This window comes from Microbacterium esteraromaticum, from assembly GCF_900163815.1.
In the GTDB taxonomy this organism is placed as follows: Bacteria; Actinomycetota; Actinomycetes; order Actinomycetales; family Microbacteriaceae; genus Microbacterium; species Microbacterium esteraromaticum_B.
This window is the reverse complement of the sequence record NZ_FUKO01000029.1, coordinates 56,495-103,722: the sequence shown is the minus strand read 5'-3', so window position 1 is coordinate 103,722 and position 47,228 is coordinate 56,495. Positions and strand designations below refer to the sequence as shown.

Sequence of the window (47,228 nt, the reverse complement as noted above, 5' to 3'; positions counted from 1 at the left end):
GATCTCCACCACCCCTCCGGGCTACCGGCACGACCCCGCCGCCCGGCTGCGACCGATCAACTGGAACCGCATCGGCGACGACAAGGACCTCGAAGTCTGGAACCGTCTCACCGCGAACTTCTGGCTGCCCGAGAAGGTGCCGCTCTCGAACGATCTGCCGGCCTGGCAGAAGCTCACCGCCGAAGAGCGCACCCTGACGATGCGCGTCTTCACCGGGCTCACCATGCTCGACACGGTGCAGGCGACAGTCGGCGAGATCTGCCAGATTCAAGATGCGCGCACCGAGCACGAGGAGGCGGTCTACACGAACATCGCGTTCATGCAGTCCGTGCATGCGCGCTCGTATTCGAGCGTGTTCTCGACGTTGACGAGCACGCCGGAGATCGATGCCGCCTATCACTGGGCGGTCGGCAACGATCTGCTCCAGGAGCGGTGCAAGAAGGTGCTGGCGCACTACTACGGCGATGATCCACTCAAGCGCAAGGTGTCGTCTACTCTGCTGTCGTCGCTGCTGCTGTACGCCGGCTTCTACCTGCCGCTGCATTTCTCCGTGCACGCGACTCTCACCAACACCGCTGACATGATCCGCCTCATTCTGCGCGATAAGGCGGTGCACGGGTACTACTCCGGCTACAAGTATCAGCGGGGCCTGGAGACGCGCACGCGCGCCGAGCAGGATCACATGCGCGAGTTCACGTACGCGCTTCTCGAGGAGCTCTACGAACTCGAGTTGGACTACTCCGGAGAGCTGTATGCGCCGCTTGGGCTCATGGACGATGTGGCGGTCTTCGTGCGATACAACGCGAATAAGGCGCTCATGAATCTCGGCTACCCGGCACGGTTCGCACCCGAGGAGACCGAGGTGAACCCCGAGATTCTCGCCGCGCTTGCGCCGGGCTCAGATGAGAATCACGACTTCTTCAGCGGTTCCGGGTCGTCGTATGTGATCGGCAAGGCGGAGGACACCAGCGACGCGGATTGGGATTTCTGAAAGGACGGCGACGGCGTCGGGGGCCGTTCAGACCGGTGAGATCTTCTCCCAGTCCGCGATCGGCCCCTCGACGACGGCGAAGATCGGATGCGGTTCGGGAACGGTGATCGACTGCCAGCGCTCCCAGACGTCGGGACTGCGCTGGTGCAGCTTCGCGAGCAGGTGCTGCCACTCATACGCGAGCTGCGCGGAATTGACCGTCAATGACTCGGCGCCCCGGGCGAGAATCTTCGCCCGGGTGAACCGATATCCTCGCCTGTCGGCTTCGTCGGCGATGGCGGAGAGGTAGTCGCCGATCGCCGCTTCCGGGCTCGACATCAGCTGAAAGCGTCGCAGTTGCGGATGCTTCGAGTAGCCGCGACCGGCGTCTGCGACTACGGCCTGGGCGAGCAGTGCCTCCCGCCAGCACGCTGTCAGCGCTTGCCGGTCGAAATAGCGCGGGTGCACTGACCAGAGCCTCATGCGAAAAGGCCTTCCACGCTGCAGAGAATGAGCAGCATCGTCACACCGAATCCCACGACGTAGTTGATGATCAGGAACTTCCGCCATGCGCGGTTCGCCAGGGCGGAACGCGCGTCGTCGACGCCCAGGTAGGGTGCCACGATGGCGATGTACGGCAGCGCGGCCAGTGCGGCGAGGTTCGCGGGCCACGGTGTGAAGAGCATGAGTGCACCGGCGGCGACCCACATCAGCACCGCGAACCTCACCGTCCACGCAGCGCCCAGAGCGGTGGCGATGGAACCGATCCCCGCCTCACGGTCCGGGATGATGTCCTGCACGGCGCCGAAGGCATGACTGGCCATCCCCCAGCAGAAGAACGCGATCATCGTCACGATGATCGGCATGGTGATCGTCGTGTCGGCCAGCGCGAGGGCGTAGAGCCCCGGGGTCACGAAGTGCGTGCTGGAGGTGCTCGAATCGAGCACAGGGATCTCTTTGAAGCGGAGTCCGCGCACTGAGTAGGCGACAACCGCGAACAGGCTCACGGCCAGGATCAGCCACGACATCGGCTGGTCCCGACCGAGCACGACCAGAGCGATGACGAAGGGAATGGTCAGCGCAGCCGCCGCGACGAGCGTCGCACGATGCAGACGTGGCGGCAGCTTCGCGCCCTCAGCGCCTCCCTTTCGCGGGTTCGCGAGGTCGGACTCGTAGTCGAAGACATCGTTCACGCCGTACATCGCGAGGTTGTACGGCACCAGGAAGAAGATCGTGCCGACGATCAATGCGGCGTCGATCCGCCCGGTGGTCAGCAGATAGACAGCGGCGAACGGGTAGGCGGTGTTGATCCAGCTCAGCGGCCGTGAAGCGAGCAGCAGGGTGCGGAACGTGGGCTGCCGATCAGTCATCTGCTGCTCCTTGTCGTCTTTGCCGGTGGCCGTTTCTGCCCCTGGTCGAGCAGCTGCCACACACCGGCGAGCAGGAGGGCGCCGGCAATCGGGTAGAGAAAGTCCTCGACCGGCATCAGCAGCAGCCGAACCCCGCTGATCTGCTCCGTGCCGTAGTCGAAGAATCCGGCGGCCATCATCACGTTGTCGAATATCGCCGTCAGGATCAGCAGAACAATCGTCGTCGCCGCCCAGGAGGAAAAGTACCGCCGAGTGATTCGGCGTCGACGCGCATGCAGAGCGCCGAGGAGGAAGACGACGAGGCCGACGCCGACGAAAGGAGTGGACATCAGCAGGTACGTCATCGTCGCTCCCCCGCAGCTCTGCCGCGCTGCCAGTTCTCGGCCACACGATGCGAACCGCTCAACAGAATGAGGGTGAGGTAGGTGAGAAATACCAGGAACAGCAGTTCTTCGATCGGAAATGCGGGTGCGAGCAGGATGCCGGTGGCCCACCGCGAGTCGAGATGCCGGAACACGCCTGCCTCGATGCCGACCAGGTCCCAGATGATGAAGAATCCGAGACCGATCGCGAGCGCGATGCCAGCGCGCACGGGGCGCGAGCGGAAGACCAGCCGGAACCGGGCATCGAGGAGAGCCAGGCAGCCTGTGCTGATAAGCAGTGTCAGCAGGTAGACGGCTCTCACGGCTCCTCCAGCGGACCTGCGGAATGGTCGCCGCGCACGTGCTTGAGCACGAGTTCGGCGCTGATCAGGCACATGGGCAGGCCGACGCCCGGTACCGAGGTCGCGCCGGTGTAGAACAGTCCGTCGACCCGTCGCGATCGTGTGACACCGCGGAAGAAGGCACTCTGGCGCAGCGTATGCGCAGGTCCCAGTGCGCTGCCGCGGAACGTGTTGAATTGCTCGACGAAATCGGCCGGCCCCACCGTGCGGCGAAGCACCACGCGGGATGCGAGCTCGGGGATGCCCGCCCACTCGGCGATCTGCGCGATCGCCTCGTCTGCGATGGCTTCCACTGCGTCATCGCCACTCGAATCGATTCCCCCGCGACCGATGGTGGGATCGGCCGGCAGCGGGATCAGCACGAAGAGGTTCTCATGTTCTGGCGGCGCGACCCCGTCATCGGTCGCGCTCGGCTTGCAGACATACAGCGATGGCGGCGCGGGAATGCGCGTGGGCTGCTCGAAGATGGCGCTGAAGTTGTCATGCCAATCGTTTGCGAAGAACAGCGTGTGATGGAGAAGTTCCGGAAGCTCGCCTTCGACGCCGAGCATGATGAGCACCGCGCTGGGGCTGCTGACCTGCTTTTCCCAGCGTGAGGGTCGATATGAACGATCGGCGGGTGCTAGCAGCACCGTCTCGGTGTGGTGCTCGTCGATGGCAGACACGACGATGTCGGCGTCGAGCCGATGCACCTGGCCGTCCTTCTGGAATTCGACGGAGCGCACTGTGCCGCCGTCACTGGTGATAGCGCTGACGTCGCACTCGGTGAGCAGTTCGACGCCCTGCTCTCGCGCGATCTCGACGAGCGATTCGACGAAGCTCCGGAATCCCCCGCGCGGGTACTGCACTCCATCGACCAGATCCATGTGGCTCATCAGGTGGTAGAGCGCGGGTGCGTCGAACGGCGATGTTCCGAGGAATACGGCCGGATATCCGAGAAGCTGCCGCAGCCGCGTGTCCTGGAAACGGCGAGCGACGTAGCTCCACAACGACCTCAGCAGCAGCGGGAGCACCGCGGGCACGGCGGTCACAACCTGCAGCGATGCGAAGTCGCGCCACGAGGAGAACGGGTTGTAGAGGAAAGAACGCACGGCAGCGCGATACGTCTTCGTCGATGAGCGCAGATATCGGCGCAGGCGTGCGCCGGCGCCGTCCTCTCGCGCTTCGAAAAGGGCGGCGACGGCATCGGCACCTGCCGGGACATCGATAGCCGCTTCGACAGCATCCGCTCTCGGTTCGCCGACGATGCGATACCCGGGGTCGAGCGCGACGAGGTCGAGCCGTTCGGCGGTCGACGTGCCCATCATGCGGTAGAAGTGATCGAAGATTTCCGGCATGAGGTACCACGACGGCCCCGTGTCGAACACGAACCCGTCCTGCTCCCACGCGCCGGCCCGACCGCCGAGTTCGCGGCTCTTCTCCAGGAGCGTCACCTGATGGCCATCGCGCGCGAGCAGACAGGCAGTCGCCAGCCCGCTGACGCCACCGCCGACCACGACGACGCGGGACGAACTCATCGGGTCACTCTCGTCTTCATCCGCAGGGCACGCAGCATGATTCGGGCTTTGACGGGGGTCGCGACGCTCGCGCGCTTCTGCATCAATTCGGTCACCGGGGTCGCCTCGATGATGTGGGTCAATTCGCCGAACATGGCTCGTGCCGCCCAGACGGCTGCGCGGCACGACGAGCGCAGCAGCGGAATCGACTGATCCGCCCGCCGCAGGTCCTCGCGAATCGATGCGATGATCTCGAGCTTGGACTCTTCGGTGAACGTCGCCTCGGTGCCGGGAAAATACGCGCGGCCGAGTTCCTGCCGGTCCGGGGCCAGATCCCGAAGAAAATTGACTTTCTGAAACGCGGCGCCAAGGCTCCGTGCCCCCGCTTCGAGTCGCTCGCGGTCTGTCTCGTCGCGCACGGCGCCCGATTCGAAAACAGCGAGACACATCAGACCGACGACCTCCGCAGAGCCGTAGATGTACTCGTCCAGTTCTGTCGCGTCGAATGACGCGGTTGAAAGATCACGACGCATAGAGGCGAAGAAGGGTCGGCAGAGGTCGACTCCGATGCCGTGCGCGCGAGCGGTCAGCGCGAAGGCATGCACGATCAGGTTCGCGCTGAACCCGAGGTGCAGTGCGCGCTCGGTCTCGGACTCCAGTTCGTCCAGGAGCGCAGTGCGCGTGGCGAGGTCGGCGCCGGCCGCCTCGGCCGGGCCATCGACGACCTCATCCGCAATGCGAACGAGTGCGTAGATGCACGCGATGTCTTCGCGCGCCGATGAGTCGAGGAGCCGACTCGCCCACCCGAATGAAGTGGAGTACGCGCGGATGATCGTGGCAGCACTCGCTCGCGCCGTCTTGTTGTACAGGAGCAGGTCGGTTGTGGTCATGACACTCGCGAACTGCAGCGCGTCGCCAGTGCCGTCAGCTGATCCTTCAGAGCGGACGAGATCGTCGCCTCTTCGATCAGCCCGAAAGCCCTCTCGCAGTGCTCGTCGATGAGCGATTCCACGAACAGACGCGCGCCAGAGTTCTCGACGACGTCACGGAGGCGCTGCGCGTCGGAAGTGCTGAGCCGGCTGTCGCCGAAGAGCGGCGCGACACCGGGCCATGCTTCATCCGCGCGCGCGTACGCGATCAACAGGGTCTGCTTCCCCTCCCGCAGGTCGCTGAGCGTCGACTTGCCCGTCTGGTTCGGGTCACCGAACACACCGAGCACATCGTCTCTGAGTTGATAGATGACGCCGATCTGACGGCCGATCACGCTCAGCTCATCCACTACTGTCGCATCAACCCCGGCGAGGACCGCTGCCAGGCGAAGCGGCGCGGCGAACGAGTAGGCGGCCGTCTTCTGCTCAGCCATCGTCACAACCTCTGACGGATCCGTATCCTCGATCTGCAGGCTCAGCCACACGTCGTGCTGCTCCCCCGCAACGCTCTCGAACACCGTGTCCTCGAAGAGCGTGAGCACTGTCTCCCGCTGCGATTGCGGAAGGTCGAGGCGCGCGAGAAGGGAGTGTGCGAGCGTCAGCACCAGATCGCCGGCGAGAAGCGCAGTACTGTCTCCCCACGCGTTGGCGGCGTGCTCGCTGACACCGCGCATCGTCGCATCCCATGCGAAAGCTCCGGCAATATTCATCTCGCCGCGCCGGTGATGATCACCGTCGATGACGTCGTCATGAACGACAAGCGCGAGGTGGAGCAGCTCGATCGCGCATGCCGCGTCGACCGCGATCCGGTGGCGGTCGCCCCCGAGCGCTCGGTAGGTGTCAAGCAGCAGCTGCGGGCGTATCTTCTTGCCCCGCTGAGCCATGCGCTCCACTGACTCCCAGAGCTGTTCGTATTGCCGTGGGAAGACTCGAGACCGCACACGTCGCTCGGCGAGCACCTCGGCCAGCCGCCCTTCGATGCTCGACGGGATGCGCTCGATATGAGGGGCTGACTCAGGCATCATCGCCGGCTCTGACGTCAGGAAACTGCGAGCGGAGCTGAGGGAAGTGCTCGACGAGCCACGGGCTGAAAGCCCACGGCGTTGCGGAGATCGCCGTCGACAGCTCGGCCACGCTGGTCCACTGCACTTCGGCGACCTCTGCCTCATCGGGAGTCAGCCCAGATGTGGCGCGCGCAACGAAGACCGGGCAGTGCTCGTTCTCTTCTATGCCCGACGCGTCGCGGGCTGAGTAGCCGAAAGCGGGAAGCACGCAGACGATGTCTTCGACGGTCAATCCCAGCTCGAATGCGGCGCGGCGCCGCACAGCGTCCTCGATACGCTCGCCCGGAGCCGGGTGCCCGCAGAAGGAGTTGGTCCATACGCCGGGCCAGGTCTTCTTGGCGAGCGACCGTCTGGTGACGAGCAGTCGCCCTTCTTCGTCGAGGACATGACATGAGAAGGCGAGGTGGCGCGGGGTACTGGCGCCATGCACGCTGGCTTTGGACTGCTCGCCTACGGGCTCACCCTGCTCGTCGACGAGGACAACCATTTCTGGCACGGATCACTCTTTCTCTTGCTAGGCGAGAGTTTAGCTTAGCATCCGATATGCTGGAGGCGTGGCAAGCGCAGAGAACAGTGAGCAGGCGGGGAAGCGTGTGCACTCTTTCTCCGACGACACCGATCTCGTCGACCTTGGGGAGTTGACGGAAGACGATCGCGCGCAGTGCATGCGGGTGATGGATGGCATGCGCAACTGGCAAGCGGCGGCCCGCGCGCTCTCGGCAGCGTCGAAGCGCTACATGAAGCTGAACGAGAGTGATATGCGTGCGATTCGCATGATGATTCGAGCACAGCGGAAGAATCAGATTGTCACGCCCAAAGAGATCGCCCACGAAGTCGGAATCTCGAGCGCATCGACGACGAAGCTCGTGGACCGGCTGATCGAGAGCGGGCATCTGATCAGAAAGCCGCACCCCACTGATCGTCGAACGACCTCCATCGAGGTTACGGAGCACACCCGGCGTTCGGCCGAGGACAGCATCGGTCGCCAGCATGCGCGCCGGTTCAGCGCAGCGGCGTCGATGTCTCCGCAGGAGCGGAACGTGGTGATCCGGTTCTTCGATGCTCTGACCGAAGCGGATGCTCCGCAAGGCCCCCTCGCAATGGAGGACTGAGAACATGACCGACCACAACAACGTTCGCGACACCGGGGCGACGCGGGCAGCGCGGAGGTCTGCAGCTGAGCAGCAGAACGCGAGCCGTCCGCACGACCTTGCCCGGCAGATCGTGATCATCTCGACGACTGTCTTCATGCTCATCGCGGCAGTCATCGGAGCGGGGGTCCTCGGCGGAACGCCGGTGCAGGACCTGCAAGACGGCGCGCTGGGCGCTGACGGCTCGTATCTCGCGCCCGCAAAGAATGCCTTCAGCATCTGGAGCGCGATCTACATCGGGTTGATCGCCTATGCGATCTGGCAGGCGCTGCCATCGCAGCGGGCGAATGCGCGACAACGTGCCATCGGCTGGTGGATCGCCCTCACGATGGTGCTCAACGGGCTCTGGCTCGTGACCGCGCAGTTCCTCACGCTTTTCCTGACGGTGGTCGTGATGGTTCTGCTTCTCGTCGCGCTGGCGTACACGTTCCGGCTGACGGTGGTTGTTCCGCGCGAGCGGTGGACGGATGCTGTGCTCATCGGCGGCGTCACGGGGCTGCACCTGGGCTGGGTCACGCTGGCCACGGTGGCCAACGTCTCTGCGTGGTTGACGCAGATCGTGCCGCAGAGCTGGGCGGATGCTGCGGCCGCCTTCGGCGTTACGGTGCTGATCGTCGTCGGCCTGATCGGCCTCGCCATCGGCTGGCTGTCTCGAGGACGGATCATGCCGGCGGTCGCCATCTCGTGGGGACTGACATGGCTTGCCGTCGGGCGCCTGACCGGCAAGCCGGCGAGCGATACCATCGGCATGACGGCGATCGTGGTCGCGATCGTGGTGTTGGTGGGCTCGCTGGTCTTTCTGGTGGTTCGGCGGCGTACGCCCCTACGTTCTTTCTAGATTCCGCGCGAGTCAGCGGACTCGGCTGCCCGCTGGTCAGCGGATTCCAACGCCCGCTGGCTGACGGCGGCGTTCAACTCGCTGAGAGCGAGATCGCCGTGCACAGCGGCGCCCGTCATCATTCCCGAGGCACTGGATGCGACGACCATCGCCATCGGCTGGCCTGCGTTGCCCGCGACCCAGACTCCAGAAACTGCAGTCTGACCGCGCGGATCGACAGGAATCTCGGCGCCGAACATGCCCTCTCCGGCAATCCCGCCGAGCATCTCGTAGAGCTCGGTGCGGACGTTGAATCGCGGTGAGACGACGACCGCGTCAGCGTCGAAGAGCGAACCGTCTTCCATCTCCACCGCGCGCACTCGCGTATGTTCCATGCGCAACCGCCGCACTCGTGACGTCACGACGTCGACCTTCAGGGCGGCGAGTTGTTCCCATTGCTCCGCAGTGGGAACGCTGGCCTCGTGGAGAAAGAGAGTGACGCGGTCGCTGAGCTGGCGGAACAACATCGCCTGATGCAACGGCACATCCTGTCGCGCGAGGATGGCGATGCGCTGGTCGCGCACCTCCCACCCGTGGCAGAACGGGCAGTGCAGCACCGTGCTCCCCCACCCGGCGGCAACTCCGGGAACATCCGGAAGGTCGTCGACGAGGCCGGTAGCGAGGATGACTCGGCGCGCACGTATTCGCTGGGCGCCTTCCCCCACCTCGACGGTGAAATCATCGATCTGTCCCGACACGCGGCTCACCCGCCCCGAGACGATCTGCACGCCGTACGATTCGGCTTCGGCACGGCCGCGCGCGATCAGCTCGAGCGGCGCGATGCCCTCGTTTCCGAGAACATTGTGCGCGCCCTCGGCGGGCGCATTGCGCGGTTCACCCGCGTCGACGAGCACAACGTTGCGGCGCGAGCGCGCAAGGGCGATCGCGGCGGCCAGCCCGGCGGGCCCTCCACCGATCACAGCCACATCTGTATCTCGGGTCTCGAGACTTTCGCGCGACGGACGGACGGCGGTCCACACCACTCGACCCGAGCGGAACGCCGCGTCCGACGCACCGCTCGTCAGTTCATCGGGCCCGCCTTCATTCGTGGCCACTTCTTCTGTCGGGTCATCGGGGAGGCCTGCATGCTGCAGCATCTCCAGATAGCGGATGCCGGTGGCGGTATCGCCTCGTGCCACCATGTCGTGGACGTGCCGTTGCAGGGAGACGAACCCGGCATCCGCCAGAAGTTGCGCCCAGTCGTGTTCTCGATGCCTACCGTGCACTGCCTGCCCGTGGTGCCGCTGGTCGGCTGCGCTCGAGTCGTCACCGCCCGCAACACCGGATTCGAAGCTCTCGTCACCCATCATCTCGGTGAGCACGAAGACGCCGCCCGGATGCAACGAGGCGAACACCCGCCGCAGTGCTTCGGCAGGATCGTTGAGGTGATGCAGCGAGAGTGATGCCCACGCGAGGTCGATGCCGCGGGGAGTCTCTGCCGTCCAGTCGTCGTTCAGGTCGACGCGGTGCGTGTGGATGCGATCGGTGACGCCCACTGCGGAGGCTTTGGCGGCTACGCGCGCCAAGAGCTCGGCTGAGACGTCGACGGCGTGCACGGCGGCGGTCGGAAAATACTCGGCCAGTGCGACAGCATCCGCTCCGGTGCCGGAGCCGAGATCGACGATCGCGGCGGGGGCCGCGCCGAGAGCGCGGGCTGCGTATTCGAGGGCTGCCGCGCGCACGGGGATGCTGAGTTCTGCTTCGAGCTCGAGACGTTCGGCGAAGCCTTCCGGCAGCGAGCGCCACGGTTCCGGTGCGGAGTGATGATGGTGAGAGGTCATAGAGGAGACGGTACGCACCCTTCCCTTGAAGTGCATAGACTCTTGCATATGACGCAAGATTTTACGGAGTCCATCGTCCGGCAGCGCATTCGCGGTCTGCGCGTCGCGCGAAGCTGGAGTCTCGATGAGCTCGCCGCGCGCTGCTTTCTCTCGCCGTCAACGCTCAGCCGGATCGAGACCGGTCGCCAGCGGATCACTCTTGCGCAACTCGTCGATATCGCGAAGGCACTGGGTACTTCTCTCGATCAGCTCGTGGAGCCTGAGGGCGACGACGACGTCGTGATCCGCCCTGAGCCCACGTCGAGCGGCGGAACCACGTACTGGATGCTGTCGCGCGAACGGGATCGACGCGGCGTCACGATCGCCAAGATGCGCATCACCGAAGAGCGCGAAGCCAACGAGCCGCAGGTGCATCCCGGCTATGAATGGTTCACCGTGCTGAGCGGAATCGTCAGGCTCCAACTTGGCACGAGGACGATCCTGGTGCACCCGGGGCAGGCTGTGGAGTTCTCCACGATGACTCCGCACATGCTGGAAGCGCACGATGGCCCCGCCGAACTGTTGACCATCTTCGATCACGACGGCGAGCAGGCGCACCTGCCGGGGCACCGGCACTCGGTCGGGTGACTCCCGGCGAGTATTGCGCTGTCCGGACGTGCTTTAGCCCGACGGCTAATCGCTGCGTCGGTACGCACGTTCATTGACGATGACTTCTGGTCCTTTTCGAGTAACCCGCGTCGTTCGCAGCGACGAAAAACCGTTTTGTGATCTCTTTGGGTTGCGGCATCCCCGGGATCGCAGACTCACTAATCACAAAAACGTCCCCGAGCGAGTCGGGAAGCGTGTGTGGCGGTATCCGGGGCTCGAATCCACCAGGCCTGCATCACCGTCATCGAGCGCGCTCGATGCACGACTACGGGGAGGCGGTGCCCTGCTATGGTCGCCTGAGTGCTACCAGCGCTGCACGAAACAAATCGAAGACGATTCCTAATTCTTGCTGCTCACCAGCAACGCCGGTGCACGTAATTGACGCCATTGATGGTATGCAATCGGCCAAGAACTAAAGATCGCTAAATTATCAAAGAGGATGATACGGAATGCAACCCAGTATTCAGACCGCTCACCCGCCCGCGCGCGGGCGGCGACCAATGGCATGGATAGCGGCGGCGGCACTCACGCTTCCGGCAGTAATGATGCCCACCGCGGCACACGCCGCGCCCTATGCGCCTCAAGACGCCATCGAGGCAATCGAAACGGGCACATTCCTGCCGAGTTTCGAGCTTGAGTTCGCGAACAAAGTGAGTGATGCGAATGCCTACGAGCACGTACGCCACCTCGCGGTAGATATCGGCCCCCGCGTCACCGGCACCGCGGGCGAAGATGCCGGACTCGCCTACGTGCAGTCGGTCCTTGATTCTTACGGGATGGAAACCCGCAACGAAACGTTCCGTGTCGGGGTGAGCAGTTTCGCAATGGCTACCTCAGACCGCGAGCTCCCCGCCGGGCCCAACTGGCAGTTCGGGGTTGCATCAAATGCCGTCTTCACCGGACCCGACGCGCCGGTGACCGCCGGTGTTGTAGATGTCGGCAATGGTGCGGATACGACGGGTTTCGACTTGGCCGGCAAGTTCGTTCTCGTCGATTGGGTGTCATCCGCTGCTGCGCGCAACGTTCTCATCACGGCGCTGCGCGGCGAGAACCCCGCCGGAATCATCTTCACCGCAACAGCCGACAACGCCTCTATTCCGCGCCTGTCGAGTGTTCCTGCCGCAGCACAAGACATCCTCATGATGGCCGCCGGCACCGTGCAGGGCGAACGCATTCGGCAGGTGCTCGAATCTGGGCCACTTGAGCTCAGCATCACCACCGACAAGAGCCGCGACACTGGCTCAAATGTGATCGGAGTTCAGAAGGCCGCTGGTGACACCGACGGCACCGCGCCAATCATCTACATTGGCGCACACATCGACTCCGTGATCGGCAGTCCTGGCGCCAGCGACAACGGGTCGGGCAACGGCATCATGCTCGAAGCAGCTCGCATCTTCAGCGAATATTCGCTGAACACCGAGATTCGTTTCGGCTCATGGGGCGGTGAAGAGGGCGGCATCCGAGGATCGAGCCACCATGCCAATCAACTTACTGCTGACGAGATCGAACGGTCGATCGGCGCCTGGAACACTGATATGACGGGCACGTCGCATGTGGGAACCGACGAGCGGCCCTTCGGCTTCTGGGGTTTGAGCGTGAATCCCGATAATGCCGACAACGCCGTGCTGAACTTCGCGAGTGCTACCTCGGTTCAAGCGGGATACGGAGATTTCAACCGAGGATACGTCGGTCGAAGCGACCACCAGTCGTTCCATGACGTCGGCATCCCAGCGGCTGTATTCAGCTGGATGTACTGGTCAGAGGCGGACTCGATCGTCCTCGAGCCCGCGTACCACAAGCCCTCCGACACGATGGAGTTCATCTCGCAGGAGCGCTTGGGCATTGGTGCAGAGATCATCGGAGCATCCGCCTTCCGCGCCGCGATGAACACGGTCGATATCACCGTCGCAGACGAAGCCGGAGACCCCGCTTCAGGTGCGAGGGTCGCTATGTCATGCGGAGCTGACGAGGGTTGGCGAGACGCGGGCGTGACAACGGACGAGGGCACGACCTCGGTCCTCACCCCGAACACTGATTGCACGTTCGTCGCTCTGGCGTCGAACCGCGCGAACGCGTTCACTGTGGGCGAGATCAGTGGAGACACCTCCATCGAGCTCGCTCTCGTGCTCGACACCGCAGCACCTGTGGTCGGGATTGCAACCGACATCGATCCCGCTGTGACTGGCTGGTTCACGGACAAGCCCGTCACCGCTTCGGTGAGCGCGACAGACGACACCGATGAGGCTCCCGTCACGGAGTTTTCAGTGAACGGTGGCGAATGGGCGCCGTACACGGCTCCGTTTGCGCTTGGCGACGACGGTATCTACGTCGTCGATACACGTGCCACTGACGGCGCTGGCAATGTTGGAGCGGCTTCAGAGATCGTGCAGATCGACACTCTGGCACCCGAACTGGAGGTATTGACAGAAGGCGCAACGCGTGGAAACTTCACTGTGCGGTTCTACGACGAGACCTCCGGCGTAGAACGGGTCGAGTACCGTCTGCCCGGTGGAAAGTGGACTGGCCTAGGCGAGGACGGCACTGCAGAGGGCGGCGTGTGGGGCACGATCTCACAGCAGCTTGAGCTCGACGACGAAGCGGTCACTGTCGAATTTCGCGCCCATGACGTTGCGGGCAATGTAAGCGCATTGGCAACGCTGGAGATCGGTGCTGTTGCATCGACTCCGGGGGTTTCTCCGGACCGGGAAACGGGACAACTCGCAGTTACGGGTGCGAACCTTCCGTGGCTTGCAGGATCCATCGCCATGCTTCTTCTAGCCGGCGGGGCGATCTTCACGATTCGCCGAAACCGTGAAGGCAAGCTGGTGGCTGACGCCTGAGGCTGAAGCAACTTGAATACGGGTAGGGAGCAATCCGCTGCGGATGTTCTCTACCCGTATTTTTGCGCTAGGTGCCTGCCCAGATTCGCGGATGGCCGGATCAAATCTCACCAACGAAAAATCGCGGAAACCCTTGAGTTTCCGCGATTTTTTGGTCGGGCTGACAGGATTTGAACCTGCGACCCCTTGACCCCCAGGTACCCGGTTCAGGCCTTTTCCTTGATTTTCCGGGCTTCTCTGCCCCCCAGAAGCCCTGTTTTCACCTCATGCGTTGCATGGTTTGCATGGTTCTGGTCCCGGTTTGGTCCCGGTCAACACAGCTTCCGCAATGCCGCTCCGACGTTTACGCGGGGTTTACGTGGGAAGGTGCGCGGCCTCTTTTGGACAACAGACTAATCTTCGGAGGCGGCTTCAGGCTCGGCTTGCGGGTCCGCGCCGGTCTCATTGTCGATCAGCCCGAAAGGTGCGGTCGCAGGATCGCGTGTGTAACGGACGACGATGTGAGGGTCGACCGCGATCGGTGGGGTGTTATCAACGATGACGATCTGGGCGCCTTGGCCTGCGGCCGCGAGCCAAGCTTCGACGTGGTTGTAGAACCGCTCGACGAGGTGGATGTCTGCGAACTCTGCATCATCGGCAAGCCCACCCAGGTTCTTTTGCGGGGTGTCGATCATGAGGAATCCGGGGTGTGCATGATTCGACTCGTAGGCCGTCTCGAATACCGCAAGCATCCATGCGAGTGTGACGAGGACTTGACCTCCGCTACTGGCCTCCTTGAAGTGCTGGCCGCGAACGTAAGGCACAAGCTTGTCGTCGAGATAGGGCGGGAGCACGCCGGGCTCGTCAACCTTGGGGTAGTTAATCTCATGGAGGATCGTCGAATAGCGAGCGGAGACTGAGCTGATCACTGTGGAGCGGTCTGGGCGATCCTTCGTCTCGCGTTGTTCCTTCCGAAGAGTTTCGAGATTCCGGCGGGCGATGTCGTAGGACGTGAGTCGAGCCTGAAGGCCGGTATGGAGCTTCATGCCGTTCGTGACCTTGTTCCGCAGGACAAGAGTGGCTTGTCGGCGCCGCTCGAGTTCGGTGCGTTCCCCGAGGAAAGGGCTCACGGCTGTTCGCGTAGCGTTGTCGAGCTCCGTGCTGGCTGTCGACTCGGCTTCGGCAGCGTGCAACGCACGCTCACGGAGGCGTGGCAATTCCTCATTCAGCCTCTGCCAGTAGTCGTCGAGTTCCTTGTATCGACGGTTGGCAGCTCGCAGCTCGCGTTTTGCCAGTTCCGCATCGGCGCTCGCCCTCGTGAAGGCATCGGTACCTTCTTCTCCCTCGGGCTTCACCGGCTGGTGGCAGAGGCTGCAGGTGCCGTCCGATCGGATCTCCTGCTGAGGTAGTGGATTGAAGCAAACAGGACAGATGGTCACGTTGAGTTCGTTGAAGACGCTTCCCGCTTCGACAAGCAGAGTCAACTTGCGGACGTCGTCCGCATATTGCGCACGAAGGCTGGCGAATCGATCAATGAGAGAGACACGGTCTCTGACAAGGGCATCGGCTGCCGTCGCCACCGTGGTGAGATTGGCGTGCCGCTGTCGGAGTTGCGTCGCGAAGTCTGATGCGGCTCTCTCTCGAGCGTCAAGCTGGTTGAGTGCCGTCGTAACCTCGGCGAACTCCTTGTCGAGGTCCTCTGCTTCGATCTGAAGTGCTTCGATCGCCTTGGGTTCCTGCTGTTCGACGAATTCCTGCAGGGACTCAATCGACCGTCTCTGGAACTCAAGTGCGGTCTGGGCGTCTCGTACTCGCCGAGCGAGGTCGGCTTGGTCATTGTCGTGCACGCCAAAGATCGCGTCTACAACCTGGCGAAGCTTGAGTTCCTTCATGTAGTTGCCAGTGTGAAGTAGCTGCTGGCTGCCAACTCGCTCGTTGTAGTAGAGGCAGAGCCACATGAGGTCGCGGAAGCTAAGTCGATCAGTTCCGGAATCGTCCTTGGTGGGCGCCTCCTTAAGGTTCACATCCTGAAGTCCGACGGTAGCGAGCAGCCATTGGGAGATGCTGTCGGGGTCGCTAATGGGTTCGACAACATGGCGAACTCCAGTGACCTCGCTCAGCTCATCGATCGGGGACGGATAGAGAGTGACGTTCTTGCCGCCGAGTGCGCGCTCCAGGGTGAAGATGCCGTCAGGCGTCTGAATCTCGAGGAGCACTGCCCGAACCTGACGCTGCACCTCCGAGTGGCTGGGGTAGTCCCAAGCTCCCATCGCGTAGTCGATGAAGCGAAGGACCGCGGTCTTCCCGGTGTTCGTCCGGCCAGCGATGATGCCAAGGGGACGGAGGATCGCGTGCGTCTCATCGAAGAAGTCGACGTCGTAGGGTTTCGTAATACCGAGGAGGCGGAGCCTTCGGATACGGATTCCGCGCACAGGCGCGGAATCCGCCGGGTCCTCGGCAGCGGGCGGCGTCGGTGTCGTGGGGTCTTTATCGGCCATTGGGATCACCCTGGTTGTTCTGGAGGCCCGTGACAGCATCGGAGCCATCCGGGTCGCCGGCGGAGACCCCGTAGAGGTCAAGGACGAGCGACGGGGTGCGCAGCCACCTTCTTGCACTTGCCGCGAGCTGAGGTTCCGAAAGCCTCTTGAGGTGCTGATGCACGACACGCACCGATTCGCGGTACTGATCCGCGTAGAGCGCGCTGAATCTGTCAGCTATTTCTGCCCCTCGTTCGGTGGATCCAAAGCCACCGCCGCGCGGCACCACGAGGTCGTATGCCACGAGGAGGGACAGGTCGTGCTGAAGACGCTGGCGCCTGTTGGCGAAACGCGACCCGGTCGAGGCATACGAGAGTTGGCTCTCATCGAATGAAGCGCGGTGCAAGCGGGCCCGGTCTCGAACGTTCGCCTCTTCGATCATCGCGAAGGGATTGGCCGCGAAGAAGTCGTAGTAGCCGATGCGCTCCAGATCGAGCCCTTTGACATCTGCAGGCGCAACTTCGGCGAGAAGGATGATGAGTTGGGCGAGTCGGAAAGTAGTGTGATCCTCGGGGGCTGTAATCGCCGTCGGGGTTTCCTCGCCATGCCCGCTGTGGAGGAAGAGGGAGCCTAGGGAGTCGTTCACGACTCCGCTCCTTCTGTGGCATCCGTAGATAGTGAGTCGACAGTTGCGGAGTTACCGGACTCGGCATGCTCGCGCGCAACGTCTCTCCAGTCATGCACCCATCCGGCACGAGTGTCGTCGACGATCCGGTGCATCAGGCCAGAACTGTGAACGGGCCGCAACGGTAGCCCGTCTGGCGCCTTGATCGCTCCAGCCTCTCGCATCACGGACGCGAAGAGCTTCCGTGCGGAGCCCGTGTAGTCGCTGGCGCTAGGTGTGGTGGCAGGGTCGGCTACCGCGAGCTCCCAGCTTCCCTGGAGCGTCGCATCGATCTCGTCGACCGCGGCAAGTTGAGCGGGGACGGCTCGTGCCGCCACGTCCCTGACGAGGAGGTCTGCATTGAAGAACGCGTACCGCTGTGCGTCAAGCTCAACAATCCCGGCCACTTCCATCTGTTTGACGAATAGAGCTTCGTCGTATCGCGGAGTCCCGGCTCGCGGGGCGAGCAAGGGCGGCTCCGCTTGCAGTGCGGCCGCGTGATTTTGAAGCACCGAGGCATCCTTGCTGGGGCCGTAGAACTCTTCCCAGACGGCGCGGGCGTCCGGCGACATTAGCTTGCGACGTAGCCGAGATGCATCCCACAGGTCGAACTGCACGTCCGGGTAGGCCTTCGACCACTCTCGGACTTTGTTGTCCCACCATTTCTTCTCGGGCGCGCTGAGCTCACACGCAACGCAGAGCATCCAGGCATCTACGCGGTAGTGGTTCGCCTTCGCATGCTTCATGGCCGAATCGAAGGACTCGCGAATCTGCTGCTTCTGAGAATCGCCGATCTTGTCGTAGAAGTATTTGGACTGCCAGATCATGATCGACTCTGCCAGGCTGCCCACCATGACGTCGATGCCCCAATCCCCAGGGTCGGGGCGGATGTCCGTCGCGGTCTTGTACTCGACTGCAATGAGCGCCGAGAGCATCCTCTGGAACAGCACCCGACCGCCGTCGTCGCTCCCAGCGGCCATCGCATGCACGCGGAAGTCGATCATCGAAGGTTCAGTCATCGGCTTCCTATGCTGTCTCTGCCAACTCCTCTTGCACGGATAGGGCTTCCGTACCAGTGGCCTCATCCTATCGGGAGCCTCTCCCAGCCCCTTCGGCATGGGCGACGCGACCCGCCGACCCAATGCCCGCTGGGTCGACGTTGGGCGAGGGCATCCCAGTGGCAACCACGTTCAACTTGCCAGCCCAAAGGCTTCCTCGAGGTAGTCGGCGGTAGCCGGGTTGACGGTCTCGTTGCGGCGCACATAGTGCTGCAGGGTGATGATTGGGTCGGAGTGGCCGAGCAGGTCGGCGGCGAGGTTGATACCGGCGGCGTCGTTGATCGTCGTAGCGACCGTGCGTCGGAAGCGGTGCGGGGTGACGCCAGCGATGCCGGCCTCGTCCATGATGTCGCGGAGGCGACGGCGCACGTTGTTCGTGGTGAATGGCGTCCCTGCCCGCGTGGCGAACAGCAACTCTTCCGGATCGATGCTCGACACCCTCTGAAGACGCGCGCGCACGGCGCGCAAAGCGAAAGCAGGGAGCGCGACACGCCGCACTGAGCGGGCGGTCTTGGGGTGGTCTTGCCGGTGGGTGGGCTCGCCGCGACGGCTGACGATCGTGCCGGCGATCCGCACTGTCGGGATCGGGCCGTTGAGGTCGAGGTCCTGTAGGCGTATTGCGAGGACCTCGCCGATGCGGGCGGAGGTGCCGAGCATCACCTCGACGATGTGCCCGAGTTGCTCGTCGGGTCGGGGTCCGGCGAGGATCTCGCGCTGCTCCCACTTGCGGATCGCGGCGCGGATGCTCTTGATCTCGTCTGGGGTGAAGGAGTCAGGGATGCGTGGTGGGCGGCGCAGCCGGGAGACGTGGTCCATCGGGTTGCGTGGGATGATCTCGTGCCGCACGGCCAGGCCGAGCGCGAGCCGCAGTACGACGCGTGCCTGACGTGCCCGGTTGTAGCTGAGCTTGGCAAGCTGCTTGAGGTAGTGGTCGCAGCGGGAGACGCCGATCTCTCGGAGAGTCAGGTCTTTAAAGAAGGGCAGCACCAGGGTGCGCATGTTCCGCTCGTAGAGCTGCCTGGTCGTGCGCGAGAGCCGGTCTTCGACTTCCATGTCCTCGAGCCAGTAGTCCACGAGGGCGGGGAACGAGCTGTCGGCGCTCATCCCGGTGAAGCCGGGATGGAACAGGGATCGCTCGGAGAGCTTCTTCTTGAGCTCTCGTTCCGCGGCCGGCCGGGTATCGGCGGTGCATTGGACGTGGCGACTCTTGCCGTCCCAGTCGCGGTAGCGCGTGCGGGCTTCGTGCCGGCCGCCGGGGAGCCTTCGGTGCGCGATCACGCCGTAGGTGCCAATCGGGGTGCGGGGTCTAGCCACGAACCAAAACTCCCTCGCTGCGGAGCGCACCAGCCGCGTAGCGTCGGGATGCTCTGGAGAAGCATGCAGATGGACAAGGACGCTCGGGATGGTGCTCAGTACACATCCGTCCAGTCTGTTCGGACGAGACCACTCGCCCCGCACCGAGCAAGTTGGAGCGGCAACACGCCGCTCGGATAAAATACGCACACAGTTGCCTATCATGTGCAAGGCTTTTATCCATGAAGGCGATCGGTGAGAGCTTGCCGTCGACATTTACGACGGAGATGGCGCGGGCGCACGGGGTACACCCGCGTGACCTGTATGCCTGGCGGGATGCAGGACAGGTCGTGGAGCTCTCCCGCGGCGTGTTTCGCCGTGCTGACGCGCCACCGGCGTCGTATCCGGATGTGCTGGCGGTCGCGTATCGGTCGCCGCGGGCGATCGTGTGCTGCGTGTCAGCGGCCGCGCTCCACGAGTTGACCGACGAGATGCCGCCCGCGGTGCAGATCGCGGTGCCGAAACGCTCGCACACCCCCGTGATCGACTATCCGCCGGTGACGGTGTTCCGCTTCGAGGAGACCACGTTCGAACTCGGCCTGTCGTCGTTCGAGGCGGGGCCGGGCGAGGCAGTGCGAATCTACGACGCGACGCGCACGGTAGTGGACCTGATGCGGTTCCGCCGCCGGCTCGGCGAGCCCATCGCGCACGCCGCCCTGAACCGCTACCTGTCCTCCCCCGGAGCGCGACCCGCGCTGCTCCTGCAGTACGCGGAGGCGCTGGGCACGTTCGGGCCGGTGCGCGCTGCTCTGGACGTAGCGAGCGCCCGGTGAGCCGGCCCACGCGAGACAGCACGGCAGGACGTGCATATCTGGATCTGCAGAACCGTGCCCGCCGGGAGAAGCGCGGCACGCAGGAACTACTGACGATGTATGTCGTGGAACGGTGGCTGGCACGCCTCTCCCACTCGCCCTACGCGGATGACTTCGTTCTCAAGGGCGGGATGCTGCTGGCGTCCTTCGGAACCCGCCGCCCCACCGTCGATGCCGACGCGCTGGCAAGGAACATGGCATCTGACGAGGTAACGGTCGCCCAGCGTGTCGCCGAGATCGCGTCGCTTGAGGATCCGGACGACGGTGTGGAGTTCCTGCCCAGCACGGTCACGACCGCGGTGATCCGTGACGACGCGCTCTACTCCGGCATTCGGGTGACGATGGGCGCGCAGCTTGTTACCGCCCAGGTGAAGCTGCGTCTCGACATTAATTTCGGAGACCCGGTCACCCCGGCACCCCGCCTGGTGGAGCTGCCGGCGCTGCGCCCAGATGTTGCACCGATCCGGATCCTGGGCTACCCGATCGAGACGGTGCTGGCCGAGAAGCTGGTCACCGCAATCGACCTGGGGCGGGCCAATACTCGCGTGCGGGACTTCGCCGACATTCACATCCTCACCGGCACACAGAGCGTGCGCTGCAATGCGGTACGCGCGGCGGTCGAGGCGACGGCGGCTTTCCGTGGCGTCGCACTGACTCCCTTGTCGCAGGCCACCGAAGGTCTGGGCACCCTGAGAGCAACGACGTATGCCGCTTACCGCAGTGGCCTGGGATCGACTGTGCAGGGGCTGCCACAGCGGTTCGTCGATGCGATCGCCGCTGTCGTTGCATTCATTGATCCCGTGATCGACGGGCTCGACGGCGAAGCCGTGTGGGAACCATCGACGCGCCGGTGGGAACTCGAATGAGCAGTCATCTCTGCCGATGTCTAACCGTGCGCAATATCAGGTGCCCCACAGGCCGGATGATTCGTTTGACCAAGCCACTTTTGGAGGATTGTTCGGATGGCTCGGATTAGGACGTGGGTGACCACTACCCGAGAAGACGTCGGCTCCCACAAAGTTGTGCGGATGGTGCCGCCCGACGGGGCTGCGGTTGATGCTGGCGTGACGTGGGCCGCTGCCGCTGTGCCCCGTCACTACGTGGCTGCGGATGAGATCGCGGCGGTGCTACGCGAGCTCGGCAAGCCCGAGGCGGCGAAAGTTCTCAGCGGAAAGCTGCCGGTCAGCAAGCGGACCCGGTCGGGTGAACTCGGGGAGATCCTCGGCACCCAGTACGTGGCTCGGGAGCTCGGCTACCGCATGATCGCACGCCTGCGGTGGAAGGACAGCCGCGATATGCCCATGCGCGGGGACGATCTTCTCGGCGTTCGCATGGTGGACGACGACAAGCTTGAGTTCCTCAAAGGCGAGGCGAAGAGTCGTGCGAGCCTCTCAACTTCGACACTTGACGAGGCAGAAGCAGCCTTGCTGAGCGAGCACGGCCTGCCGACACCCCACGCGCTGATGTTCGTTGCCGCGCGTCTGCGCGAGATGGGCGAGACGAAGCTGCACGTGAAGATCCTCGCCGCCCAGCTTCGTGGACGCATCCGACCGAGCGACGTATTGCACCTGCTCTTCACGTTCTCCGGCAACAACCCTCTCAAGTTGTTGCGCAATCACACCAAGGCCTACAAGGGCAAGATCCGCCGACTCGGTGTGGGGCTACAGGTCCCAGAGCACCAGGCGTTCATCCGTCGAGTCTTCGAAGAGGTGATCCGTGATGCCCGGACGCGTTGAGGATCTCGAAACCGCGATCGATCGGGCAACAGCGTCCGGCTTCCGTGGGCGACTCCTTGCCCGTGGAGAGGCGCGCGCAATGATATGGCGCGATGGGGCTCTCCCAGAGGACGCTCCCCCATTTGACGTCCTACTGAGCCACGATCTCCTCTCCTACGGTTACGCGCTTCTGGAGCACGGACTGGAGCTGAGCGATCTGGAGGGATCTGCCGAAGTGTCTCGGCGGGCGTTCGAGAACGCAGCGTCAGCGATCGAATCGGTCATCGCCCGCGGGGAGGCGACGCCAGAGTTGAGTTTTCATCGGGTGGTGGCCGCAGCAGGCTTTCATCTCGCACGATACTCAGCGCGGGCCTATTCCCTTCTGGCAGCGACGCGTAACGATCAGAACGTGTCCCCCACCGAGCGATCCTTGGTGCTGCTCATGCTCCGGGATCTGGACACCCTGACGAGGCTCGTCTCTGGAAGCCGCGCGGATGACAAGGCGTCGGATGCGAGCCTTGCCGAGGAGTTGCGTTCCACGCTCGATCCGGACAACGGTAACGACGACCTTGAGGGCGGAGCCGATGTCCTGGATGTGGTCGACACCGCGATGACCGACGCGTTCATGGGTGCGATCAGCGTGGCCATGTTGGCGTTCGAACGTGGTGAGCCTGCTCTCCTCACGGACGCCATTGCACGGCTCGAGGTGGGAATGCGCGGCGCGGCCGCTCTGAGCATGGTGCCGCAGTGGTGGTGTCATCGGCTGGCGATCCACCTGCTGCGGGGCCTGTGGGAGTCCAGCTTCCACGTGGTCCTGCCGACGGGTCCGGGAAACGGGGACGCTGGCGACTGGGATCGCCTGCGCGCCACGTTCATCGCCTCGCTCTTCCGCCGACGGCGCTCCGAGATCGACCTCTGGCCCTCCCAACTGGAAGCCGCGTCACGGGTACTCAATACCCAAGACAATCTCGTGCTCTCCTTGCCCACGAGCGCCGGCAAGACTCGCATCGCAGAACTGTGTATCCTCGCGACCCTGGCCGAAGGCAAACGCGTGGTGTTCGTCACCCCGCTCCGGGCGCTGTCCGCACAGACGGAGACCGCTCTGGAACACACCTTCGTCCCTCTCGGCAAGACCATCTCGTCCTTGTACGGCACCACTGGGGTCAGCGATGTCGACGAGAGCATCCTCCAGGAGCGCGACATTGTGGTCTCAACTCCCGAGAAGCTCGACTTCGCGCTCCGCAACGATCCCGGTCTACTCAACGATGTCGGGTTGATCGTGCTCGACGAGGGACACATGATCGGAGCGAACGAGCGGGAGGTGCGGTACGAGGTCCAAATTCAGCGACTTCTCCGTCGCCCGGACGCGAAGACTCGTCGCATCATCTGCCTCTCAGCGATCCTGCCCGAGGGCGATGAGGTGAAGGATTTCGTCGGTTGGCTCACCGACGATGAACCCGATGGATTGATCAGTAGTGACTGGCGTCCCACCATCCTCCGGTACGGAGAAGTCGTCTGGCGCGAAGACAACGCGAGGCTGAACATCACTGTCGGCGGTGAGGAACCGTATGTGCCCCGGTTCCTCACCGCGGAGATCGTCCCCAGCAAGCAACGCAAGCTCCCTTTCCCGAAAGACGCGCAAGAGCTGACTCTGGCCACCGCCTTGCGCCTGGTCGACGATGGCCAGACCGTCCTGGTGTTCTGCCCGCTGAAGACGTCCGTCAACGCGTTCGCCAAGCTGGTCGTCAAGCTGGCCCGGCAAGGCGCGCTCCGCAATGTCTTCGACGGCGACCCGACTGTCCTGAACACCGCACTCAGTATCGGTGAAGAATGGTTCGGGGCCGACCATCCTCTCCTTGCCTGCCTACGCATGGGTGTCGCCATCCATCACGGCTCTCTGCCAGGGCCCTACCGCAAGGAAGTCGAAAAACTTCTGCAACAGGGAGAACTGAAGATTACGATCTCCTCCCCCACGCTGGCGCAGGGACTGAACCTATCGGCGAGCGCGCTTGTGGTGCATAGTCTGTGGCGCAACCGGAAGATCATTGACGCCGCCGAGTTCCGCAATATCGTCGGCCGAGCCGGACGAGCGTTCGTCGACTCATCCGGACTCGTGGTGCATCCGATGTTCGAGCCCACCCGACGAGCACGACAGAACTGGCAACAGCTCGTCGAAGATTCCCAGTTGCGGGATATGCAGAGCGGACTCGTCCGACTCCTCACCACCATGCTCAAGAGAATGTCCGACAGTCTCGGCGAGGTCGACTGGGACGACTTCACTGAGTACGTCACGGGGCTTGCCGACTGGTCCTTCCCAGCAATTGCCGCCGAAGACGAAGAGACCGCGAGCGAAGCCATGAAAATCTGGCCGGGCCAACTCGCGAGCCTGGACTGCGCGATCCTCGGACTGCTCAGCGACTCCTCCGTCACAGAGCAGGATCTCGGCGCCGCGCTCGATGCAGTTCTCGCTTCATCGCTGTGGGCACGGACAGTCGCTCGCTACCAGGAACCTGTGCGCAACGCCCTGCGGACAGGTCTCGTAGCCCGAGCTGGAGTCATCTGGCGGACCACGACTCCGGATCAGCGGCGCGGCTATTACCTGGCCGGCGTTGGCCTCGCGACCGGCCGGGATCTCGATTCAAATGCTGAGCAACTCAACCGTCACCTGCAAATCGCCGAAGCAGCCATCCAACTCGGCATGGACGACGAAGCGATCGACGCGATCACCCGCTTCGCCAGGATCGTGCTCGATATCTTCCCCTTCACTCCCAAGACTCGACCAGACAACTGGGAGGAGATCCTGGTCGGGTGGCTGCGAGGGCGCCCTGTCGCAGACATCGCGGCGGACGACAGCCTCGAAACGGCTGAGTTCATCGAAGACACCCTGGCATACCGACTCCCGTGGGCGCTCGAAGCCGTCCGTGTCCGCGCTGCAGCACATCCCACTCCCGATGCATTCCCCTGGGACCTATCCAGTCCGGAGACCGGACTGAGCGTCGCCGCTGTAGAAGCCGGCACCCTGAACAGGGCCGCGTCGACACTGATGCGAGCAGGCTTCGCCTCACGATCGGGAGCGCTCGCCGCGGTGGAATCAACCGGAGCCGAGTTCTCGACGCTTGGCGGGTTACATGAGTGGATGACGTCCGACGCGACACAACTCGCAGCCGGAGACACAGCGTGGCCGACTCTGACCACCCACGAACTGTGGATGAGTTTCGCCACGCGCACTGTCACGTCTCGCCAGCGAACGTGGGTTCATGAAGTTCACGAGTCGATAGTGACCTGGATTCAGGACTTCCAGCCTGGCTCCGGCGAGCCATACCGGGCGCTCCCCCATGCGGACGGAACAACCGTGATCGAGTCAGCAGATGGTCGTCAAGTCGGGGTACTGGTCGCGCACCTGAACCCGCGCCGTCAGGGGCTGCTGAAAGTCACTGGGACCGGAGTCGGCGGTGTCGTCGAGCTCGACTACCGGGGGCCGTCCGACCTTTTTGCGTAGACGCCCGCCCCTCAAGGACTCCAGAGGGCGTCGCCATGACTCACTCCTACCTTTCGGTCATGGATCGGTCACCGGCCGGCGGGCCTCATGATGAGCGAGATCGTGGAATGTACGAGGTACAACAGACACATGATCTGGCGAGAGGAGGTCCCGTGCGCGAGCACCCTCGGGGCGAGGCGCCGCCGATGAGGTGGGAGGACCTGTCGGCACGAGCGGGCCGGAACGACAAGCCGGCGATCCTGCTGACGGCGATCGCGATGGACGTGCTCACCGATCCGCAACAGATCAGGATTGGCCTCGAGGACGCCTGGACCACCTGCGAATGGCCCGGCCGCGCGGCCGACTACGACGTCTGGCGGTACGCGTTCGACGTCGCCGGCGCCGACGGGAAGTACCTCCACGAGCACGAGCTGCGCGATCTCTCGTCGGTGCCGGAGACGCTGCCGCTGTATCGTGCGGCGACGGAAGGGCACGAGCTGGGGCTGTCGTGGACGACGAGCTTCGAGCGGGCGCACTGGTTCGCGACCCGGATCGGCGCGGTGTCCGGGCACGCACACCAGATCTTCGAGATCGACGCGCCGCGCGAGCTGGTGATGGCGTACTTCCACGAGACCCGCGGCGAGAGCGAATACGTCATCGACACGAGCGGCCTCCTGGACGACGACTTGCGCGTGGTGGAACCAGCGGAATGGGAGTACCTCCTCGAGCGCGAGCGGGATGCCGCAGCGCTTGCCTCGTTCGAGGCCGATGGTGACGTGGTGGAGCTGTCGATCGAGGAGTCCGTGCGGGAGCAGCTCGGACTGATGATCGACCACCTCGCGTCCACCCAGACGGGCTCGTACACGCTGGACGAGGCCACTGAGCTTGTGCTGTCGGTGCCGCACAAGCTGACCGCGGACGTGCTGGGTCCGGTGCTGGAGGTTGTCGAGGATCTTTATGCGCACGGGGATCCGAGCCGTCGGGTCTCGCGCTACACGATCGCGCAGGCCGTGCGCCACACGCTCGATGAGACGGAGTAGGCGGCCGCTTCAGCGTCCGGTGCCCACGTAGTCGACCCCGGTCTGCTGCTGGGGCGTCAGGTCCTGAGCACTCGCGCCGTCGGGCGCGGCGAGGCGTTGCGAGAGCCGGGCACGGACTGCGCGCAGACGGTGGACCCGGCGCCGGCCGGCCTCGATGGGTGGGAAGAGGAGGAACTTGCTCGCGTTCCACAGGAAGAGCCAGAAGGCGAGGTAGAGCCATCCGGGCCAGCCCAGCTCGACCGCCCGGGCGCAGCCGATGGCGAGGGCGAGGTAGCTGGCGCCGACGAGGAGTGCGGTCCCGTCGCGCTTGCCGCCACGGCGCGTGCGCAGGTAGTCGAGGAAGATGTTCGTCGGCATCCAGACGCGCATGAAATTGCGGACGCGGACGCTCAGGACCAAGAGCAGATAGATCAGCACAGCAGACTCCTCATCGCGTTCTCCGGGGCACAGTCCCGAGTGGGCGGTGAGGCCTTGTGCGAATGAGGTCTTCCCCTTGCGGGGCCACCATGCCAATCCCGCAAGGGCCTGGCACGGTCAATGAGTCTTCCTACCGCTGATTTGAGGATACGCCCCTCCTCCGACGTGCGGTAGAGGGACGGCTCAGAGCTCCCGCACCGGCGCCTCTCGGCTCGGTGCCGAGCCGAGGTCCATCTCCGAGACTTCGCCCAGCTCTCGGACGGCGGCACGGGCACGTTCATAGTCGACGCGCTGCGCGTCACCCTCCGGGATCGACCCGAGCGCACTCGAGGTGGCGGTGATCCCGTAGCGGTCCCGATACGCGGCAACCGTGGTCAGATGCAGCAGGACCTGCTTCTGCTCGGCAGTGCCCGCGCCTGCAACGTTCAGGTGCTGTACCCACGGCGGCTGCTCGACGATGGCCGCTTCGGCGAGGGTGCGTGCGCGCTGGAGGATGAGTGCCTCGCGTTCGGTGAGGGCTCGCTGCATGTCCTCGACCATCGGCCCGCTCGCCCTGGGGATGAGGCCAGCGATCAGCTGGCGCTGACGCGCGGCTGGCTGGTAGCGGGCGGCGACGACTTGGACGCGATAGCGCAGCAGCGAGCCGAGGTCGTCGACGCCCTCGAGGCCGCCGGCGCGGATGACTCGCGGCAGCAGGTCATCGATGTTGTGCCCTTCGGCTTCCAGGCGGCGCAGCTCGGTGGTGAGGATGCCGTAGGCGTCGGTGTCGATGAGCTCGTCGATCGTGGACTCGTCGAGGCCGCCTTGCTCCAGGAGGGAGATCCATCGCTCGTGCTGGGCGGTCTGCGCGATCGTGTCGTACTCGCCGGCGAGCTGCGCGATCGAGGCCCATTCGTCGTGCTCAGCGGTGATCGTCTCGTGCGCCGACAGCTCGGCGCCGGTGTGCTGCAGGATGCCGAACAGGATCGACCGGGCAGTCATCTGCAGGTCGGCACGGTGCTGATGCTCCTCGAGGTGCTGCTCGTCGGTGGCCACGTAGACCCGGTTCGACTCGCGGCCGCGGGTCATCGCGACGTACAAGGCCTCGCGGGTCATCTCCGGGGAGGACACGACCGCGTGCGCCGTGTCGACGTTCGCGCCCTGCGCACGGTGAGCGGTGATCGCGTAACCGAGCTCCACGTTCTCGGCGACGTAGGCGGCAGGCAGGGTGAGCGTGGTGCGCCACCGGGATTTCTCGCGGCGCAGGGTGAGCGACCCGTCCTCGTTCGCGGTCGTGACGATCCAGCGGTCGTTGTTCTTCACCCAGCTGCGCCCGAGAGCTAGGCGGCGGTCGTTGCGGCGGGTGATCACGATGTCGCCCCGGGATGCGCGGGTGCCATCGTGCAGGCGGATGCCGCCTTCCTCGACGAGACCGGCGAGGACTCGGTCGGTGCGGGCACGGTCGTTGAGGTCGCTGACGGTCTCGCGGGCTTCGGCGATCAGCACGCTGCTCTTGCCTGCCCGCTGGTCGGCGAGCCATCCCTGGTAGGCGGCGTCGAGGACGCCGTCGCGGTCGGTGCCGGTGACCCGGTCGTGGGCGAGGTAGCTGTCGATGACGTCGGTGTCGCCGATGCGCAACTGGAGGGACGCGCGCTTCTCCCACACGTTGCGGAACCGTCGCACGTCCAACAGCTCTGGGGCGTCATCGCGGGAGCGCACGAGCAGTCCGAACGAGCCGCCGGCGTCCACGGCCTGCAGCTGGGCCCAATCGCCCACGAGCAAGACCTTCGCACCGACCTCGGCCGCATGGGTCGCGATGTGGTCGAGCGCGAACGTCCCCGCGAGGGACGCTTCATCGATGATCACGAGCTGGCCGGGCTTGAGGTCCCAGCTGCCTTGCTTGTGCTCGTGGATCCATTTCGCGGTGTTCTCCGTCGGGATCCGCAGCTCCTCGCCGAGCACCTGGGCGGCCGCGGCCGACGGGGCGAGTCCGACGACAGAACCCCTGCCGTGGCTCGATTCCCAGGCCTGTCGGAGCGCGCTCATAGTCGTGGTCTTTCCCGCCCCCGCCGGCCCCACCAGAACGTCGACGACCCGGGCGGAGACGGCGACCTTCGCAAGCGCGTCAAGCTGATCCGCCGACAGCGCCCGCCGCTTCCCGCTGGCGCGGGATGCCCGCTCCACGGCGGCCAGATCGACCGTGGGAGCGGTCCGTTGCTCGGCGAAGGCGAGGAGTCGATCCTCCGCCGCGAGGACCGCCTCCGAGGAGTAGACGGTGGACGCCTTTGGCCGGAACACGCTCGCGCCGTCGGCTCGGCGGAACGTGGCGGGGCTGGAGGCGAGTTCGGGCGGGGTGAGGCGCAGCGACGCGGCCTCGGCGCCATCGACGATCAGGCCGACGACCGCCTCCCGGTCGGCGGTGGAGACGAAGCGCAGATCCATCGTCTGCCGGACCGCTTCGGCATGGAGGTTCCACCGTCGCCACGTCGAGCGCCGGTCCGCGACCTGCACCACCACGACGTGCGCAAGGCGATCGATCTCCTCGAGATCGACGTCATCGGCACGCAGCAACGCGTCATGCGAGCCCGCAGCGACCACCTGTCTTGCCCAGCCGACGGGGTCCTCGTCCAGGACGCGTCCGGCACGGCCGCGCCACTGGCCGGTCAGCTCGGCGAGGGAGTGCTTCTGCTTCTCCGGCCGCGTCTCCAGGGTGGCCTGCTGGCGGATCTGCCACAGCATCTTCCGCGACGGCGCCCGACCATGTCGCTCGGTGTACTCGGCCACCAGCCGGTCCTTACTGCGCTCAATGTCACGGGTACGAGAGGAGAACTCGTCCATCAGCGGCTGTGGGACACCGGCGATCTCCCACGCCGTCATCCGGCCCGGGCCGCGTTCTCGCGCCTCCCATCCCACCCCGAGCAGCCGGGCGAGATGGTCCGACAAGAGCGCGTTGTAATGCTCCGATAACCCGCTCACCGCGGCATGCAACGCGCGTGAGTCGAGGGTGCGCCACTTCCTGTCATGGGCGCCCTGCACGCGGTTGGCGACCACAACGTGCGTGTGCAACTGAGGATCGGCGGCCCGGGAGTCGTAGTGGTCGTAGGCGGCCCCGACGACTCCGCGCACCTCGACCTGCGCGACCGCGCCTCGCGGACCCGCAGCCCCGACCCGGGTCATCGCGACGTCACGTTCGACCAGCTCGATCACATCACGCATCGCGGCGTGATGCGCTTGCGCGATGAGGGCCTGGGTGCCCGCATCGGCGACGGCCCACAACGTGGACACGGACTTCGGCGCCGAGAACGTCAGATCGAACCCGGCTACCGGCGCGCCGGTCGGCTTCGCGTGCTCCTCAGCCTCGATCATGACCCGCTGCTCGGCCCGCTCAGCGGGGCTCAACGTGTCAGGGAGACCCGCGATACGGCGGTCGACACGCTCCTGCGTGGTCGCGAACTTCCGGTACGGGCGCCCGAGCTGGCTGCCGGTCACGGGATCCTGCCCGAAGCCCATCAGACGACGCAGATGCGCCTCGGTCACATCAGCCTCGGTATCAAGACCGTCGAACCCAGACGAGCCCGCACCGACCCAATGACCGGGCGGAGTCCCGGACTCGTTGTAGTACCGAGTCAGCGCTTGTGCCGCGTCGCGTTGCCCGTCTCCGGCGACGACCGAGTCCAGCAAGTAGCGATAGCCCTGCCCCGCGCTCATCACTCGGATCGAAACCGTCACACTCCCAGGTGCGCCCCTCGCACGCACGAGGCAACTGGAGATGTCGTGCCCCTACCTCTCCTCCGCGGCGAAGTCCACGACCGAGATCGAGAGGAAGCGCATGTCATCTGCAATCACCGTCGGCTCACCAGGGGCCGGCGATCCGCCCACACGACGACGAGGGGCACGGCTGGTCGCCACCCTGGTGATCCTGATCATCGCGATCGGCACCATGCTCGCCGGCGCCTCGCCCGCCCACGCGGGTAGTCACGGAGTCGGCTACGACATCGGAGAAGGGTGGCTGGGCTCGTACAGCACCGACTCGGATGGGCGTCAGGCGTACTGCATCGACCTGGGCATGAACGCGCCGTTCTCGCCGACCTCGGAGCCGCAGACGATCACGTCGCTGGATTCGCTGAGCCGTCAGCAGATCGCCGAGCTGAACTACGTCCTCGCGCGCTGGGGCCAGTCGGGCGACCCGACCGTGACGGCCGCGGTCGCGCTGTACGTGTGGTCGGTGGGAGATCCCGGCGTCTACAACTCGCACGGCATGTCGGGCGACGACTACTACGTCGCGCGCGCACCCGCGGGCGTGCGCGGGACGATCCTGTCGAACCTCGCCACGATGCGCGCCGAGGCGCCCGTCAATGCCGTCGTCGATCCGTCGCTGTCGCTCGCGATCGACATGGCCGATCAGTACGCCGGCACGCTCACGGTCGCCGCGAACCCGTCGCACCTGCAGGGCACGGTGAACCTGACCGGTGCCGTGTTCGGCAACGGGTCGAGCAGCCGCACCGTCGGCGCCGGGCAGTTCGGGATCACGGGCACTCCGGCGGATGGCGCACCGTCCTATCAGATCGGTGCGTCGATGAGCGTCTCCGGGGACGGGTACGGGGCGAAGCTGTCGCTCTACACCTCCGCCGGCGACGAGCAGCGGATCATCGCCTCGGTCGCGGGCTCGCCGGCATCGCTGTCGGCGTCGGCGCAAACGCCGGTCATCGACCTCGACTTCCAGCCCGTGATCGCCACGCAGGTCTCCTCCCGCTACGTGACGGAGGGCGACGCGTTCGTCGACCAGCTCGAGGTGACCCTGACGAAGGGCACCTGGACGCGGCTGGGCGGCTCCCGCATCCCGATCGCCGCCGAGGGCACGCTCTACGGTCCCTTCGACCAGCAGCCGAGGGAGGCGGACTCCCCACCGCTGGGGGCACCGGTCGCCGGGGTCGAGCAGGTCACGCTGACAGGCGCGGGCTCATACACGTCGCCGGGGATGATCGAGGCGCCCAGCTCCGGGTTCTACACCTGGGTCTGGAAGATCACGAAGGAGGATCAAGGCGAGTACGCGCAATACCTGACCGGCTCGTTCACCGATCGCTTCGGGAGGGTCGCCGAGTCGTCGGTCACGCCGTTCCAGCCGCAGGCCGTCTCCACGGCCGACCAGCACCTCGCGGTCGCCGGCGACCCGCTGACCGACACGATCGTCGTCTCCAGCGGCAACGGCCCCTGGCTGCGCGTCGACGGCGAGCCCATCCCCGTCGTGTTCGAGGGCACCCTCTATCGGGTGCCCGGCGTGCGCCCGCCCACCGAGTCCGCCACGATCAACCCCGACGCGGTGCCGATCGGCACGGTGACAATTACCGCGACCGGCCCCGGCCGATACATCGCCCCGATGGTCGTCGCTCCCGCAGGCGGATTCGTGACCTGGGTGTGGGAGATGAAGAAGGCCTCCCAGCCGGACTGGGTACGCCCCTACCTGGCCGACGACTGGGCCGACCGCTACGGCATCCCGGTCGAGTCGACCTCGGTGCGGTGGCCCCTACACACCTCGTCGCTGCTGCGCGAGTACAACGTGCACCCGGGCGGCAGAGCCTTCGACGTGGTGACCGTGACCGGCTTCCCCGCCGATCACGGCGACTTCCACGGCGACGGCTACTGGCAGGCCGACACCGACGAGGTGACGCACGTCGTCTACGGCCCGTTCGCCACCGACACGGTCCTCACCGACGACCTCGACCTGTCGACCGCACCGGTGCTCACCCGGCTGACGACTCCCGCGCGCAACGGCGTCTACCAGCTCGGCTACACGGACAGCGACCGCATCACGCCCACGGAGCCTGGCTACTACGTCGTGGTGAGCAGCTTCGCCGGGGACGACCGAGTGCGGCCGTACACCTCGAGCCCCGCCGACGTGCTGGAGCGCTTCTACGTGCCACCGCCCACACCGCCGGTGATCCCGGTGACCGTCATCACCCAAGCGACCCCGGAGGCGCAGGTCGGCGAGCCGTTCGAGGACCTCGCGCTCGTGCAGGGCGACGTCCCCGCCGGATCGACCCTCGTGTTCCGCGCCTACGGGCCGCAGCCCCCGGACGAGGCGCCGGTGTGCGAGGAGCCGTTCTACGTCTCCGAGCCGATCGCCGTCACCCAGGCCGGGGTCTACCGCTCCGGAACGACCACCACCACCGACACCGGGGCGGTCTACTGGATCGAGACGCTGTACGACTCCGACGAGGAAGTGCTGGCCGAGGGCGTGTGCGGCGCGCCAGGCGAGACGACCGTCGTCACCGCTCAGCCGCAACCGCTGGCCGTGACGACGAAAGCGACACCGGAGGTCGAGCTCGGCAAGCCCGCCACCGACACCGCGACCGTGACCGGCACGGTCCCGGAAGGTGCCGCGCTGACCTTCGAGACGTACCTGCAGGGCGGCGACGAGCCGACCTGCACCGCCGACGAGCTCGTGCAGACGACCGAGCCGATCCCGCTCGACGGAGCCGGCGAGTACATCTCCGAGTCCGTCGTGTTCGAGACGATCGGAACCTACTACTGGGTCGAGACGGTTTACGACATCGAGGGGGCGGAGCTCACCCGTGGGGTCTGCGGAGCACCTGGCGAGACCACGCTCGTCTCGGAGAAGCCGTCTCCGACGCCGACGCCGCCCGCTCCGCTGCCCGGGGAGCTGGCGTACACCGGGGGTGGCGACTGGCCGCTGCCCTTCGGGATCGGCGCCGGGATTCTGCTGCTCGCAGGATTCGGTGTCCTGGCGTTCGGTCGCCGGCTGGCGATCTACCGGGAGCGGAACGGCTATGTGCGAGAGGAGGATCTGGAGAACGGCGCGCTCGACGACCTCGGCAGCCTCGATCATGACGATGAAGGCTGATCCACTCCCCTAGCAGCACACGAGTGGTCCGCCTCTCCGTTTGAGGAGCGGACCACTCTGTGCAAGCTCGAGCGCCCTTCCCAGTCCCGTATTCGGGCTCGACACCCATCCGCGTGGCCCGCTCGTGCTGCCGGCCGAGTCCTGGCCCGACTGGCTCGACCCGGCAACAACGGCCAAGCTGCGCGCGGCACTCTCCTCGTAAGCGCGTGCCCGGCGCGTGCTGTGCGGGCGTGGCATTGCTGCGCTAGCCGTACTCGCTCGAGGTGTCCACCAGCAAGTGCAGCATGAGACCACCCTATGAACGACTGGAGCGCTGCTATCGCTCCTCGCGCATATCAATCGGGACAAGTGCTCCGTCGTGGCAAAGGTGTCCCGCCAGAGCGCATCTGGAACAGGTGCCCCTAGGGTCAGCCGTCGAACCCCAAGGTTCAGTTCAGGTCGAACACGTCGACGGGGATTGCCGGCATGAAGGAACGCATCTTCATGAGCTCGATAGCGTGCCTGTCGAGAGCGACGTCCTCGTCGTTGTTGAGCGGGAGCGGCCGCAGCTTTGCTGCCCTTCCGTCGTCTCCTGGGGCGACGTAGATGGAGATGCAGCGTGTTGTCAGTTCGCGATCGTTGGGCCTGTCGATCGGGGCGGATCGAACCTGAGTTGCGATGTGCATGCTGCGCGCGCCTACGTGAATGAGGCGAGACTCGACTTCGACGATGCGTCCGATGGGGATGGGACGGAAGAACTGAATGCCCCCTGAATAGACGGCCACCGCGTCGGCGCTGCTCCATGAGGCGGCACACGCGAACGCTGCTTCGTCAATCCATCGCATGACGGTGCCGCCGTGAGAGTTTCCGCGCCAGTTGGCGTCGCCTTGAGCTGCGATAAAACGCAAGTGCGAGCGCGGAGTGCTGCCGGCCGCGGTGTACTCCTGCGCGTCGGTGGCCGCCCTGATAGCGTCACGGGGTCGTATGCGTTCTTCGGCGTGGCTCCTCAGCAGCGAGTCGTAGATGGACCTCGGTGTCCATGGTCGCACCTCGACGGGAGCGCCGCCCTCATCGAGCGCGACGAAGACCAGGATGCAATGCGCTGCGGTGGTGAACAGCTGCACAGCGACATCCGCGGTCGCCACAGAGACCAGAACATGGATGCTCGTTCGGCCGGTGTAGATCACTCGTGCTCTGGTCTCTACGAGGTCGCCGGGCCGCACCGGGCGTGTGAAGTGGACGTTGCCGACGTACGCGGTGACGCAATAGGTGCCGCTCCACCCCACCGCGCAGGCATACCCTGCCCGGTCGATCCATTCGAGCATGCGTCCAGCTGCAATGAACCAGCCAGATGACGCGGCGTCGCTGCGAGCTGCGAGGTGGCGGAAGGTGATCCGGTCAGCGTCAACGTCGACGGGCAGGGACGACATCTCGGTTCAACGCCGCCCGGCGAACGTTGGCGGACGCTTCTCCTGGAAGGCAGCGAAGCCCTCCGCGTAGTCGTCCGTCGCGCACAGGGCTCCTTGCGCAGCGTTCTCCGCATCTATGGAGTCCCACAGACCGACGCGGTTGTCGCGCAGCTCGGCGACGAGTGCTTTGCTCGCCAGAAGCGCGGTCGTCGCACCCGTCGATACCTTCCGAACCCGCTCCCGTGTGAACTCCAACAGCTCGTCATCGGGGACGACACGGCTGAACAGGCCCCCGGCAACCGCCTCGCCACCCGTCATCAGCTCCGCCGTATAGATGAGATCGAGAGTTCGGTGAGCTCCGAGCCGTTCGACGAACAAAGCGTGGCCGCCGGAGTCGAGCGTGGCACCCAGGTTGGCGAACGGCGATCCAAACCGTGCGCGTTCACCGACATAGACGACGTCGGTGGCGATCAGGATTCCCAGGCCGATCCCGAGTGTCGCCCCTTGAGCGGCGGCGAATGTGGGGGCGGGGAAGGCGGCGAGTTGGCGAAGCACTGGCGTCACCACGTCGGAGAGGAAGGCGTGGGCGTCGTCGGTCGCCGGACTGATATCGGAGATATCCCGGCCGGCGCAGAACGCCCGCCCTTCACCTCGGAGCAGCAGCGCGCGGACTCCGGCCTGCTCCGCAGTCGTGAGCGCATTCGCGAGCTCCGCGAGGTGCTCTGGATCGAGCGCGTTCAGTTTCTCCGGCCGGTTGAGGACGATCTCAGCGATCCCGGCATCGACGGTGACGTCTACGGGCATGGTGCTCCTTGGGTGTCAGGCGTCGTAGTCGACAACGACCTTGTCGCTGGTCGGGATGGATTGGCAGGTCAGGACGTACCCGCGTTCCAGCTCATCGGGTTCCAGCGCATAGTTCTCGACCATCTCCACCGTGCCTTCGGTCACCACGGCGCGACAGGTTCCGCACACGCCACCTGCGCAGGCGAACGGCACATCGCCACGCACCCGAAGCGCGGCGTTCAGGACGCTCTCGTTGCTGTGCACCGCCGTCGTCACGGTGGACGTCGTTCCATCCAGACGGAAGGAGATCGTATGAACGGCTTGATCGTCCGCGGCATCCACGGGGCGTCCGCTCTGACCCGCGGGGCGCTCGGGCCGCCCTGTCGTGAACAGCTCGTAGCGGATGGCTGACACGTCGACGCCGAGCTCGTCGAGGATGTCACGGCAGAGCTGCACGAGATCGAATGGTCCGCAGATGAACCACTCGTCGATGTCACTTGGGCGGATCAGCGAATGGAGGAGGTTGCGGAAGCGAGCGGCATCGAGCCTGCCCGACAGCAGCTCCGAGCTCCGCCGCTCCCGCGTCAAGACGTGGTGCAGCGCCAGTCGCGAGGTGTAGCGATCCTTGAGGTCGGCGAGTTCGTCGACGAACATGGTGTCCATCGCCGTGCGGTTGGAGTAGACGAGGGAGAACCGGCTGTCCGGGGAGGAGGCCAGCGTGCTCTCGATCAGCGCCATCATCGGCGTGATGCCCGAGCCGGCCGCGATTCCGACGAAGTGGGATGTGCCGACAGGGATCTGCGAGGTGAACTTCCCCTCGGGGCTCATGACGTCAAGCTGCATCCCCGGTTTGAGGTTCTCGATTGCCCAGGTGGAGAAGAGACCGCCGAGGTCGCGTTTGATGGCGACCTTGAGCTCGCCGCGGGCCGGCGCCTGGCAGATGGAGTAGCTGCGTCGCACATCCTGGCCGTCCAGGGCGGTGCGGATCGCGATGTACTGGCCGGGCGCGTAGTCGTAGCTGTCAGCGAACTCCTCCGGGACGACGAAGGCGACCTCGATCGAGTCGTCGGTCAGCTGGCGGATGCCGTCGATGCGGAGGGTGTGGAACGAGGCACGGCGCCGGGTGGTCCGCACCGGGCCGAACCCGTCAGCTTCGTCGATGTCGGTCGTGACGGTCATCGTCAGTGCTCCTTGAAGTAGTCGAACGGTTCTTGGCAGCGCTGACACACGTAGAGGGCTTTGCACGACGTCGACCCGAACCGTGACATCTGCCGGGTGTGCAGCGAGCCGCACCGCGGGCAGCGGATGCCGAGGCCCAGGCCGACCACCCCATCGGTCCGTCGTGGAGCGGGGGCAGCGATGCCGTACTCCTCGAGCTTGTGCCGACCGGCATCGCTGAGCCAGTCGGTCGTCCATGCGGGCGACAGCACCACGTCGACGGTCACGTCGGGATGCCCGTGGGCGGTCAGGGTCGAGACGATGTCGTCGCGCATCGCGTCGATCGCGGGGCACCCTGAGTATGTCGGGGTGATCTGGACTCGCACCGAGGAGCCGTCCGTCGAAACGGATCTGAGCACCCCGAGGTCTTCGATGGTGAGCACCGGCACCTCGGGATCGACAACGGTCGCCGCGAGGTCCCACAGTTCCGCCTCGAGGCCGGCCGCCGGCCGAGGTCGGGCGGTTTGCGCGGTCGCGGCGGTCACCACTTCGCTCCTGGGTGCGCACGGGCCAGAACCTGCATCTCGGCGAGAAGTGGTCCGAATGCCTCAGAGTGGACGCCCTCTCGACCGCCTCCTCGGGCGAAGGCGCTCGGGGGAACCTCCAGCCCGGCGTCTTCGAGCAGCTTGGGAACGAGTGCGTCGAACTCGTTCCGGAGTGCCTCGGAGTCCGCGGCGATGCCGGCGAGTTCGTCTGCGTTCGGCTCGGGCCGGAACAGCTCGTCCACGAACGGCCAGATAGCGGTCAGGCCGGCCTGCATCCGACGGTTGGACTCGTCGGTGCCCTGGCCCAGTCGCATCAGCCACTGCGTGGAGTGGTCGAGGTGGTAGTCGACTTCTTTGATCGCCTTGGCAGCGATCGCCGCGAGGGTGTTATCGGACGAGGCAGTGAGCTGACGGTAGAGGCCGTTGAAGTACACGGAGGCGATCAGCTGGCGGGCGATGGTGTGGCCGAAGTCGCCGATGGGCTGCTCGAACAGCTGGCGGCAGCGGAACTCAGGCTCGTCGCGGAAGTATGCGAGGTCGTCCTCGCTCTTGCCCCATGCCGATCCGGCGTAGCTGAGCAGACTCCGCGCATGGCCGAGGAGGTCTAGGCCGATGTTGCCCAGCGCGATGTCTTCTTCCAGTTCCGGCGCGTTCGAGATCCACTCTCCGAGACGGTGCGCGAGGATCAGGGCGTCGTCCCCGAGCCCCAGCGCGTACTGTGCGACGGCCTCCGGGGCGCGCAGACCCGCTGAGCCGACGCTGTCTGCGATCGACTCCGGGGTGACCACCTGCGCGGGTGCCTGCTTCCGGGACATGTTCATAGGTGAGGCACCTCCTCGCTGGCCGTGTAGTAGGTGGCGTGTCGATAGTCCTTGCCCTGAGGCGACTCGAAGAAGGCGCCCTTGGCGTCGGGATCTGATGCGGTGATCGCGGAGGCGCGCACCACCCAGACCGAGACGCCCTCATTGCGTCGCGTGTAGAGGTCGCGGGCATTGCGGACGGCCATAGTCTCGTCGGGTGCGTGAAGCGATCCGGCGTGAACGTGGGACAGCCCCCGCGAGGATCTGATGAAGACCTCCCACAGCGGCCACTGCTCCCGTGTGCCCGAATCGCCCGGGCTGGTCATGATGCCACCGGAAGCAGCTCAGCGGCCAGCGTTGCCTGCTTGTCTGCGTAGGCGCGAGCAGCTTCGCGCACCCAGGCGCCGTTTTCGTGCGCAGCACGACGCCTCGCGAGGCGCACCGTGTTGGCCTGTCCGTTGCCCTTGAGCACGTCATAGAACTCGGACCAGTCCAGCTCGCCGAAGTCGTAGTGTCCCCGCTCCTCGTTCCACTTGATGTCTGGGTCGGGCAGGGTGATGCCGAGAATCTCAGCCTGAGGTACGAGCATATCCACGAAGCGCTGGCGCAACTCGTCGTTGCTGAAACGCTTGATCTTCCAGTCCATGCTCTGCTTCGAGTTCGGTGAGTCATCATCGGGCGGACCGAACATCATCAGCGCTGGCGCGTACCAACGGTTCACGGACTCCTGCGCCATCTTCTTCTGCGCGTCGGTGCCGTTCATGAGGGCGAGGAGGATTTCGAAGCCCTGTCGTTGATGGAAGGACTCCTCTTTGCAGATCCGCACCATCGCGCGGCCGTACGGCCCATACGACGCGCGACAGAGGGGAACCTGGTTGCAGATCGCCGCGCCGTCGACGAGCCAGCCGATGGAGCCCATATCGGCCCAGGTGGGGGTGAGGTAGTTGAAGATCGAGGAGTACTTCGCCTTGCCGGAGAGGAGCTGCTCGAACATCTCCTCACGGTCGGTGCCCAGGGTCTGCGCGGCAGAGTAGAGGTACAGGCCGTGACCCGCTTCGTCCTGCACCTTGGCCATGAGGATCGCCTTGCGCTTCAGGCTCGGTGCACGCGTGATCCAGTTGCCTTCGGGCTGCATCCCGATGATCTCCGAATGCGCGTGCTGAGAGATCTGCCGTACTAGCGTCTTGCGGTAGGCGTCGGGCATCCAGTCGGTGGGCTCGATGCGGGAATCGGTGGCGATCAACTCATCGAAACGCACCCGCCCGGCCTCGCCGTGGGTGTCATCGAGAGTGTCGCGGGTGACGGTCGTCGCCATCAGAGCCTCCTTGGTCGGTGCGAATCGGCAGCCAACTTACCGATCGTTCAGTTAGGGTAGCATGGGTGTCGGGGGCGATCAAGACCATCCCCTCGGTTAGAGTCATGTTCTGATGAGCCAGTCCACGAGCACGCGCACTACGGCTCCCCGCGGAGGGAACGGCCGTGGCAACCGTGCTGCGTACGACTTGGCGGCGGTGCTCGACATCTCGGTGGCCGCGTTCAACGATCGCGGGTACGACGCCACGTCTATGGGGGTTCTGGCGGAGCGTCTGGGGACGACGAAGTCGGCCATCTACTATCACGTCGCGGGCAAAGAGGACCTGCTCCGTCTCGCGCTGGACAAGGCTCTTGACGGCCTCGAATCCGTGCTGGAGGAGCCAGGCGCGCGCAATGGCTCTCCCGCAGACCGGCTGCGCTTCGTTCTGCGCGGTGCGGTGCTCGTCCTCGTGCGGGAACTGCCGTACGTGACGCTGCTGCTGCGGCTGCGTGGCAACACCGAACTGGAGCGGTCGGCGCTGGAACGTCGACGCCGATTCGACCACGAGATCGCCACGTTGGTGGATCTGGCTCGCGCGGACGGTTCGGTACGCACTGACATCGACTCGCGCACAATCACGAGACTGCTGTTCGGGATGATCAACTCGATCGTCGAGTGGTACAAGCCGGACGGCTCGCTGACCCCGGATCAGCTCGCTGACGACGTGATCGCGATTGCGTTCGGCGGACTGCAGCAGCCCGCCGAACGCTGAACGGACGCTCATCAGTCCTTGCTGACGAGAGTCAGCACGTCGTAGGTGGCGACCGGCTGGTCGGCCTGGTTCCGAAGCACGGCGTCCCACCGTACTTCGCCGTAGTCCTCGTTCTCCCGGGGGGTGATCTGCTTGGCGGTGAGCGTGACGTGAACCGAATCTCCCGGCACGACTGGTGTGAGGAAGCGCAGGTTCTCCAGCCCGTAGTTCGCGAGCACGGGGCCGGGAGCGGGATCGACGAACAGGCCCGCCGCCCAGGACAGCAGCAGGTAGCCGTGGGCGACTCGGCCGGGGAAGAACGGGTTCGCGGCTGCCGCCTGCTCATCCGTGTGCGCGTAGAAGGTGTCGCCCGTGAAGTCGGCGAAGTGCCCGATGTCCTGCAGGGTGATCTCGCGGGCCTGAGACTCGACTGAGTCACCGACCCGCAGCCGGCTGAGGGGCTTGCGGAACGGGTGCTCACCTGAAGGGTCGCTCGGCGCACCGGCTCGCCACTGCCCGGTCAGCGCGGTGAGCACCTTGGGCGTGCCCTGGATTGCCGTTCGCTGCATGTAGTGCAGGACCGATCGGATTCCCCCGAGTTCCTCACCGCCGCCGGCACGTCCCGGTCCGCCGTGGACAAGATGGGGCACGGGCGATCCGTGTCCGGTGCTCGTCTTGACGTCATCCCGATCGAGCACCAGGACCCGCCCGTGGAACGGCGCGATCCCCTCGAACAGCTCTGCCACGATGCCCGGGTCGGCACTGGCGATGGTGGCCACGAGGGAGCCGCCGCCGCGTCGGGCGAGGCGGACCGCGTCGGCCGTGTCCTTGTACCCGATGACGGACGCCACGGGTCCGAACGCTTCGACTTGATGCACGACGTCGGCGTCGGCGTCTTCGAATCGAAGGAGCACGGGGGCGAGGAATGCGCCCTCCGGAGCGAGGTCGACGATCCCGTCCGCGGTCGGCACCGCCGGAGGCTCGAGGCTGCCGATCGCGAGTGTGGCACCGCCGGCGAGGAGGGTTTCGATGCTGCGGCGCACCTCGTCCCGCTGTTCGATGCTGGCGAGCGGTCCCATCGTGACTCCCTCAACGCGGGGGTCGCCGACGACGACGCGCTGAGCGAGCCGTTCGCCGATGGCCGCGACGACCGCATCGACGCGCGGACGGGGGACGATGACGCGGCGGATGGCCGTGCACTTCTGACCGGCCTTGGCCGTCATCTCCGTCGCGACAGACGCGATGAACGCGTCGAACTCGGGCGTTCCGGGCTCCGCGTCGAGGCCGAGGATGGCGGAGTTCAGGGAATCTGTCTCTGCGGTGAGGACGACTCCCCGGTCGATGACGCCGCCGTCCTCGCGAAGTGCTTTGGCCGTCGATGCCGACCCGGTGAAGCCGACTCGGTCGCGCAGGTCGAGGTGATCCAGGAACCCGCGGACTGACCCGCTGATGAGCTGAAGGGACCCGTCCGGGAGCAGTCCGGATTCGACCATCAGCCGCACGCAGGCTTGCGTGAGGTACGCGGTCGGTGTCGCCGGCTTCACGATGCTGGGCACCCCGGCGAGGAAGGCCGGCGCGAACTTCTCCAGCATCCCCCACACCGGGAAGTTGAACGCGTTCACTTGGAACGCGACCCCGGAGACCCGGCTGTAGAGGTGCTGGCCGCCGAAGGACCCATCGCGGGAGAGCCCTTCGGCGGCGCCGTCGACCAGGGTGGTGGAGTTCGGGAGCTCTCGTCTGCCCTTCGAGGCGTACGTGAACAGCACGCCGATGCCCCCGTCGATGTCGACCATCGAGTCGCGTGCGGTGGCGCCGGTGTTGCTGCTCAGCTCGTACAGTTCGGTCTTCGACTCGTTCAGATGTGCTCCGAGCGCTTTCAGGATGAGCGCCCGCTGATGGAAGGTGAATGAACCCAACGAGGCCTGCCCGACGCCGCGTGCGTACTTGACGGCCGCGGCGACGTCCAGTCCCTCGGCCCCGACCAGCGCGACCGGGGTGCCGGTCGCCGCATCGCGGACCTCGGTTCCGGTTGTCGGCTGCCACCATCGGCCCTCGACGAAACTGGGCACGAGCGGCGGGCGGCCGCCCGTGGTGGATGCGGTCGTGTGGTCGTCGGTCATCGTCATGATGGGTCCTTCCGCGGGTCGATGATGAGGTTCGTGATGCGCACGGTGCATAAGCGCGCTCCGCTCGAGTCGGTGATGACCACTTCGTGGGACGTGACCGTGCGGCCCAGCGAGATCGCGGTGGCAGTCCCCGTGACCATTCCCGTCCGCGCGCTCCGGTGGTGTGTGGCGCTGATGTCGAGTCCGACGCAGACCTTTCCGAGCGTGCTCGCATGGATCATCGCCGCCCAGGAACCGAGGGCTTCTCCGAGCGCGACCGAAGCTCCGCCATGGAGCAGCCCGAGCGACTGCGTGTTGCCTTCGACAGGCATCGTGCCGACGACTCGTTCAGCGGACTGCTCCAGCACAGTGATGCCCAGCTTGTCGTCGAGGGCACCCGGTGTGATGACCCAGGGGACGGTCAGTCGGCCCATGAGAAGAAGCCCTGTCCGCTCTTGCGCCCCAGGTGACCGGCCTCGACCTTGGCGCGCAGCAGCTGCGGAGGGTCGAAACGCTCGCCGAGCGTGCTGCTGAGGTACTCCGCGATGCCCAGGCGCACGTCGAGTCCGACCATGTCCGTCAGGCGCAGCGGACCCACCGGATACTTATACCCGAGCACCATCGCGGAGTCGATGTCCTCGGCCGACGCGACACCGTCTTCGAGCATCCGGATCGCCTCCAGTGCGATGACCACTCCCAGTCGCGAACTGGCGAATCCCGGCGAGTCGAGCACCGTGATCGGGGTCTTCCCGATGGCGTCGACCCAGCCCTGCGCCAGCCGCACCAGCTCGCCCTCCGTCCGTGGTCCCCTCACGATCTCGACGAGCGTGGACGCTGGCACCGGGTTGAAGAAGTGAAGCCCGACGAGCCGCTCCGGATGCGTGAGCCCTTCGGAGATGGAGCTGATGGACAGGGACGATGTGTTCGTGGCCAGCCAGGAGTCCGCGGACAGGACGTCTTCGACTCGGCGCAGCATCGACCGCTTCAGCTCCAGGTTCTCCGGCACTGCCTCGACCACGAGTCCGCACGCGGCGAGTTCTGAAGGCTCGGTGGCTACCGCGGAGTCACCGGCGAGGTCGGCGGCGGAGCGATCGGTGACCCCGCGATCCACGCTCACGCCGACCGCCCTTCGCAGTTCGGCAGCCGCGTGCTCCGCCGTGCCGTTGTCGCGCTCGAGGATCGTCACCTCGGCGCCGGCAAGCAGGAACGCATGCGCGATTCCCACGCCCATGCGGCCACCGCCGATGACGCCGATCGCGTCGGGGATCACGGTCATCTTTTCTTCTCCAGGAACTCGGTCATGCGGCGGTGCTTCTCCGGGGATTCGAACAGCACTGCCTGGGCTGTCTCGTCGGCGTGCGGATGCGCGGTCCGAGGGGCGCGCACGAGGGCCTTGGTGAAGCGGATCGCCAATGGATCCTGTTTCGCGATCCGGTCCGCGAGAGCATGAGCAGCCGGGAGAAGCTGATCTGAGGGGTGGACCTCTGTCACAAGACGCGCGCTGAGCGCCTCGTCGGCCGTGAGGACACGACCGGCGAGGAGGATCTCCATCGCCAGTGCTTCTCCGACGAGTTCGACGAGCCGCCAGGTCGCCCCGGCGGCGGCCACGATGCCCAGGCCCGTCTCGGGATTGCCGATACGGGCGGTCGTACCGGCAATCCGGAAGTCGGCTGCGTATGCGAGCTCTGCGCCGCCGCCGAGCGCCCAGCCGTCGACGGCCGCGATCACCGGCATCGGCAGCGCGGCGATGCGGGTGAACAGTCGCGAGTTGATGCCCGCCAGCGCATCATTCCGACGCCGGTCCCGTAGCTGCGCGATGTCCGCCCCTGACGCGAACACACTCCCTGCCCCGGAGAGGATCAGGATCCGCGGGTCTGCTTCGAGCTCCGCACAGACCGCGTGCAATTCGTCCACCATGGTCTGGTTGATTGCGTTCTTCACGGTGGGACGGTTGAGCGTGACGTGAACCCGGTCGCTCCCCCGCTCTATCAAGAGCGCTCGGGGATCGCTCATCTCACGCGCTCCACAGCCAGCGCGGCGCCCTGCCCGACGCCGACGCACATCGTGGCGATGCCGCGGTCGGCGGCTTCGCGTTCCATACGGCCGACCAGTGTCACCAGGATCCGTGTGCCAGACGCACCCAGCGGATGCCCCAACGCAATCGCGCCGCCGTCAGCGTTGACGATGCTCTCGTCCAGTCCGAGCCGACGGATGCACGCGATCGCCTGAGTCGCGAATGCCTCGTTCAGTTCGATCGCACCGAAGTCGGACGTCGACAGGTTGAGGCGCTCAAGGAGTTTCTCGACCGCCGGAACCGGTCCGAGCCCCATCACCTCGGGCGCGACGCCCGCCGATGATCCGCCGAGGACGCGAACGCGAGGTTCCAGCCCAAGCTTCGTCACAGCCGCTTCGCTGGCGATCAGCACCGCCGCAGCCCCGTCGTTGAGCGGCGACGCGTTTCCCGCCGTCACCAGCGATCCGCCTCGAACCACCGGACGCAGGCCCCCGAGCACCTCGATCGAACTATCGGCCCGAGGGCCCTCATCCGTCGTGACAGCTCCGCGGGGCGTCGTGACCGTCACGATCTCGTCGGCGAAACGTCCTCCGGCGGCGGCGGCCAGCGCTCTCGTGTGCGAGCGGAGCGCGAACGCGTCAGCCTCGTCCCGGGTGACGCCCTCCTGAACACCGACCTCTTCAGCCGTCTCGGGCATGCTGAAGGTCCACTTCTCGTGCTCCGCGAGTCTCGGGTTCGTGAACCGCCATCCGATCGAGGTGTCGACGATCTCGCCGGGGCGGGCGAATGCCTTCTCGGGCTTGGCGAGAACCCAGGGTGCACGGCTCATGGACTCGACGCCGCCGGCGATGACGAGGTCCGCTTCGCCGGACTTCACCATCGCTGAGGCGATGTGGACGGCCGAGAGGCCCGACGCGCAGAGCCTGTTGACCGTGATCCCGGGGACCGAGACCGGCAGTCCGGCCAGCAGTGCGGCCATCCGGGCGACATTGCGGTTGTCTTCGCCGGCCTGGTTGGCGTCGCCGAAAACGATGTCGTCGATCGAGGAAGGCTCGACCCCGACTCGTGCGACCAGTTCCGAGATGACCAGGGCGGCGAGGTCATCCGGGCGGACTTGAGAGAGGGTTCCGCCGTAGCGGCCGATCGGGGTCCGCACCCCGCCTACGACGAATGCTTCTGGCATGGCTCCGTTACCTTGATTGTGTTTCGCACTTGACCTTCACTTACCGATCGTTCAGTATGGATAGAGTGACATAGCCGGGATAGGCCGTCAAGTCGCGGCCTAGACTGTGCGCACCACGACGAAGTGGCGGCGATGTGATCGCCGAGGAAGGCATCAGATGGTCAGCACCGTCGTCCCTTTGGGGGTTCCGGCACCTGGCGGCCGCGCTGTGCTCGATTGCTCGGTGCTTCACGTCAATGAGCGCTTCGAGGCGTGGACCGAGGCGGTGTCGCAGAGTTTCGTCCCGCTCGCGGCGGAGATGAAGTCCTCGAGGAGGCCTGCAGGCTTCCAGGGCAGGCTCGTGTCTCAGTCTCTCGGCCCGGCAGAGATCAACACTGTCGCCGGGTCTGCCGTTTCGGTGAGGCGATCGGCCCGCTCCATCATGAAGAACGACCCGGGCTTCATCAAGCTCGGTCTGCAGCTTCGCGGGTACAGCGTGATCTCGCAGGACGATCGGGACGCGGCGCTTGCGCCGGGGGATTTCGCGATCTACGACACGACTCGGCCGTACATGCTCGACTTCGATGAGTCGTTCGAGATGTTTGTGGTCATGTTCCCTGCCGAGCTTCTGCGATTCGACCGGGGCACGCTCGCGACACTCACGGCGTCCCGGTTCTCTGGCCGGCGAGGTCTCGGGGCAGTGACCTCGCGTTTCCTGGGAGAGATCAGCCGTCAGCTCGATGCGGAGCCGCTGTCGGGCGGGCTGCCGCTGTCGGATGCGGTGTTCGATCTGCTGTCGGCGACGTTCGCCGAGCGTCTCGGGCCGACGGTGCGCGGCGATGAGCAGGCCAGGCGTCGGGCTTTGACGATGCAGGTGGAGTCGTATATGGCCTCTCGCCTCGGTGACCCGAATCTCACTGTGGCCAGCGTTGCGGACGCGCATCATGTCTCCGTTCGGTACTTGCAGAAGCTGTTCGAGCAACAGCACGAGACGGTGAGCGGCTGGATTCGCCATCGTCGGCTGGAGCAGGCGCGCCGCGATCTGGGTAATCCGGCGTTGGCGGGCCGGTCGGTCGCCTCGATCGGAACGTCGTGGGGCTTCATGGACGCTGCGGGCTTCGCTCGCGCCTTCCGGGGAGAGTTCGGTTTCACCCCGAGCGAGTTCCGTGCTGCGTCGCTGCAGCTGCTGGAGCGGCCCTGAATTCAGGTGCCGCCCCAGCAGACGGGTTGGTGCGCGGTCAGATGACGACCGTGACGACCTTCTCTTCGGTGTTGGCGAGGATGCCGGCCCAACCGAGCTCGCGCCCGATGCCCGAGGTCTTCATGCCGCCCCATGGCAGCGCCGGGTCGATGGCGGCCCAGGTGTTGACCCACACGGCGCCCGCACGGACCTTGCCCGCGACGCGATGCGCCCGACCGAGGTCGTTGGTCCAGATGCTCGCTGCCAGACCGTAGACCGTCGCGTTGGCGATCTCGATCGCCTCCTCCTCGGTGTCGAAGGGGATGACCACGCCGACCGGTCCGAAGATCTCTTCCTGGGAGAT

41 protein-coding genes (1 of these 41 cut by a window edge) are annotated in these 47,228 nt (G+C 65.5%); 13 read left to right on the top strand and 28 right to left on the bottom strand.

The annotated features are described in order from the left end of the window. Window position 1 precedes the first annotated feature (1 nt). Window positions 2–991 carry a class 1b ribonucleoside-diphosphate reductase subunit beta gene (nrdF, locus tag FM104_RS11680; RefSeq protein ID WP_087132416.1) on the top strand — a complete coding sequence of 330 codons (990 nt, stop codon included), beginning with the start codon at window positions 2–4 and terminating at the stop codon, window positions 989–991. Between the two features lie 27 nt (window positions 992–1,018). On the opposite strand, the gene FM104_RS11675 is transcribed toward nrdF, so the two are convergent. From FM104_RS11675 to idi, 8 genes are read right to left on the bottom strand one after another with little or no spacing between them, the layout of a single operon-like run. Next, on the bottom strand, window positions 1,019–1,453 hold the full coding sequence (locus FM104_RS11675) for a pyrimidine dimer DNA glycosylase/endonuclease V (protein ID WP_087132415.1): 435 nt from the start codon (window positions 1,451–1,453) through the stop codon (window positions 1,019–1,021). Beyond that, window positions 1,450–2,340 carry a prenyltransferase gene (locus FM104_RS11670; RefSeq protein WP_087132414.1) on the bottom strand — a complete coding sequence of 297 codons (891 nt, stop codon included), beginning with the start codon at window positions 2,338–2,340 and terminating at the stop codon, window positions 1,450–1,452. Before FM104_RS11670 ends, FM104_RS11675 begins: the two co-directional genes overlap by 4 nt. Then, complete coding sequence (locus FM104_RS11665) at window positions 2,337–2,684, bottom strand: lycopene cyclase domain-containing protein (RefSeq protein ID WP_256971633.1); 348 nt, start codon at window positions 2,682–2,684, stop codon at window positions 2,337–2,339. Before FM104_RS11665 ends, FM104_RS11670 begins: the two co-directional genes overlap by 4 nt. After that, window positions 2,681–3,025: a lycopene cyclase domain-containing protein gene (locus tag FM104_RS11660; RefSeq protein WP_087132413.1), complete on the bottom strand. Its 345-nt coding sequence runs from the start codon at window positions 3,023–3,025 to the stop codon at window positions 2,681–2,683. Before FM104_RS11660 ends, FM104_RS11665 begins: the two co-directional genes overlap by 4 nt. After that, complete coding sequence (gene crtI / locus FM104_RS11655) at window positions 3,022–4,581, bottom strand: phytoene desaturase family protein (RefSeq protein WP_087132412.1); 1,560 nt, start codon at window positions 4,579–4,581, stop codon at window positions 3,022–3,024. Before crtI ends, FM104_RS11660 begins: the two co-directional genes overlap by 4 nt. Next, a complete protein-coding gene (locus FM104_RS11650) occupies window positions 4,578–5,450 on the bottom strand; it encodes a phytoene/squalene synthase family protein (protein WP_087132411.1) in 873 nt (290 codons plus the stop codon). Before FM104_RS11650 ends, crtI begins: the two co-directional genes overlap by 4 nt. Beyond that, entirely contained in the window at window positions 5,447–6,511 is a 1,065-nt protein-coding gene (locus FM104_RS11645) for a polyprenyl synthetase family protein (protein ID WP_179206773.1), read from the bottom strand. Before FM104_RS11645 ends, FM104_RS11650 begins: the two co-directional genes overlap by 4 nt. Next, window positions 6,504–7,040, bottom strand: a complete 537-nt coding sequence (gene idi, locus FM104_RS11640; protein ID WP_087132409.1) for an isopentenyl-diphosphate Delta-isomerase — start codon at window positions 7,038–7,040, stop codon at window positions 6,504–6,506. Before idi ends, FM104_RS11645 begins: the two co-directional genes overlap by 8 nt. Window positions 7,041–7,107: 67 nt before the next feature. On the opposite strand from idi, the gene FM104_RS11635 reads away from it, so the two are divergent. Both FM104_RS11635 and FM104_RS11630 read left to right on the top strand, forming a co-directional pair. Continuing rightward, window positions 7,108–7,665: a MarR family winged helix-turn-helix transcriptional regulator gene (locus tag FM104_RS11635; protein WP_087132408.1), complete on the top strand. Its 558-nt coding sequence runs from the start codon at window positions 7,108–7,110 to the stop codon at window positions 7,663–7,665. A 4-nt stretch (window positions 7,666–7,669) separates the two neighbouring features. Further along, a complete protein-coding gene (locus FM104_RS11630) occupies window positions 7,670–8,542 on the top strand; it encodes a tryptophan-rich sensory protein (RefSeq protein ID WP_087132407.1) in 873 nt (290 codons plus the stop codon). Here FM104_RS11630 and FM104_RS11625 read toward each other — a convergent pair. Next, window positions 8,539–10,362 (bottom strand): FAD-dependent oxidoreductase, encoded by a 1,824-nt coding sequence (locus FM104_RS11625; protein ID WP_179206772.1) that lies wholly within the window; start codon window positions 10,360–10,362, stop codon window positions 8,539–8,541. The genes FM104_RS11630 and FM104_RS11625 overlap by 4 nt on opposite strands. Window positions 10,363–10,410: 48 nt before the next feature. Between FM104_RS11625 and FM104_RS11620 the strand changes: the two genes are divergently transcribed. Both FM104_RS11620 and FM104_RS11615 read left to right on the top strand, forming a co-directional pair. Further along, a complete protein-coding gene (locus FM104_RS11620) occupies window positions 10,411–10,989 on the top strand; it encodes a helix-turn-helix domain-containing protein (RefSeq protein ID WP_087132405.1) in 579 nt (192 codons plus the stop codon). Window positions 10,990–11,510: 521 nt separating this feature from the next. Then, on the top strand, window positions 11,511–13,850 hold the full coding sequence (locus FM104_RS11615) for a M28 family peptidase (protein WP_179206771.1): 2,340 nt from the start codon (window positions 11,511–11,513) through the stop codon (window positions 13,848–13,850). Between the two features lie 392 nt (window positions 13,851–14,242). Here FM104_RS11615 and FM104_RS11610 read toward each other — a convergent pair whose 3' ends face one another. The 4 genes from FM104_RS11610 to FM104_RS11595 all read right to left on the bottom strand — a co-directional run bounded on the left by FM104_RS11610 (window position 14,243) and on the right by FM104_RS11595 (window position 19,342). After that, window positions 14,243–16,366, bottom strand: a complete 2,124-nt coding sequence (locus FM104_RS11610) for a DNA recombination protein RecN (protein WP_179206770.1) — start codon at window positions 16,364–16,366, stop codon at window positions 14,243–14,245. Next, window positions 16,317–16,952, bottom strand: coding sequence for a hypothetical protein (locus tag FM104_RS11605; RefSeq protein ID WP_087132402.1), 636 nt, complete (start codon window positions 16,950–16,952; stop codon window positions 16,317–16,319). Before FM104_RS11605 ends, FM104_RS11610 begins: the two co-directional genes overlap by 50 nt. Beyond that, entirely contained in the window at window positions 16,949–17,989 is a 1,041-nt protein-coding gene (locus FM104_RS11600) for a hypothetical protein (protein WP_087132401.1), read from the bottom strand. The genes FM104_RS11605 and FM104_RS11600 overlap by 4 nt, the downstream gene beginning before the upstream one ends. Before the next feature lie 171 nt (window positions 17,990–18,160). Then, entirely contained in the window at window positions 18,161–19,342 is a 1,182-nt protein-coding gene (locus FM104_RS11595; RefSeq protein WP_087132400.1) for a tyrosine-type recombinase/integrase, read from the bottom strand. A gap of 221 nt (window positions 19,343–19,563) precedes the next feature. Between FM104_RS11595 and FM104_RS11590 the strand changes: the two genes are divergently transcribed. The 5 genes from FM104_RS11590 (at window position 19,564) to FM104_RS11570 (ending at window position 26,426) form a co-directional block, all read left to right on the top strand. Then, complete coding sequence (locus FM104_RS11590) at window positions 19,564–20,154, top strand: type IV toxin-antitoxin system AbiEi family antitoxin domain-containing protein (protein WP_087132399.1); 591 nt, start codon at window positions 19,564–19,566, stop codon at window positions 20,152–20,154. Continuing rightward, window positions 20,151–21,059: a nucleotidyl transferase AbiEii/AbiGii toxin family protein gene (locus FM104_RS11585; RefSeq protein WP_087132398.1), complete on the top strand. Its 909-nt coding sequence runs from the start codon at window positions 20,151–20,153 to the stop codon at window positions 21,057–21,059. Before FM104_RS11590 ends, FM104_RS11585 begins: the two co-directional genes overlap by 4 nt. 117 nt (window positions 21,060–21,176) lie before the next feature. After that, on the top strand, window positions 21,177–21,929 hold the full coding sequence (locus FM104_RS11580; protein WP_256971632.1) for a DUF1837 domain-containing protein: 753 nt from the start codon (window positions 21,177–21,179) through the stop codon (window positions 21,927–21,929). A 388-nt stretch (window positions 21,930–22,317) separates the two neighbouring features. Further along, complete coding sequence (locus tag FM104_RS11575) at window positions 22,318–25,407, top strand: DEAD/DEAH box helicase (RefSeq protein WP_256971631.1); 3,090 nt, start codon at window positions 22,318–22,320, stop codon at window positions 25,405–25,407. A 152-nt stretch (window positions 25,408–25,559) separates the two neighbouring features. Then, window positions 25,560–26,426 carry a hypothetical protein gene (locus FM104_RS11570; protein ID WP_087132395.1) on the top strand — a complete coding sequence of 289 codons (867 nt, stop codon included), beginning with the start codon at window positions 25,560–25,562 and terminating at the stop codon, window positions 26,424–26,426. A 9-nt stretch (window positions 26,427–26,435) separates the two neighbouring features. On the opposite strand, the gene FM104_RS11565 is transcribed toward FM104_RS11570, so the two are convergent. Then, window positions 26,436–26,843, bottom strand: a complete 408-nt coding sequence (locus tag FM104_RS11565) for a hypothetical protein (protein WP_087132394.1) — start codon at window positions 26,841–26,843, stop codon at window positions 26,436–26,438. A 183-nt stretch (window positions 26,844–27,026) separates the two neighbouring features. Next, a complete protein-coding gene (gene mobF / locus FM104_RS11560; RefSeq protein WP_087132393.1) occupies window positions 27,027–30,530 on the bottom strand; it encodes a MobF family relaxase in 3,504 nt (1,167 codons plus the stop codon). 121 nt (window positions 30,531–30,651) lie between these two features. Here mobF and FM104_RS11555 point away from each other — a divergent pair, with 121 nt between their 5' ends. Further along, window positions 30,652–33,684 (top strand): hypothetical protein, encoded by a 3,033-nt coding sequence (locus FM104_RS11555; RefSeq protein ID WP_143738360.1) that lies wholly within the window; start codon window positions 30,652–30,654, stop codon window positions 33,682–33,684. A gap of 428 nt (window positions 33,685–34,112) precedes the next feature. On the opposite strand, the gene FM104_RS11550 is transcribed toward FM104_RS11555, so the two are convergent. Genes FM104_RS11550 through paaA form a run of 7 tightly spaced genes read right to left on the bottom strand, consistent with a single transcriptional unit; the run spans window position 34,113 to window position 39,673 of the window. Further along, complete coding sequence (locus FM104_RS11550) at window positions 34,113–35,093, bottom strand: acyl-CoA thioesterase (RefSeq protein WP_087132391.1); 981 nt, start codon at window positions 35,091–35,093, stop codon at window positions 34,113–34,115. A gap of 6 nt (window positions 35,094–35,099) precedes the next feature. Continuing rightward, window positions 35,100–35,876: an enoyl-CoA hydratase/isomerase family protein gene (locus FM104_RS11545; RefSeq protein ID WP_087132390.1), complete on the bottom strand. Its 777-nt coding sequence runs from the start codon at window positions 35,874–35,876 to the stop codon at window positions 35,100–35,102. A gap of 15 nt (window positions 35,877–35,891) precedes the next feature. Next, window positions 35,892–37,034: a 1,2-phenylacetyl-CoA epoxidase subunit PaaE gene (gene paaE, locus FM104_RS11540; protein ID WP_087132389.1), complete on the bottom strand. Its 1,143-nt coding sequence runs from the start codon at window positions 37,032–37,034 to the stop codon at window positions 35,892–35,894. A gap of 2 nt (window positions 37,035–37,036) precedes the next feature. Next, window positions 37,037–37,558, bottom strand: a complete 522-nt coding sequence (gene paaD, locus FM104_RS11535; RefSeq protein WP_087132423.1) for a 1,2-phenylacetyl-CoA epoxidase subunit PaaD — start codon at window positions 37,556–37,558, stop codon at window positions 37,037–37,039. Next, complete coding sequence (gene paaC / locus FM104_RS11530; protein WP_087132388.1) at window positions 37,555–38,379, bottom strand: 1,2-phenylacetyl-CoA epoxidase subunit PaaC; 825 nt, start codon at window positions 38,377–38,379, stop codon at window positions 37,555–37,557. The genes paaD and paaC overlap by 4 nt, the downstream gene beginning before the upstream one ends. After that, the gene (gene paaB, locus FM104_RS11525; RefSeq protein ID WP_087132387.1) at window positions 38,376–38,684 is read right to left on the bottom strand and encodes a 1,2-phenylacetyl-CoA epoxidase subunit PaaB; all 309 of its coding nucleotides are present in this window, start codon (window positions 38,682–38,684) and stop codon (window positions 38,376–38,378) included. The genes paaC and paaB overlap by 4 nt, the downstream gene beginning before the upstream one ends. Next, a complete protein-coding gene (gene paaA / locus FM104_RS11520; RefSeq protein WP_087132386.1) occupies window positions 38,681–39,673 on the bottom strand; it encodes a 1,2-phenylacetyl-CoA epoxidase subunit PaaA in 993 nt (330 codons plus the stop codon). Before paaA ends, paaB begins: the two co-directional genes overlap by 4 nt. Window positions 39,674–39,785: 112 nt before the next feature. Here paaA and FM104_RS11515 point away from each other — a divergent pair, with 112 nt between their 5' ends. Continuing rightward, entirely contained in the window at window positions 39,786–40,424 is a 639-nt protein-coding gene (locus tag FM104_RS11515; RefSeq protein WP_087132385.1) for a TetR/AcrR family transcriptional regulator, read from the top strand. An 11-nt stretch (window positions 40,425–40,435) separates the two neighbouring features. Here FM104_RS11515 and paaZ read toward each other — a convergent pair whose 3' ends face one another. From paaZ to FM104_RS11490, 5 genes are read right to left on the bottom strand one after another with little or no spacing between them, the layout of a single operon-like run. Beyond that, on the bottom strand, window positions 40,436–42,523 hold the full coding sequence (gene paaZ / locus FM104_RS11510) for a phenylacetic acid degradation bifunctional protein PaaZ (RefSeq protein WP_087132422.1): 2,088 nt from the start codon (window positions 42,521–42,523) through the stop codon (window positions 40,436–40,438). A gap of 2 nt (window positions 42,524–42,525) precedes the next feature. Continuing rightward, window positions 42,526–42,942 (bottom strand): PaaI family thioesterase, encoded by a 417-nt coding sequence (locus tag FM104_RS11505; RefSeq protein ID WP_087132384.1) that lies wholly within the window; start codon window positions 42,940–42,942, stop codon window positions 42,526–42,528. Continuing rightward, window positions 42,930–43,784: a 3-hydroxyacyl-CoA dehydrogenase family protein gene (locus FM104_RS11500; RefSeq protein WP_087132383.1), complete on the bottom strand. Its 855-nt coding sequence runs from the start codon at window positions 43,782–43,784 to the stop codon at window positions 42,930–42,932. The genes FM104_RS11505 and FM104_RS11500 overlap by 13 nt, the downstream gene beginning before the upstream one ends. Then, a complete protein-coding gene (locus tag FM104_RS11495) occupies window positions 43,781–44,521 on the bottom strand; it encodes an enoyl-CoA hydratase/isomerase family protein (RefSeq protein WP_087132382.1) in 741 nt (246 codons plus the stop codon). Before FM104_RS11495 ends, FM104_RS11500 begins: the two co-directional genes overlap by 4 nt. Beyond that, the gene (locus FM104_RS11490; RefSeq protein WP_087132381.1) at window positions 44,518–45,705 is read right to left on the bottom strand and encodes an acetyl-CoA C-acyltransferase; all 1,188 of its coding nucleotides are present in this window, start codon (window positions 45,703–45,705) and stop codon (window positions 44,518–44,520) included. The genes FM104_RS11495 and FM104_RS11490 overlap by 4 nt, the downstream gene beginning before the upstream one ends. A 157-nt stretch (window positions 45,706–45,862) precedes the next feature. On the opposite strand from FM104_RS11490, the gene FM104_RS11485 reads away from it, so the two are divergent. After that, window positions 45,863–46,885 (top strand): AraC-like ligand-binding domain-containing protein, encoded by a 1,023-nt coding sequence (locus tag FM104_RS11485; protein ID WP_087132380.1) that lies wholly within the window; start codon window positions 45,863–45,865, stop codon window positions 46,883–46,885. A gap of 37 nt (window positions 46,886–46,922) precedes the next feature. Here FM104_RS11485 and styD read toward each other — a convergent pair whose 3' ends face one another. Further along, a protein-coding gene (gene styD / locus FM104_RS11480) for a phenylacetaldehyde dehydrogenase StyD (protein WP_087132379.1) crosses the window boundary here: on the bottom strand, window positions 46,923–47,228 show its 3' end. It continues 1,185 nt past the right edge of the window; 306 of the gene's 1,491 nt are visible here — the last part of the coding sequence; the start codon falls outside the window, past its right edge; its stop codon occupies window positions 46,923–46,925.

Coding starts and splice junctions, on each gene's coding strand:
- FM104_RS11675 (WP_087132415.1), bottom strand. CDS start 1,453: ATGAGGCTCTGGTCAGTGCACCCGCGCTATTTCGACCGGCAAGCGCTG.
- FM104_RS11670 (WP_087132414.1), bottom strand. CDS start 2,340: ATGACTGATCGGCAGCCCACGTTCCGCACCCTGCTGCTCGCTTCACGG.
- FM104_RS11665 (WP_256971633.1), bottom strand. CDS start 2,684: ATGACGTACCTGCTGATGTCCACTCCTTTCGTCGGCGTCGGCCTCGTC.
- crtI (WP_087132412.1), bottom strand. CDS start 4,581: ATGAGTTCGTCCCGCGTCGTCGTGGTCGGCGGTGGCGTCAGCGGGCTG.
- FM104_RS11650 (WP_087132411.1), bottom strand. CDS start 5,450: ATGACCACAACCGACCTGCTCCTGTACAACAAGACGGCGCGAGCGAGT.
- FM104_RS11645 (WP_179206773.1), bottom strand. CDS start 6,511: ATGCCTGAGTCAGCCCCTCATATCGAGCGCATCCCGTCGAGCATCGAA.
- idi (WP_087132409.1), bottom strand. CDS start 7,040: ATGGTTGTCCTCGTCGACGAGCAGGGTGAGCCCGTAGGCGAGCAGTCC.
- FM104_RS11630 (WP_087132407.1), top strand. CDS start 7,670: ATGACCGACCACAACAACGTTCGCGACACCGGGGCGACGCGGGCAGCG.
- FM104_RS11625 (WP_179206772.1), bottom strand. CDS start 10,362: ATGACCTCTCACCATCATCACTCCGCACCGGAACCGTGGCGCTCGCTG.
- FM104_RS11620 (WP_087132405.1), top strand. CDS start 10,411: ATGACGCAAGATTTTACGGAGTCCATCGTCCGGCAGCGCATTCGCGGT.
- FM104_RS11615 (WP_179206771.1), top strand. CDS start 11,511: ATGGCATGGATAGCGGCGGCGGCACTCACGCTTCCGGCAGTAATGATG.
- FM104_RS11610 (WP_179206770.1), bottom strand. CDS start 16,366: ATGCTGTCACGGGCCTCCAGAACAACCAGGGTGATCCCAATGGCCGAT.
- FM104_RS11600 (WP_087132401.1), bottom strand. CDS start 17,989: ATGACTGAACCTTCGATGATCGACTTCCGCGTGCATGCGATGGCCGCT.
- FM104_RS11590 (WP_087132399.1), top strand. CDS start 19,564: ATGAAGGCGATCGGTGAGAGCTTGCCGTCGACATTTACGACGGAGATG.
- mobF (WP_087132393.1), bottom strand. CDS start 30,530: ATGAGCGCGGGGCAGGGCTATCGCTACTTGCTGGACTCGGTCGTCGCC.
- FM104_RS11555 (WP_143738360.1), top strand. CDS start 30,652: ATGTCATCTGCAATCACCGTCGGCTCACCAGGGGCCGGCGATCCGCCC.
- FM104_RS11550 (WP_087132391.1), bottom strand. CDS start 35,093: ATGTCGTCCCTGCCCGTCGACGTTGACGCTGACCGGATCACCTTCCGC.
- FM104_RS11545 (WP_087132390.1), bottom strand. CDS start 35,876: ATGCCCGTAGACGTCACCGTCGATGCCGGGATCGCTGAGATCGTCCTC.
- paaE (WP_087132389.1), bottom strand. CDS start 37,034: ATGACCGTCACGACCGACATCGACGAAGCTGACGGGTTCGGCCCGGTG.
- paaC (WP_087132388.1), bottom strand. CDS start 38,379: ATGAACATGTCCCGGAAGCAGGCACCCGCGCAGGTGGTCACCCCGGAG.
- paaB (WP_087132387.1), bottom strand. CDS start 38,684: ATGACCAGCCCGGGCGATTCGGGCACACGGGAGCAGTGGCCGCTGTGG.
- paaA (WP_087132386.1), bottom strand. CDS start 39,673: ATGGCGACGACCGTCACCCGCGACACTCTCGATGACACCCACGGCGAG.
- FM104_RS11515 (WP_087132385.1), top strand. CDS start 39,786: ATGAGCCAGTCCACGAGCACGCGCACTACGGCTCCCCGCGGAGGGAAC.
- paaZ (WP_087132422.1), bottom strand. CDS start 42,523: ATGACCGACGACCACACGACCGCATCCACCACGGGCGGCCGCCCGCCG.
- FM104_RS11505 (WP_087132384.1), bottom strand. CDS start 42,942: ATGGGCCGACTGACCGTCCCCTGGGTCATCACACCGGGTGCCCTCGAC.
- FM104_RS11500 (WP_087132383.1), bottom strand. CDS start 43,784: ATGACCGTGATCCCCGACGCGATCGGCGTCATCGGCGGTGGCCGCATG.
- FM104_RS11495 (WP_087132382.1), bottom strand. CDS start 44,521: ATGAGCGATCCCCGAGCGCTCTTGATAGAGCGGGGGAGCGACCGGGTT.
- FM104_RS11490 (WP_087132381.1), bottom strand. CDS start 45,705: ATGCCAGAAGCATTCGTCGTAGGCGGGGTGCGGACCCCGATCGGCCGC.
- FM104_RS11485 (WP_087132380.1), top strand. CDS start 45,863: ATGGTCAGCACCGTCGTCCCTTTGGGGGTTCCGGCACCTGGCGGCCGC.